Below are 57,671 nucleotides of genomic sequence, written 5' to 3'. Positions count from 1 at the left end.
AGCAAGCCGGGCGTGCGGGACGCCGCCAGTCGGAGTCGCTGATCGTCATGATCGCAAGCTCCAACCCGATCGACCAGTACATGATCCAGCATTCCGATTACTTTCTGGAGAAAAATCCGGAAACCGCGCGCATCCATCCCGATAACCTGATCATTCTCGTCGACCATGTGAAATGTGCCGCCTTTGAGCTCCCGTTCCGGGACGATGACACGTTCGGCGGGGTTGATGTAAACGACGTGCTCGAGTACCTGTCGGAGGAAAACGTCGTGCACCACCGGGGCTCCAAATGGTACTGGATGAGCGATGCGTTTCCGGCGCACGGCATCAGCCTGCGCTCGGCCTCGCAGGAAAACGTCGTCATCATCGACCAGACGGTGCCGTCCGCGTCCAAGGTGATCGGACAGATGGACCGCTTCAGCGCCATGACTCTGCTGCATGACGAAGCCATTTACATTCACCAGGGCGTGCAGTACCAGGTCATTTATCTGGACTGGGACGAAAAAAAAGCGTATGTGGAGGAGGTGCGGGTCGACTACTACACCGATGCCAACATGGCCGTCGAGCTGAAGGTGCTCGAAGAGGATAAAACGTCCGACTATCCGTCGTACCACGCCGGCTTTGGGGATGTGATGGTACACGCCAAGGTGACCATCTTTAAAAAAATCAAGCTGACGACATTTGAAAACATCGGCTCCGGAACCGTGCACCTGCCGGAGGAGGAGCTGCATACAAATGCCTGCTGGCTCCATTTTCCCGAAGATACCGTCCAGGAGTTTGGGCGCGACACGCTGGAGCAGGCGATGATGGGACTTGCGAATGTGCTCCGGCACACGGCGCCCGTCCGGGTCATGTGCGACCCGTCCGACATTCACGTGGTACCGCAGATGAAGGCGACCCATTCGGAGCAGCCGACTATCTTTTTATACGACCGCTATCCCGGGGGCGTCGGGCTGTCTTCCACCATTTTCACCGACCTGCCCGACGTGCTGGGCGACTGCGCCTCGTTGATTGAGGCCTGTCCGTGCCAGGACGGCTGCCCGTCCTGCATCGGGTCGGATATTATGCTGAGCGGAAACACGAAAGCGACCGTGCTCGCATTCATTCACCGGCTTCAGGCCGAACAGGAGGTGAGTACCGACCGTGAGCATGAAAAATAAACTTAAACGAATGAAAACGCATCTGCAGGAGGAAGCCCCTTCTGCGCCCGCTCCTACCGAAGAAAAAAAGGGGGAGGAGGGAGGGATTTTTCACCTCGATGAATGGGAAGCATTTGGCGCGGTGCCGAAGCATTATGACGGGGAAACGATTTTAAAACGAACCGTAACGTATCCGCTTGACTATATCCACGGCAGCGCCTCGTTTGGCGAGCTGTTTACCGTGTTTGACCGCTGGAAGGAGGAGCCCGCGTTTCATCCGCTGCACCCGGAGAACCGGCGGCCGGAGGACCTGCTGTTTTTTGATACCGAGACGACCGGGCTGAAAGGGGGGACCGGCACCACCATCTTCCTGCTTGGCGGCGCCCGGGTGTACGCGGACCGGGTCGAGGTGTCGCAGTACTTTCTCCCCGGGCCGGAGCACGAGGTGGCGCTGTATCATTATTTTCTAACCGAGTGCTATTCGGCGGAAAACCTGGTCACCTACAACGGCAAATCGTTTGACTGGCCGCAGGTGCAGACCCGTCATACCCTCGTGCGCAACCAGGTGCCGAAGCTTCCGGCCTTCGGCCACTTTGATCTTCTGCATGCGAGCCGGCGCCTGTTTGCCGAACGCCTGGAATCGTGCCGGCTGAGCGTGGTGGAGCGGGATATTCTCGGATTTGTCCGCCACGACGACACCCCGGGCTACCTCGCGCCGATGCTGTACTTTGACTACGTGAACGAAGGGCTTCCCGAGTTTGTGACCGGGATTATGGAGCATAACGAGCAGGATATTTTGTCACTGATCACGCTTTACATTGATATTTCCAAACGAATTCTCGCTGACGGTACAAGTGAAAAACAATCGCTTGCCGTCGCCAAGTGGTTTGATCAGCAGAAGGAGTGGACGAAAAGCGCCCAGCACTACACCGCAATGGTCGAAAGCGGGGACGAGAACGGCGAAACGATGCACCGCTACGGCGTCAATTTAAAGAAACAGCAGCGGCAGGCCGAAGCCATTCCCTGGTTTGAAAAGGTCTGGGAGCGCAACGAGGATTCGCGGTATACGCTTGAGGCTGGCGTGGAGCTTGCCAAATGGGAAGAGCACCAGGCGAAAAACCCCGAACGGGCGCTGTTGTACGCCGCAGGGGTCCAGAGCAAGGCCGAACGGGCAGGGATCACGCTTCCGGCCGGGCAGCAGGCGGACCTGCACAAACGGCTTGAGCGGCTGATGAACAAACGGGGGCGGACGTCTTGAGGCGGCTCGCAGCGACCGGGTACAAGCCGGCAGAGCTCGGCATCTTCAAAGACGACGCCCCAGAGATTGCCTACATCCGAAAAACGCTCGAAAAGCGGCTGCGGGCGCTGATTGAAGAGGGAAGCGAATGGCTGATTATTTCCGGGCAGCCCGGCGTGGAATGGTGGGCGGCTGAAGCATGGAACAGCTTACGGGAGGAGTATGACCATATTCAGCTCGCCGTGCTTGAGCCGTTTCTTGAACAGGACTCCATCTGGCCGGAGCACGTCCGCACCGCTTACGCGGAGCTGAAGCAGAGCGCAGACTACGTGGACGCGATTTCCAAGCGCCCGTACGTCAATCCGTCGCAGCTGAAGGCCAAAAACGACTTTATTATTTCCCATACGGACGCTCTTCTGATTTTGTATGACGAGGAACAGGAGGGCGTGCCCAGGTATATGCTTGCCTCCGCCGAACGACGGCAGGAGAGCGATCATTATCCGGTCTATACCATCGTGCCGGAGGACCTTGAGGAAACCGTGCGCGAGGAAGCGGAACGGGAGTGGGACGGGTAGTCCCGGGAAGGAAATTGACTTTTTTTATGTATTCTGAAAGAATATAAACAGATAAATACGCGGTTATCCGCCCGGCAGGTGCCGGCGGCCGCGAATGTATCATACAAATAAAGCAGAGGTGGTCCTTGCTGATGGAACAGACACAGTTATCTGCCAAAGACATTTTAGACAAAGATTTTAAAAACAGTGTCAAAGGCTACAACAAAGACGAAGTCGACCAATTTTTGGACATTATTATTCAGGATTATGAACGGTTCGAACAGAAAGTGCGCGAGCTCGAAGACCAGCTGAACCGCTCGCCGGAGCAGCGGACCGCCGCATCGCCGGAAGGGGATTCCCGCTACCAGCGCACCGTGACGTCGTCGACCTCCACCCGGTCCGAAAGCGGCGCCGGCAGTACGGACACCGCTTCGAACACCACCGCAGCCGAACCGGCCGCCGGGACAACCAATTACGATATTTTAAAACGGCTCTCGAACCTCGAAAAAGAAGTATTCGGCAAGAAACTATACGATTAAAGGCGGGGACGCGGGCATATGCGGACGATTCATATTGACGGAGCGAGCGCCGGACAGCCCGGGCCTTCCGGTATCGGCATATTTGTGAAGCACGATGACGGCAGCGTGGAGGAATTTTCCCGCCCGCTCGGCTGCCTGACCAACAACGAAGCGGAATTTGAAGCGTGTGTGCAGGCGTATGAGCTCTGCCGCGAGCGCGGCTGGCATTCGGCCTCGATCCGGACCGATTCGCAGCTTGTGAATGCGTCGGTGGAAAAGCGGTTTGTGAAACGAAAGCTTTATCAGCCGTATTTATCCAAAATTCTGCGCGCCGAAGAGGAGCTGCCCCTTTGTTTTCTCAAATGGGTGCCCTCCCGGGACAACCGCGCGGCTGACCGGCTGGCCAGACAGGCCGTGCTCGCTTCGGGCAAGACCGATCGCTGCTGATGCCCAGTTTCTTTGCTTGCTTCTTCTGCCCGGAACCGATATAATTGCACCTGGCCATAAAGAGCCGGGATTCGTTCAGGTAATCGCTGTATGTACCCATACAGAGGAAAGTCCATGCTCGCACAGCCTGAGATGGCTGTAGTGTTCGTGTCTGACGAAACCATAAGTCAGAGCAGCTTCGTTTCGGAGCTGACGGCGGGGAAACAGCCTGTGTCCGTCCGGATATGGCTGGAGTCCCCTGAACAGTGCCACAGTGACGTAGTCCGGCTGGAAACGGCCGGAGTGGAACGCGGTAAACCCCTCGAGCGAGAAACCCAAAATTAGGTAGGGGCGCCTTTCGGAAGAAATTCAACGGAACGAAAGGGCAGAACTTTTTCTGCAGATAGATGATTACCACCCGAGTGCAAGGTGAACAGCCGCTGGCAGCACAAGGGAACAGAACATGGCTTACACGAACGGTCCCGGCTTCTTGAAGCAAAACCCCTGGAGTATAATTCAGGGGTTTTTTTAGTAGATATGAACGGACCTTTACGTCCAAGGAGGAACCTATGACCCAACCAACATACACATTAATCGCTACGGCGACGATGGGCCTTGAAGCCCTGGTCGCCAAAGAAATCAAAGCGCTCGGCTACCGGCACCTGCGCACCGAAAACGGCCGGGTGGAATTTGAAGCCCCCGCTGAAGGCATTGCCCGGGCCAACCTGTGGCTCAGGACCGCCGGCCGGGTGAAAATCAAGATTGGAGCTTTTACCGCCGAAACGTTTGATGAGCTGTTCGAACAGACGAAGGCCCTTCCGTGGGAGCAGTTCCTGCCCGAAAATGCCGAGTTCCCCGTCAGCGGCCGATCGGTCAAATCCACGCTGTTCAGCGTGTCGGACTGCCAGGCGATCGTCAAAAAAGCCGTGGTGGAACGGCTCAAGCAGTCCTACGAGAGCGAATGGTTTCCGGAAAACGGATCGCTTTTTAAGCTCGAGGTGGCGCTGCATAAGGACGAAGCCGTGCTGTCACTCGATACGTCCGGGGCCGGGCTGAACCAGCGCGGCTACCGGGAAACGCATGCCCAGGCGCCGCTCAAGGAAACGTTGGCAGCAGCCATGATTATGCTTGCCAACTGGCATCCGGACCGCCCGCTCGTCGATTTATTCTGCGGCTCGGGCACGATCCCCATTGAAGCTGCCATGATCGGCCAGAACATGGCCCCCGGCGTGAACCGCTCGTTTGCGAGCGAAACGTGGCCATGGGCCGAAGCCATGCAGTGGGAGGCGGCGCGCCAGGAAGCCGAGGACCTCATCCGCGACGAACAGCCGCTTATGATTACCGGCACCGATCTGAATCCGAAGGCCATCGAAGTTGCGGAGGAAAACGCCAAAGAAGCCGGCATGTACGGCCTGATCACGTTCAAGCAGATGGCGGCGCGGGACTTTAAGCCAAAGAGCGAGTACGGCGCCGTTATCAGTAATCCGCCGTACGGGGAAAGAATCGGGGAAATGGAAGAGGTGGAGGAAATGTACCGGGCGCTCGGCCGCATCGCCCGGGATACACCGACCTGGTCCTACTACGTGCTCACGTCCCATGAACGGTTTGAATCCCTGTTCGGCCGGCAGGCGACCAAACGGCGCAAGCTCTACAACGGCAACATCAAAACGGATTATTACCAGTACTGGGGGCCACGGCCGCCCCGCCCGTCCTAATTGTTCGGGTGATCAGTATCCCCGAGCCGGGGGTTGTCAAAATGGAGGTAGTCGATGGCCGGATGATAGCTGATGGTCATGCCGTCGAGGTACCACTGGTCCTGCGGTTCCACAAAAAAACGCAGACCGCCCGCTTCCGTCCAGTAACTGGCGGCGGACGGGTCCCCGGGCTCCACCCCGATGGAAAACCCGCCGGAACCCACACCGCCGATGCGGACAAACAGGCGTACAGCCGCCCCGTCGGCCAGGTCCATTTCCTGCTTGTAGTGGCGGCCTGCTTCTTCCGTAATTGTCATTTGCATACGTATCTTTCGCTCCCTTCCACTCTTTGTTATATCATGAAGGAGAGAGTCACAACAAACAGAGTTCATAACAAGGAGGAATCACGATGCCGGATTATGTACAGATCGAAAGGGATTTTTTGACCGAACAGCGCAGCCTGGACGCTTACAATCAGGCGCTCAGCCTGCTCGGATGGGACGCACGGACCGGAGCGCCCAAAAAAGGGGTGGAGGAACGCTCCGAAGTAGTAGGGGCCCTTGCCACCGAGCTGTTTGCCCGGAAAACCTCCGGACGCCTGAAGGAAATGAGCCAGTATCTGCTTGAGCCGGAGGCAGCCTCGCAGGTGTCTGCGGTCACCCGGAGAGCCGCGGAGGAAACGCTCACGGAAGTGGAACGGATGGAGCGTCTGCCCCGCGACGAGTATCAGGCGTTTACGACACTTACATCCAAAACGGAATCGTACTGGGAAGAGGCGAAAGCGTCCGGGGACTTCGAAGGGTTCCGACCGTACCTCGAAGAAATCGTAGCCTACCAGCGCCGGTTCGCGGATTATCTCGGCTACGACGGACACCCGTACAACGCGCTTTTGCATGACTTTGAGCCCGGCATGACGGTCTCTACCCTGGATACGACCTTTTCCAGGCTCCGCGACGGCCTGATGCCGCTTGTGGAACAAGTAAAAGCAGCATCGGTGCGGCCGGACACATCGTTTCTGCATGCCCATTTTCCGAAGGACCGGCAGCGGGCCTTCAGTGAGCATGTGCTCCGGCAGATGACGTACGATTTTGATGCCGGCCGGCTTGATGAAACCGTGCACCCGTTTGCCGTCGGCCTGAACCAAAACGACGTGCGGGTCACCACCAAATACGACGAATCCGACTTCCGCACCGCCGTCTTCGGCACGATCCACGAGGGCGGCCATGCACTGTATGAGCAAAACCTCGGTGCAGATCTGGCCGGAACGATTCTGGCGGACGGCGCGTCGATGGGCATCCATGAATCGCAGTCGCTGTTCTGGGAAAATTTCGTGGCGCGGACCCGCTCGTTCTGGGAAAACAATTACGGCAGGCTCCAGGAGCTCAGCGGCGGCCAGTTTCAGCACGTGGCCCTCGACGATTTCTACTTTGCCGTCAACAGCGTCGAACCGTCCCTGATCCGGATTGAAGCCGATGAAATGACCTATTCCCTGCATATCATTCTCCGCTACGAGCTGGAAAAAGCTCTGATCGAAGGCAGCCTGCAGGTGAAGGACCTGCCGGAGGCTTGGAACGAAAAAATGAAGCAGTACCTCGGCGTCGTGCCGGCGAACCACTCAGAGGGGGTACTGCAGGACGTGCACTGGGCGGGCGGCGCCTTCGGCTACTTCCCGTCCTATGCGCTCGGCTATATCTATGCGGCCCAGCTCCAGCAGGCCATGGTGCGTGACCTGCCGGCGTTCGATGATCTGATCACAAGCGGTGACCTCGCACCAATCCGGCACTGGCTGACCGAGCACGTGCACCAGCACGGCCGGATGAAACGGCCGGCCGACATCATTGCAGCCGCTACCGGGGAAGGGACCAACCCGGAGCCGCTGCTTGCCCACCTGTCTCATAAATACCAGAGCCTGTACCGCTGGTCCTAATCCCGCTGCCCTATGCAGCGGGGGTTCCGCCCCGGGACGTTTGAAGGATGCACTTTTGTGAAATAAAGTAGAGACTCTAATAATTTAGATGTCCCTTGCAACAGAACCATAATAGGGGGATTGGCATGATTACATTCACTGACATTGCAAAGACGTTTCCCGGTGCCGACGACCCGGCCGTTCAAAACTTTAACGCCACGGTCGAGCAGGGGGAATTTTTCGTCTTGATCGGCCCGAGCGGGTGCGGCAAGACGACCACGCTGAAAATGATCAACCGGCTGATCGAACCAAGCACCGGTACGATCCGGATTCAGGACAAGGACATCCGGGACTGGGACCGCCATGAACTGAGGTGGAACGTCGGCTACGTGCTGCAGCAGATTGCTCTGTTTCCGACGATGACCATTGCCGAAAACATTGCGGTCGTTCCGGAAATGCGGCGCTGGAAGAAAAACGAGATCAAAGAACGCGTCGATGAACTGCTGCAGATGGTCGGCCTCGACCCGGATACATACCGCAACCGGAAGCCGTCGGAGCTCTCCGGCGGCCAGCAGCAGCGAATCGGGGTGATACGGGCCCTCGCCGCGGATCCGGATATTATCCTGATGGATGAGCCGTTCAGTGCCCTCGACCCGCTGAGCCGGGAACAGCTGCAGGAGGACATCCGCGCCCTGCAGCAGAACATTCAAAAAACGATTGTTTTCGTCACCCACGACATGGACGAGGCGCTTGCCCTCGGCGACCGGATCTGCCTCATGAAAGACGGTGACATCGTCCAGATTGGCACGCCGCGTGAGCTGAAAAATGAGCCGGCCAATGATTTTGTGCGAGACTTTATCGGAGACCGCCGGGACGAATGGGACACCCCGGTCCGTTCGGTCATGAGCGGCCGCGACAGCCAGTACATTGCAAGTGTCCATGACATGCCCGAAATGCCGCTGTATCCGGCTCCACTGTATATTTTCGATCAGAACGATACGTTTCTCGGCCGCCGGGACGGCGACTCCATTGCGTCCCAGAAAACCGTGATTTCCCCGGATCATGTACTGTATGACGCCCTCAGGACCTTTAATGACACTGATGCCGAAGCGCTGCCGGTACTCGAAGAAGGACGGCTCGTCGGAGCGCTCAGCTATAAGGACGTGATGCAGTTTCTGCAAAAAGCGAAACTCGCATCTGCAGGAGGTGACACAGAGGCATGAACTTACTCGAAAATACGTATCAGCTGTTCACCGACGAGCAGGGACAGTTCTGGACCCTCGTCTGGGAGCACGTCAACATGAGCCTGATTTCGCTTCTGTGCGCCTCCTTTATTGCGGTTCCGGTCGGGGTGCTCCTGACCCGTCGGCGGTCGATTGCCGAACCGATCATCGGGATCGCCGCGGTGCTGCAGACGATTCCGAGTCTCGCCCTGCTCGGGTTCATGATTCTCATTCTGAACCAGATCGGCACCGTGCCGGCTGTGGTCGCTTTGACCGCCTACGCGCTGCTTCCGATTCTGCGCAACACCTACACCGGCATCGCCGGCGTGGACCCGGCCCTCGTGGAAGCGGCCACCGGCATGGGGATGAATTCCTTCCGGCGCCTGCGTAAAATTGAGCTGCCGATGGCCATGCCGGTGATCATGGCCGGCATCCGGACCTCGATGGTGCTGATCGTCGGGACCGCCACTCTGGCAGCTCTGATCAGCGCAGGGGGCCTCGGCGATTTCATCATGACGGGCATCGACCGCGCGGACAACGCCTACATCCTGCTCGGCGCCATTCCAGCAGCCCTTCTGGCTCTGTTTTTTGACCTGGTGCTGCGGATCACGGAACGCACGTCCCAGGGCAAAGCGCTCGCTCCGGTTGCTGTCGTTCTCGGCGTAGCTCTGTTAGTGGTGATCACGCCGGCGCTTGCCTCCACCCAGCAGGAAGAGCTCGTCATCGGCGGGAAGGAAGGAGCCGAACCTGAAATTCTCGCCAACATGTATTCGCTGTTAATTGAGGAAAACACCGACCTCGATACGAGCATTGAGGCCGGTCTGGGCAGTACAAGCATTGCGTTTAACGCCCTGGAGTCCGATGACATTGATATTTATCCGGAGTTCACCGGTACCGTTACCGCCAACCTGTATGACCAGGGCGTGCCGGCCGGAAGCACCCGGGAAGAAGTATACGAGGAAGCGCGCACTCTGCTTGCCGATGACGACCTCGCCTATCTCGAGCCGATGGAGTACAACAATACGTATGCTCTGGCGCTCCGCGAAGAGGAAGCTGAAGACCTGGGCATTGAGACCATCTCTGATCTCGAGCCGCACACCGATGAGCTTGTGCCCGGGTTTACCTTTGAGTTCGCCGACCGTCAGACCGATGGCTATCCCGCTATTGTAGACGCATACGGGTTTGAGTTTGACGAAGTGGAAACCCTCGACGCCGGCCTTCGTTCCAATGCTCTGCAGGAAGGCCAGATCGATTTGATTGACGCCTACTCCACCGATGCGTATATCATAGAGTACGGGCTTACCGTACTTGAAGACGATGAAAATGTATTTCCGCCGTACCAGGGGGCTCCGCTGTTAAAGCAGGAAACCCTGGATGACAACCCTGGTCTCGAAGAAGCATTAAACCGCCTCGGCGGCCAGATTACCAATGAAGAAATGCAGGAAATGAACTACGAGGTGGACTATGAAGGCGCCGACCACCGGGAAGTAGCCCGGGACTACCTCGAAGAAAACAACCTGCTTGGCAGCAACTAACAGGCAGTAGATTCGTATCTCAAGGAGGCAGAACCAATGAAAAACCCTGAACGACAAGAAATACGGGCCATTCTCGACCGAAGCAAACGCATCGCGGTCGTCGGCCTGTCGGATAACCCGTACCGGACGTCCTACCAGATCAGCAAAGTCATGCTTGAAGCGGGCTATGAGATCATTCCAGTCAATCCGACGGTGGAAAAAGTCTTTGACATTCCGGCCGTCGACTCGCTGAAGGACATTGAGGGCCACATTGATATCGTCAATGTGTTCCGCCGCAGCGAGTTCCTCAAAGGCGTGGCCGAGGAAGCAGCCCAGGTGGACGCAGACGTGTTCTGGGCCCAGCTCGGCCTGGTGAGCGAGGAAGCGTACGATATTGCGGCCAATGCAGGCATGACGGTGATCATGGACCGCTGCATTAAAGTGGAGCATGCCATCGCGTAAGCACCGATTATACCGAACAGCATCCAACCTTGGCGGGACTTTCCTGCCAAGGTTTTCCTGTCTGCAGAAGGGATGGCCCCGAAATTGAAACATATGTTCCCGTTCATTGACAAACTGTGTTAGTATGAAATATAACTAGAACGGAGAACGAAGAAGGGAGAGACAGGAGTGGCAGCAGATAAATCCTATCAATATAACGATGAATCCATTCAAGTACTGGAGGGGCTCGAAGCGGTCCGGAAACGTCCGGGCATGTACATCGGCAGCACGGACAGCCGCGGGCTTCACCATCTTGTTTTTGAAATTCTTGATAATTCGGTCGATGAAGCGATCGCCGGCTATGGCAGCGTGATCGAAGTGACACTGCACAAGGACGGAAGCGTCTCTGTATCCGACCACGGCCGGGGCATGCCGACCGGCACCCACAGCTCCGGCAAGCCGACTCCGGAAGTGATTTTGACCGTGCTTCACGCCGGCGGGAAATTCGGCCAGGGCGGCTACGCTACAAGCGGAGGGCTGCACGGCGTCGGGGCCTCGGTGGTCAACGCCCTGTCGGAATGGCTTGAAGTCACTATTTACCGGGACAACCAGATTTTCGAGCAGCGCTTTGAAAACGGCGGCCGTCCGGTGACGACCCTTGAACAGAAGGGGAATACCAAAAAAACCGGGACGACGATCCGGTTCAAGCCGGACGCTTCCATGTTCAACGCGGTGCACTACCAGTTTGATGTGTTGGCAGAACGTCTGCGCGAAGCTGCGTTTCTGTTGAAGGGCACAAGCATCCGTCTGCATGATAAGCGTGACAAAGAACCGGTGACCGAAGAGTTTCAGTTTGACACCGGCATTCAGGCGTTTGTGGAGTATTTAAACGAAGACAAGGAAACCCTGCATCCGGTCGTGTCCTTTGAAGGAAAGGCCCAGGATATCGAGGTGGACTTTGCGTTTCAGTTCACCGACGGCTATACGGAGAACATGCTGTCGTTTGTGAACAATGTCCGTACCCGCGACGGCGGTACGCATGAGTCCGGCGCCCGTTCGGCGTTTACCCGGGTGCTCAACGAACACGCCCGCAAGCTGCAGCTGTTAAAGGAGAAAGATAAAAACCTCGACGGCAGTGACATCCGTGAAGGGCTGACCGCCGTGGTCTCCATCCGGATTCCGGAGCATCTGCTGCAGTTTGAAGGGCAGACGAAAAGCAAGCTTGGTACGCCGGAGGCCCGCTCCGCGGTGGATCAGTACATTACGGACCGCCTGACGTATTTTCTGGAGGAAAACTCGACGGTCAGCACAATGCTGATCAAAAAAGCCATCAAAGCCGCCCAGGTGCGGGAAGCCGCGCGCAAAGCCCGGGAGGAAGCCCGGAATGGTAAAAAGAACCGGAAAAAAGACGCGCTCTTGAGCGGCAAGCTCACCCCGGCGCAGTCCAAAAACCCGGATCGCAATGAGCTGTATCTCGTCGAAGGGGATTCGGCCGGCGGCTCGGCCAAGCAGGGGCGCGACCGTAAATTTCAGGCTGTGCTCCCGCTGCGCGGCAAGGTCATTAACACGGAAAAAGCGAAGCTCGATGATATTATGAAAAACGAAGAAATCCGGACCATCATCTATGCCCTCGGCGCCGGTGTCGGCACGGACTTCACCCTCGAAGACCGGAACTACGACAAGGTTGTGATTATGACAGACGCTGATACCGATGGTGCTCATATTCAGGTGCTTTTGCTGACGTTTTTCTACCGCTACATGCGGGAGCTCGTGGAATCGGGGAAAGTCTATATTGCCCTGCCGCCGCTCTATAAGGTCAGCAAAGGAAGCGGCCCCAAGCAGAAATCCGAATACGCCTGGGAGGAGAATGGCCTCCAGGAAGCTATTCAGCGCATTGGTAAAGGATACGCCATCCAGCGCTACAAGGGCCTCGGGGAAATGGACGCCTCCCAGCTGTGGGAGACGACCATGAATCCGGACAGCCGGACCCTCATCCGGGTAACCGTGGAGGACGGCGCCCGCGCGGACCGTCGCGTATCCACGCTGATGGGCAATAAAGTGGAGCCCCGGCGCAAGTGGATTGAATCCAACGTGGCGTTCGGTATGGAAGAAGACTTGAATATTTTGGATAACACTGATTTGCAGATTATTAAGGAGGAACCGTAAGTGGCTGATGCAGAACAATACTTGGATCTTCGTCTCGAAGACGTTCTCGGCGAACGCTTCGGGCGCTACAGCAAATACATTATTCAGGAACGTGCCCTCCCGGACGCACGCGACGGGTTAAAGCCCGTGCAGCGCCGGATTCTGTTTGCAATGCTTCAGGACGGCAACACTGCGGATAAACCATTCCGCAAAGCAGCAAAAACGGTCGGGAACGTCATCGGGAACTATCATCCGCACGGGGATTCCTCCGTGTATGAAGCCATGGTTCGGATGAGCCAGGAATGGAAGGTGCGTGCCCCGCTCGTCGAAATGCACGGCAACAACGGCTCCGTCGACGGCGACCCGCCGGCGGCCATGCGTTACACGGAAGCGCGTCTCGCGAGCGTCTCGTCCGAACTGCTGAAAGATATCGAAAAACAGACGGTGGAGCACGTGACCAACTTTGATGACACGCAGGAGGAGCCGACGGTTCTGCCGGCGAAATTTCCGAACCTACTGATCAACGGATCCACCGGCATTTCCTCCGGCTATGCGACCGATATTCCGCCGCATCAGCTGGGGGAAATTATTGATGCCGCGGTCGCGCAGCTCGAAAAGCCGTCGGTATCAACCGACGAACTGATGCAGTACGTGCAGGGACCCGATTTTCCGACCGGCGGTGTCATTCAGGGCAAGGAAGGCATCCGCCAGGCGTATGAGACCGGCCGGGGGAAAGTCGTCGTCCGGGCCAAAACGAGCATCGAGCAGGTGCGGGGCGGCCGGGAACAGATTCTGATTACCGAGCTGCCGTATGAAGTAAACAAGTCCACGCTCGTAAAGAAGATGGATGAGCTCCGGTTTGACCGTAAAGTCGACGGGGTCGCCGAAGTGCGTGATGACACGGACCGGACCGGCCTCCGGGTCGTCATTGAACTCAAAAAAGATGCCGACGCCCAGAGCGTGCTGAACTTTTATTACAAAATGACGGACCTTCAGGTGTCGTACAATTTCAATATGGTCGCCATTAATGACCGGACTCCGCAGCTGATGAATTTAAAGCAGCTGCTTGATGCCTACATCAGCCACCGGCGGAGTGTCGTCACCAATCGCTCCCAGTTTGACCTCAACAAAGCGGAGCAGCGCCAGCATATCGTAGAAGGCCTGATTAAGGCGATCAGCGTACTAGACCAGGTGATTGATACGATCCGCCAGTCGGAAAACAAGAAAAACGCGAAGGAAAACCTGGTGGAGCAGTTTGCCTTCACCGATGCCCAGGCCGAGGCCATCGTGAACCTGCAGCTGTACCGCTTAACCAATACTGATGTTACCCAGCTCGAAAAAGAAGCCGGAGAGCTCGAAAAGGAAATCAAGCGGCTCCGCGGCATCCTCTCGAGCGAAAAGAAACTGCAGCAGGTCGTGAAAAAGGAGCTGCAGGAAGTCAAAAAGCAGTATGACGACACCCGCCGCACCGTGATTGAAGCGGAAATCGAAGAGCTTAAGATCGACCGCGAAGTGATGATTCCGTCCGAGGATGTTATTGTGACCGCCACAGCAGAGGGCTACATTAAACGAACGAGCCAGCGCTCCTACGCGGCTTCAAACACCGAACCGCCAGGGATGAAAGAGGAAGACGCCCTGTTGTTTTTCCGCGACATGAATACAACAGATATGCTGCTGTTGTTTACGAAAAAAGGACAGTTTATCTACCTGCCGGTACATATGCTTTCCGAAATCCGCTGGAAGGATAATGGCCAGCATATCGGCAACATTTCCCCGCTTGACCCGGGGGATGCGCTGGTGGCCGTCGTGCCGGTCCAGGAGTTTACCGAAGAGGATTATTTTGTGTTTATCACCCGCCAGGGCATGATCAAAAAAACGGCGATGAACGCCTATCAGGCATCGCGCTACGGACGCTCCATGATTGGAGTAAATGTAAAGGACGGGGACGAAGTGCTTTCCGTGTACCAGACAAACGGGGAGCAGGAGCTGTTTCTCACGACTCATCAAAACTACGGTCTCCGCTTCCATGAACAGGAGGTTTCTCCCGTCGGTGTCCGCGCGGCCGGTGTCAAAGCGATTGATTTAAAAGACGGGGATGTGGTCACCGGGGCACATGTAACCTCGGCCTATAAAACCGAGGATGCGGTCATGGTCACCCAGCGCGGCGGCGTTAAACGCATGAGTCTGGATGATATTCCAATAACGAACCGGGCCAAGCGGGGGGTCGTTCTCTGGAAGGAAGTTAAATCCAGGCCGCACCGGATCATCGCGAGCTATATTCTAAATGGCGAGCCATTTGTGCTGCAGGCCCGGACGAAAAATATGACGGTCACGATTGACCCGGCAAAATACCGGCGGGTGGACCGTTACAGCAATGGTTCCTATGTTATTGATACGAAAAAGCACGGAGTGATTGAAGCCGTATGGAAGGATATTCCGTACCAGTAAATCCCACTCCGATCACTTTCAAAAAGGACGCTGAACAATCATGAAAGCAGGAACACATGTGATCGGAGCAGTCACCGGCGGCCTGGCCGTCCAGTGGCTGACGCCGGTGCCTTTTGCCTTTTTTGAATGGGAGACCAGTATTTATGTCGCAAGCCTGGTTTTCGGGGGCCTGGCCCCGGACATTTGCCAGCCAAACTCATGGATGGGGAGGCGGGTGCCGGGCGTTTCCCATCTGATTTCGAAGCTGGTGGGGCACCGCACCTTTACCCACAGCCTTCTGCTCGTGCTGCTTGTCTTCATGGCCCTTGCCCAGTGGCAGGAAGGATGGGGACTCGCACTGCAGTGGGGCATCAGCCTCGGAATTTTAAGCCATATTGTGCTCGACATGATGACCACCAAAGGCGTCCATGTGCTGTTTCCGCTGCACTATGCCTTTCGGTTCCCATTTACGACAAAAACCGGATCCACCTTTGGCGAAGGGCTGATCAACGCCTTGCTCATCGCCGGTTTATTTTACGTGAGCTTTCAGCTGTTTTCGATTGATGTCACGCTGTAAACAAACATGCCAAAAAACCAATGAAGGAAGCATCAGTACAGAATGATACTGGTGCTTTTTATTTGTTTTGTCTCAAAACACGAAGTTATCTTTAGTATTGAAACAACATATCATTAACTTCCGATAATATATATTATGTTAACTAGAAATAAATGAATTACGTCAGGCTGTCATTTTAGCTTTATATCTCCGCCTTCCCTTTCAGGAATCAACTTTCCTATTCAGGCTTTGCCTTGAATCGTCTGTACTGTCACTCCGACAGGTTTGACAAATTCTATGCGGGTCGTTTCAACTGCGATAACTGATACCCTTCATGCTGAGCGTTCCCCGCCGGGCTCATTATTTAACACTGCGTGCATTCCTGGCCGCATCCAAGAGGATTGTTCATTTCAGCTGCCAACAAACTTTTTAATTGTAATGACGGTTTCCGGCAGCTGATGAAAAGAATGATTCTGCTATGATACCAGCCATTTTCAGCGGCTGTTCAGATACTCTTGATGCGTGTCCGTCAGTTTCAGATTCGGTTTCTTTACAAGCATTTTTTAACCCGCTCCTAATAGCCGTTTATATCTTTTGCTATTTAATCAACACAAGCCCGTTTTCCGCTTTTTGTTTGTCTCAAAATCAACTGAGACGATTCTTGCTTTCATTCCCTGGAGCCATTTGAAACTCGAAGTGTTTTCTGTGTCCATGAGCAATAAAAAAGACCCCCGAAGGAGTCTTTTCAGATCATTTCCGGCATATCGCCGGAAAAATGACGTTCCCGCTCTGTAAAACCGCGGGTAGGTGCTGTTTTAATTGCCCTGAGACACCGCTCCCGCTCCGGGCCGTTTCAAAGACACATATATGTCCCTATAGAGGCAGTTAAATTGCTGAGAGCGCGCTGCTTACATTATAAAGAATCGTGCCAGCCGCTAATCCCTACCACGGCTGGTCGGTGATTTCCTGGACCGTGCCAATGTCTTCGCTGCGGTTGACCGTAAAGCTGATCTCGTCGCCTTCCTGCATCAGCACAGCGTCAGCATCACTGGAGGTGTTGTAGACATAAAGGGTTTCATCGCCCTCAAGCTTAAACTGGACAAGATTGGCGTCCTCGGCGCCGGACGTGATGACGACCCGGTCGACCGTTCCTTCCGCTTCTTCCCGGTCGGCTTCGCTCGCTTGCACGCCTTCATCGGTAGAGGCAAGCGCGGAGCGGTAATTTTCCAGCGCTCCCTGCGCGGTGTCGCCAAACGCGTATACGTCGGCATCATTCGCTTTAATGTAGGCGTACTGCCGGAACAAACCTGCCGGATCGAGCGTATTAACCACCCAGGTCGCATTGCCGTTAATGTTGTACATGATCGGCATGCTGCCGGTCCATTCTTTCTCCGGGAACTGACGGTTCACGATGCCGCGCGCTCCCTGGGTGTCCATCGCCCCTGTATATTCCTCGCCGTTGTACAGTCGAAGCTCTCCGGTGCGGGCGTCAATAAAGGATACGCCGAGCGTGGAGTCCGAGTCTTCATTCGGGCTGGTGAAGTCGGTAAAGTAGCTCATATTTCCCTCTGCATCAAAAACCGGGGTGACCTTATTCTCGGTTCCATTTTCATTTGGAATCAGCACATCCTCTTTTCCAAACATGTAATTAAAAAGCCCCTGCCCGTATTTTCCGTACTTGTCGTTCATGTCACTCGCCATCGCCGGGCTGTACACACTTTCCACAAACGACGGAGCGTCATCAGGTTTGTACTTGGACGCGTCCCCTGTTTCAGGATCAACGATCACCACCTGCGCGTTGGTATGATCCGTGTGCCACGTTAAGGTGCGGTTCTGATAGACCGTTTGAACGTACCAGGGTTTCCCTTCCTCATCCACCTCCAGATAGGTGCTCCCGCTCTGGTACCAGGATGGAAAGGCGCTGTAAATCACCCGGTTCAGCTTCTCGTTAAAAAAGCTGCTGTTGGTGTACTGCATGGACGATTCCACAAAGGTCGGATTGTCGTTCGGATCGACCGCAGAAATCTGGAAATATCCCGGCGTTCCATCACCACGGAACCAGCGGAACAGGTTCGTGTAATCCACATTGGCGACATACATCGGCTCCCCGTCAATCACCTGGGCCTGAATGTCTCCAAAGTCATAAAACTGCGCGTTCTCCACTTCCGACATTGCTTTTTGCATTTTATTACGGGCGGATTCAGGCGCCACCTGGACAGGCGTCTCCTCCTCGGAAAACGAAGGGGGATTGTCCGCTACCTGGCTGTTGTTGTCGATCGCTTCGTGCGTCTCCCCGTAGCCAAACAGGCTCCGTACCAGAAGCACAATCAGAAAGAGAAGGATCACCGCACCGCCAAGAGCGGAGATGTTGATGCTTTTATCAGGCACTCCTTCTCCTGAAGTCCTGGCCAGGGCGTAAAAGATGGCGCTGAACACCAGCAGGGCGACGAGGTTGGGCCCAGCCAGTGACAGCATCGTCCAGGCTGGAAGGAAAAAGTAGCTGGCAATCACGGCTAAAACAAATGTCAGCCCAAGCGCAGGCAAAACGGATTTAACCAATAAACGCGGGCGGAGAATAGCAATAACCAGAGCGGCAATAAAAGAAAAAATCATTACAAGTAAAGCAGTCAGTAAAATAGTCAAAAAAACACTCCAAGCGTCATAGAATTAGGTTCGGTTGGCATCTAAGCGGCATGATCCGCCTATTTAGCCAGCGGTCTTAACCGTTTATATGTACGTTCATTGTAAAGCAGCAACGGGCACTTGACTTGTCTTATAGGGGGAATTCCCGCCTTAGTACCTGACAGATTATCGTCTCCTTCCTCATAGGTGATAAAAAATGCTCCCGCTCCACCATAGCATGGGCGTCCATCGTGCCACTCGTATTTTTCAACCGCAGAAGCATCCGATCACTCTCCGGGGATATGATCACTTTTGAGATAAATTACGAAACGCACACCAAACTCCCCTGTAAGCAGCAGAGGTATGTGCCCTTTTCTCCGATGGCTGCTGTCTATGGGATGAGATATTCGTACCCTGCTTAAAATGGAAATAAATAATCTTTCTCCCTGCCGAGCGGCATTCAGGCAAAAAAGAAATGACGAAGATATAGAAGCAAAGCATAAGTTTTATTGTATCAGCCATATCACTGTAAAAAAATGGTTGTCTATGTAAAATAAAAAAGCCCTGACGCCAGGGCTTAAAATTCAACTTGATCCTGATTGGTAACCACAAGCAGCGTTTTGCCTTTTTGCAGTTCTTCTTCGAGGCGCTCGGACTTTTCTGAATCAAAACCGAGCTTCTGCAGCTTAGTTAAAATGGTTTTCGTTTTCCCCCGGAATACGTTTTTCAGGCTTGTGCCGAATCCGACCACCTTCATTCCCACTTTTTTAGCGTCGGTATCTTTTCTCGCCCGGCGGTCGTGATCATTATCGTACGCCAGGATGTACATATCCTCGTCCCGGATCCCGTCATTGCGAAGTTTATCAATCGTTTCACTCAATGTTTCGTCGTTATGAAAAATCTTGAACTTAGGTTCCATTCGCTTCACCTCATTAAATTAGTATAGGTTCACTTAGGCATTGGATGCTTTTTTTAATTTTTTGATTGCTTTTGCCGGTTGTTGCGTCGAGGCTTTCGTGCCTTCAAATTTTTCTTCCTCGTACTCTTCTTCCTGCTCCCAGGCGTCTTCGGTTCCGCTGCTGTCAGAAGCTTCTGTAGCACTTTCCCCGGTTTCAGACGAAGGCTGCCCCCTGCTGTTCTCACGATCAGCAGCGGTCCGCTCAGGGTCATACGCAGGGCCCTGAATTTTTTCGCCGGTATGAATGACGGCTTCACCCACATGGTAGCGCAGAGTGTAAATTTTCTTTTTAATCTTTTTCGGCACCTTGGCCATTGCAAAGGCAGCCGCTGATACTTTGGCGGCCCGCTTGACGGTTTTCACCGTCCCCTTGGCTTTTTTCTCCATGCCCTGCCCGGATTTAATGGCCTGGCTCAGCGGTTCCGGACTCAGCTTCCGGGCTTTTTTTGCGGTCTGGTTGACGTTTTTTTCTGTTTTTTTACCGATATCTTTGCGCAGCAATGGCAGCGCCCCGCCGATTAAACTGCCGGCAGCCATGAACGCGTAGGTAAGGTTGTCATTGCTTTTGGAGCTTTTCTTCTTGCTGCTCACTGTCCCACCACCATTCAAAAGTATGATTGCATGTACCATACCCGTATCTGTTTGTTCTTAAGCCACACTCGTTTCATAAACATACTTTAGGTCCAGAGCCCGCGGGAACATGCTCCCGCTCAAGCTCAAACTAAAGAGGCGCCCGGCGGTTAATGTATTCATCCCATAAAAAAAGCGGCCCTGGGAGGGTCCGCTCTTCTGTCATGATATGCCGCCCGGTTTCGTAAAACCTGAAGCCATTACTCTTTGTGCCCCTCCGAATGCTCGAGGATCAGCGTGTTGTTTTCCTGGCGGATGTGCTTTTCCTTCAACAGCGAACCAACCGCCCGCTTGAACGCTGCCTTGCTGAGACCAAATTCCTTCCGGATGGTTTCCGGACTGCTCCGGTCCCCGAATGGGAGCGTGCCGCCCTCCCGCTGCAGCCGATCCAGAAGCAGCCGGGCGTCTTCGCCGATCGCTATTTCCTTTGGCGGATACATCGAGGCGTTTAGCGACCCGTCCTCCTGGCGGTGGGTAATACGCGCCTTCAGTTCTTCCCCTACGCGCGGCCGGTGGGTCCAGTCCGATTCATGGATGAAGATTTTATAACGGTCTGCGGTTAATAAAAAGGCCCCGAACGGCGGTGAACTGTAAACCGTAGCATCGAGCCACGTATGGTGCAGCTCTGCGGGGGCAGGTGCCATCAGCTGCTGCACATCGTCTTCATTTGCCGGAAAGGCTCTCAGGCCGCTGGCTGTGTACTCCAGGTGCACAAACAGAAACTCTCCCGGAGCGGGCCAGTACGCTTCATCCTGCAGGTAATCATGCCGTTCCACCGGCGCCTTCCACCGTTCGTCGACCGCTACTTCGATGCCATGGCTTGCGTCGCTTGTCACGACTGCCCGCCAGGCAAAGCCTTCCTCTTCTACTTCCGGCAGATGCACATCCAGCCGCTTGTTTCCTTCTTCGTCAAACCAGCTGATCGCCTCCACCTGGTCCCCGGAGGAAAGCTCTTCGTCAGTATCTTCTTTATACAGTCGGGCAATTTGGGCTCCCGAAGCGAGAACATAGTACTCGCCTTTATCATTCAATACGTTCCATCGCTGCATGCGTGAGAATAGTTGTTTCAATGGATTAGTCCTTTCGTTGTTCAAAATGTTTGGATAAAGCGACAATCATGGCGCCCATCCGTTCGTTTTCCGGCACCACGTAGTCTTCAATGCCTCTTTCTTTTAACGCTTCCGCCGTTACTTTCCCGACCGCCGTCGGAACCACCTGGCGGCTGAGCGCTTCCTGCAGCTCTTCGGTGCGTCCTGCCTTTGCGGCATGCTGAAAGAGAGCGTGCACCTGAATGGCGGTTGTAAAGCAGATAGCGTCACTTTCTGCATTCAAAAGGTCTTCGAGGCATGCGGACGCCACAGCTTCTTCCGGAGGCGTATGCTGATACGGCAGAATGTCATACACGTCGGCTCCGTGATCCTCAAGGTACCGGCGGAGCCTCGGGTTTTCAATCCCGTGCAGCTGCACCATCACCTGCTTCTGCCGGAAATCGTGGCCGTCAAGAGCACGGATCATGCCTTCGGTCGTCCCGTCATCATCACGGGCCGAGATAGTGCAGTCCAGGCCTTTTAGGACATTAGCGGTCTTGTATCCCCGGGCCGCTACCTTTGTCTGCTGGATTTTTTGCACAAATGCTTCCCGGAGTCCTTCCTCCTCTGCAATATCAAGCATTGCGTTCAGTCCCATGCCCGTCATGAATATGCTCCAGTCCACCGGCTGCTCCAGATAGGCCCGCATCGGAGCCCGAAGCTGTTCTTCATTTAAAAATGAGGTGCCCTGGAGCGGGTAGTTAAGCGGCTCTCCTCCCTGCCGCCGAATCAACTCTTCCATTTCCTCTGTTTTCCGGGATGCGGCAAGAATCACCTGCCGTCCGCTTAATCCTTTGGCCACCGAAATGCCTCCTTTGGTCTCTAACCGTTTTCTGCATTTACTATATCATGCTTTTTCTGTATCTGACAGCAGTGCCGGTCTTCTTTTCTGCGGAAAACCGTCCCTTCCCCTGTTCATTTTGAACTGCTGCGTGTTAGTATGAAAAAGACTGTTATTTATAAAGGAGATATGAACATGATTGATGTACAAAACGTTGGGCTCCGGTTCGGGGATCAAATTTTATTTGAAGACGTTAATATAAAGTTTACTCCCGGCAACTGCTACGGCTTGATCGGGGCGAACGGGGCCGGCAAATCCACGTTCTTAAAAATTCTTTCCGGGGAAATTGATTCCCAGAGCGGAAATGTAATCATGGATAAAGATTCGCGGCTTGCCGTGCTGAAGCAGGATCACTTCGCGTATGAGGAATACACGGTTATCGATGTAGTCATTATGGGCCACAGCCGCCTGTATGAAGTGATGAACGAAAAAAACGAAATTTATATGAAACCCGACTTTTCCGACGAAGACGGCATGAAAGCTGCAGAGCTTGAGGCGGAATTTGCGGAAATGAACGGGTACGAAGCGGAAACAGAAGCTGCCCAGCTGCTGCAGGGCCTCGGCATTACAGAGAATCTGCATCAGAAGCCGATGTCTTCGTTAAGCGGTTCCCAGAAAGTGAAAGTACTGCTCGCGCAGGCATTGTTCGGCGATCCGGACGTTCTGCTTCTCGACGAGCCGACCAACAACCTGGACGTGCAGGCGGTTCACTGGCTTGAAGAGTTTCTGATCAACTTTGAAAACACGGTCATTGTCGTTTCCCACGACCGTCACTTTCTGAACCAGGTATGCACGCATATTGCGGACCTCGACTTTAACAAAATTGAACTGTACGTCGGCAATTATGACTTCTGGTACGAATCCAGCCAGCTCGCCCAGAAGATGGCCCGCGAGCAGAACAAGAAAAAAGAGGAACAAATTAAGGAACTGAAAGACTTCATTGCCCGTTTCAGCGCGAACGCCTCCAAGTCCAAGCAGGCCACCTCCCGGAAAAAAACGCTGGATAAAATTTCTCTTGATGACATCAAGCCGTCCTCGAGAAAGTATCCATTCGTGCAATTTAAGCCGAACCGGGAGCTTGGCAAGGACCTGCTGACTGTCGAAAATCTGTCGAAAACTATTGATGGTGTCAAAGTGCTTGATAACGTCAATTTCACCCTTAACAGCGGGGACAAAGTAGCGTTTGTAGGCGAAGAGGAAACGAAAAAAACCGTTCTGCTGCAGATTTTAGCCGGCGAAATGGAGCCGGACAGCGGCGACTACAAATGGGGACTGACCACCAGCCGCTCCTACTTCCCAAAAGACAATTCTGCTTACTTTGAAGGCCTGAACATTAATCTGGTGGACTGGCTGCGCCAGTACTCCCCGGACGATCAGAGCGAAACATTTATTCGTGGCTTCCTTGGACGTATGCTCTTTTCCGGCGAAGAAGTATTTAAAAAAGCGGATGTGCTTTCCGGTGGCGAAAAGGTCCGCTGCATGCTTTCCAAAATGATGTTAAGCGGTGCGAACGTTCTTATTATGGATGAGCCGACCAACCACCTCGACCTCGAAGCTATCCAGGCATTGAACAATGGCCTGAAGTCCTTTAACGGTTCGGTCCTCTTCACTTCTCATGACCATGAATTTGTTCAGACGATTGCCAACCGGATTATTGAATTCACTCCGGATGGTATGATCGACAAAGAAATGAGCTACGATGAGTATATTGAAGAGCAGTATGCTCGCGCGTAACGTTTTTATGTAATCTATCAAGCATCAGGGTGTTTGTCCCCTGGTGCTTTTTAATGTTCATTTATAATTTTGTATTTCTTAATTATGAAATTAATTTTTTGATTTAAATATGGTAAATGAAATTTTTATTTATTTAGAATAATTACCACGAACCTGCCCCATCCGCGGTAATATGCTGCTTTTAATTGTCTTCTGTTCGAGCGATTGCCTCGTGCACATGCTCCACAGGTACCGCGAGTCCGTATCGTTCCCCCTGATATTCTCTGCTCGCAAACACGACCCCGGCCACCTCTCCTGCTTCTGTCAGCACCGGGCTGCCGCTGCTTCCGTTGAACACGGGAGCTTCAAGCACCAGCTGATCTTTCTCCCTCTCAATGATCTCTCCCCGGTTGGCGACATCTGAAAAGCCGAGCGGATTCCCGATCACGATAACGTCCGAACCGGCAGGTGCACTCGTGTCCGCAAGTGTAACGCCGCCCCCTTCCCACTGCTCATTCATTGTCACAACGGCAAGGTCAGCCTGCTTATCTACAGCTTCCACTGCTGCTTCTGCAAGGTCGCCCTCCCTGGTTTCGACCGCTACACTGTCCGCTCCTTCGACTACGTGATAATTTGTAATGAAAACGCTGGCGTCTTCAACGAAAAAACCAGTCCCAAAAGACGTTTCCCCGTTTTCTATTGCCTGTATTTTCGTGACTGCCTCCTGCCACTGCTGAACATCCTCCTGCTTGGAAAGCTGATAAGAAGCGGTTAAAAAAGACCACGCATCCAAACGGAAGGTATCAATTAAATAATAGGCGGATTGAAAAACCAGCATCCCTGCCATCAGCAATGCTACTACCCTGAACAAACCACGGCGCTTATTTTTCGGCTTTCGCGCCGGACCCGGCTCAAAGTCTTCCGGATCCGGTTCACCTTCGAGGCGTTCTTCCCCTTCTTCGTCTCTTCTCATACACCTCTCCTTTTCCGCCTCTTCTCATTCTCTACTTCTGTATTATAATGAGAAAAAGGGACTTCCGCAAAAAGGAGGATTATCTTATGCATTTTCTCCAATCTTTCTTTAAAAAAAGCATTGAAGATAAAATCTATGACATCGCGGCTCAGCTGGCTTATTACTTTCTTCTCGCTATGCTCCCTCTGTTAATGCTGATGATCAGTATTATCGGATTTTTTTCCATCAATACAGACGATATCCTTTCGCTTATAAGCACCTATGTTCCGGGGGGCGCCTTTACGATTATTCAAAACAACCTAAATGCCATTTTAAATTCCCAGTCCGTAGGACTGCTGTCACTCAGTACAGCCGCTACACTCTGGCTGAGCCTTATGGGCACACTTGCCATTATCCGTGCAATTAATGCTGCCTACCGGCTAAAGCTTCCTTCCTTTGTATCCATGTTGGGAAAAGGCATCATTATCGTTTTATCTCTGCTGCTCGCTATCATTTTATCCCTCCTGCTTCCTATTTATGGTGAACCGCTCGGTGCTTTTCTTTTTCGCTTTATCGGCCTAGATGATTATTTCCTGCAGCTTTGGAGCTGGATTCGCTGGATCATCAGTTTTTTAGTCATAGGTGCGATTCTTGCCATGATTTACAAAGTAGTACCGAATCGTAAAACCACCTGGAAGGAATCCCTTCCCGGGGCTACTCTTGCCCTGTTCACCTGGCAGGCAGCTTCTTTTGGATTTTCATTTTATGTCAGTATCAGTGATTATTCTATGATATATGGCAATTTAGGCAATCTAATCGTACTCATGCTCTGGTTTTACCTTACAGGGTTTGCAATTCTTCTTGGTGGAGAATGGAATGCCTGTCTTCATGAAAGAGACAAAAAAGCTATTTGAGTATAACTTTTTTCAATCCTGTTTCCCTCCGGTGGACAGCAAATGTTCACGCCAGGATCCTGAAGGAATAAGTGGGTAACGTTCTGCCTGGGAAAGGGTGTACGTGTAAATCCACCCTTCTTTTTCTCCCCCAGCGTCTTTCACCCACACCCTTTCATATTCGTTCGCCTGTCCCGGCTGTTCATACTGCTCGAGCCAATCCAGTACGCTCATAGCCTCATCATCTATTTGTATCCATTCTCCTACAATATTCATTCCGTTTCCATCGACAACAATCGCAGGATACGGGCCTGTATTGTATAAAAACCCCTTCACTATTCCTTGTTTCGTTTCATATACACTGTTTTGAATGTGGTGATAATTGTTTAATTTCCGCAACAGCGTACCATATACAAATACTGTCTGCATTCTGGACCTCCTCAAATTGACAAACTTCATGTCTAAAGCTATAATAATCCTTAGTAAATTAATCAGAATAGTTAACTTTAAAGGAGGAAATGTTCATGCCTCAGGTTCCCCGGGTGCTTCCTGGCGCTGAATCACTTTATTTTCCTGGTGGTGAAACGGCTGTACTGGTCTGTCACGGTTTTTTAGGCACCCCGCAGAGCGTACAGTATGTATGCCGCCAGCTGGCCCAAAACGGCTTTACTGTTTATGCTCCCAGACTACAGGGCCATGGCACCTCCTATCAAGATCTTGGACGCTTTACGCACCAGGATTGGATCAAAGACATTCATACCGCGTACCGGTCGCTTCGCGCTAAACACAGTCGGGTTTTCATTGCAGGGCAGTCCATGGGAGGAACTCTCGCCCTTCACACCGCTGCTTTTTTTCAGGATGCTGCCGGGATTGCTTTAATAAATCCAGCCATAGACGTTCCGGAAATGGAGCGTGCAGTTACGCAGACGTCCTCTGCTTTCATTGAAGAAGAGCGACCTGATATCCGGACTCCTCAGGAAGAAGAAATTACGTATTCGTATGTGCCGACAGCGTCGGTATATTCGCTTCTTAAGTTAACTGCCGCCGTGCGCCCTCAGGTGCCTTCTATTTCATGCCCGGCGTTTGTCGCAGCCTCACGGATTGATCATGTTGTGCCTCCGGCAAATGCAGTCGCTATACATGAAAATCTTTCTTCTTCTTCCAAGTCATTTGAATGGCTTGAGCATTCCTATCACGTAGCGACGCTTGATGCTGACCGGGATTTCCTCTCCGAACGATTATCCTCCTGGGTGTCTTCGGTCGTTGCTGCTGATTCTTCTAATTCTCATAATTACATTATGTAAACCAAAAGGAGCTGCAGCGATTGCAGCTCCTTTTTACGCTTCTTCAAAGTAGTCTTTATAAAACCCGCCGATACGCCCGGTATTATCGATAATGAAAATGAATTCATCCGTTTCGTTTTTCACCGGGTACTGCTTCCCCGGGGTCAGCACGCTGTCGACCTTGTATTTGGCGGCTTCAGCATGCCGGCATGTCACATATTTTAGGGTTTCACTGTTTTTCCACTGCTCATGGATCATGGTAGGCCTCCTAATCATTTGAGTATTTTTTTATTGTAGCATATCACCTGCTGCGACGCCGTAATTGATACAAAAAAGCGCCCCTTCGAAAAGGAGCGCCTGCGATGGTTCTGAATTTACAGTACGAACATGCCGGCAATCGATGCACTCAGGAGCGATACTAAAGCCCCGGCTGCTACTGCTTTCAGTCCCATTTGGGCAATATCGTTGCGGCGCGTCGGCGCCAGCGAAGCGAAGCCGCCTAAAATGATGGCAAGGGATGAAAGGTTCGCAAATCCACAAAGCGCAAAGGTAATGATCGCCTGGGATTTTTCGCTGAAGGAATCAATCTCCGGTGCAAAGTTCGCATAGGCGACAAATTCATTCAGGATCAGCTTCTGGCCGATAAATCCGCCCGCCTGGAGAGCTTCACTCCATGGAACACCAATCATAAAGGCGATTGGGGCGAATACATATCCAAGAAGCAGTTCAATTGTAATACCTTCTGCTCCAAAGAGTCCGAAAAAGCCTCCCAGCAGAAGGTTTGCAAGAGCAATCAAAGCGACAAACGCAATCAGCATCGCCCCGACGTTCAAGGCAAGCTGCAGGCCGGTAGAAGCTCCACGCGCTGCTGCGTCGATCACGTTGTGGGACTCAGTATCCTTTTCCACTTTAATTTCATCCGTGGTGAGGCTGAGATCCGGTTCCGGGAAAATCACCTTTGCGATAATCAGACCGCCCGGCGCAGCCATAAAGCTTGCTGCAAGCAGATAATCCAATGGAATACCCAGTCCTGCATAACCGAACAGTACCGAGCCGGCTACCGACCCGAGCCCCCCGGTCATAACAGCGAACAGCTCGGACTTTGTCATATTCGGCAGAAACGGACGGACAACAAGCGGTGCTTCCGTCTGTCCAACGAATACGTTGGCTGCTGCAGACATGGATTCTGCTTTACTCGTTTTCAGCAGTGCGGAAAGTATACCGCCGATAAATTTAATAATTATCTGCATGACACCGATGTAGTACAAAATGCCGATCAGCGAGGAGAAAAAGATAATAACCGGAAGCACGGTAAACGCAAACGCGCCGGTCTCCGTAATGTCTTCCCCGAACAGGAATATGTACCCTTCCTGGGCAGAGTCGATCACGTTCTGCACGCGGACGACCAGCCACTCAAACGCAGTGCTTCCCCACGTGGATCCCAGCACTAAAAACGCAAATACGAGCTGGAACAAAAGCCCCACGAGTACAGGACGAAAACGGATTGATTTTTTGCGGGAAGATAGTAAAAAAGCTAAAAACAAAACAAAAACAATTCCCATCAATCCCCATAATATGTTCATATACCCACCACCATGTATGTAAGATTGATCTAATCCATAAAGAATAGATCAAAGTTAATGTATCAAAAGGAGGGCATGAAGTAAATAACTATCTCCTTTTATGCTTAAAAATTGTGTAATTTCTCAATTGTCAGTCAGGTTAGTCCGCCCGCAATAAGAAAGCGGTTACGAAATTCGAAAGCACTAAAAGTAGAAAACCCTGGTGCATTCGCCAGGGTTTTCTACATAGCATCAAATTTACTCTACACTTAAGCGGAGATCCGGTAAGTGATTTAAAATAAACTGAGCTTTATTTGTGTCTACCTTCATTTTAAACTGGCGGTAATATTTCAATGCTGTTTCAAAATGTGCAGGCATATGATGATATTCATCCATAACGCGGTCAAATGCGTCATAGGCAAGCATTAATGAACTGACCATCTCTGTAAGCGGTAAAATATATTTATCAGTGCCGTGATGCGGAGATGTGCACAGTGTCATCTGCTCTACCTGATCGTCAAAAAAAGCAGCTGCGTCCTCCACGTACGGACGGTACACGGATTGAACACTTTTTGCTTTTTCTTCAAAATACGAGCGCCATTCGCGGCAGAAGCTGATCATGTATGGAAGATCGTCCCGCGTAATAACGATATCAAAGCCTGCCTGGCGGACACGATCCATACTCATTGGTTCCATCTTCTCCTGGTGTAAAGGCAGATAAAAGAATTTGCGACGATACGCTTTCATGCTGCACCCCGTCTTTCTACTATTTTCGAGCATATTTTAAAATATTATAACATCTTGCTCCAGTGTTTCCTACTGTTTTCCCTTACTTTTTTCAGATTCGCCGTGGCTTATTTACCATTCGAAGGAAAAAGGCATGTCCGTATCCACAGCCCCCCGGATTTTCGTGATCCGCAGCGGCTCTTCGTTCAGCCATCCTGCAAACGGCAGAAGCACCGGATACCGGTTTCCGCCGATTCCAACGTATATCTTTTTTTCCGCGGGAATGTACTGGGCTGTATGAATAGTGCCGGACCAATGCTCGTAGTCATTCGAATAAATGGAGTCGGTATCATGATTAAAGCGGGCGAATGCGCTGTAAGCTGTTTCATGCTCCCAGTCAATGGAGCGGATGCGGGCTTCACGTTCCCGGGAATTGCCCATCAAGTGGCGATTTTCCTCCTGCATGGACGGCACGTTAAAATGATTGGTGCACGCTACTTCCCCTCCAGGACGCACAGCTGTACCCCGGGGAGACGCTTCCACTACTGCGCTCTCTCCGGAGGCATCCATCATGGAGTAGTTGAACGAGTGCCGGTGCGGAAGCTCCTGCAGAAGCCGCACCGCCTCTCCTGTAGTGCGGCACGTTTCAAGTACAATCCTGAGCAGGTTGGAGCAGACAATTCCGGGTTTTGGCTTAATGCGGTGGACGAAATGATACCCGATAGAAAGGCCGTATTCATTCATTGCATCCGATCGGCCGATAATCCGCTGGGCAAACCCCGCTGTAGCTGGTCCATTGACTGGCTTTGTGAACAAAAACCGCCCTTCATACGTACTCGGCAGGTAGTCATAATTTCGAATGTACATGCCGTTTGCCATTAGTCCGCTGCAGCCGGAGCGCACCTTCGATGCCTGATAACCGCTGAACTCATGGAGCACATCATGAAACGACCATTCAAGCCCTTCGGCCAGCCCCTTTAATTCTTCCCACAAACCGGGTACATACAGCTGATAAAGTTTTTTTACGTCTTCCACCGGCACCTCAAATTTTGCGAGTGAACGCTTCAAACGTTCATTATAATGGTAGCGAACAAGCGGTGTATGTTTTAAGTAGCGGCCCTGCTGATAACCGATGTCTGCGTAGGTTCCTTTGTACGCTTTTACGTCAACATGAATATTTTTCATCGATCTTGTGGACTCCTTTGTCCTGCTTTTCTGTACGCTTTTAAGTATAGAAAAAACAGACCCAATTATCGAATCATATGCACATCAGCATAAAAAAACGCCCAAAATACGGGCGTTTAAAAGAAATTTTTAAATTTTACAGGCAGGACCAGCGTCGTACGTCACTGATAAGTTCAAGGGTTTCGCTGTCGCGGAAGGAAGTCTGCTCTAGCGTTTCTTTAAACAGATAGATGACAATTGTATGGCGGTCCCGGTTGTCAATCATTTCTACGCCGGTTTTCCCTTCGTTACCGTGCACAATATCGAGATCCAGGCGTTTACTTACATCTTCAATGGAAGTTCTTCCTTTAGGAATATCAAGTACCACTTTCAGGAAGTTTTCCCTATCATCATTAATCATGCCCCAGCGTTTTCCGAACCAGGCCCGGCAGCCGGTCATACTTACTAACGTATATCCATACGGAGGAGTTGGGACGAGTTTTGTACTGGCCCATCCTCTTAATTCCATCGCATTTGACAATTCTTTCGCCTTTTCCTGAACGAATGTCATTTGATTTTCCTGTACTTCCATTTTATAGCCTCCTTAGAATCTCGTTTCACCGTTTGGTTCGCCTACCACTCCCCACGATATACATTCGTCCATGTGTGTAAATAAATATATCATAATCGAAAGCGGTTGTCGATAAAATGAAAGAAAATTCAAACAATGTTCTTTAATGCATTCAATGAGAATGCTTTTATTTATACCTTATTTTCATACTTTTAAAACATCTCGTAAAAATCGTACTTTTACTGTTAGAATACGATAGAGAGTGTTAATATAAGGAGATGAGTTTTTGAGCTGTTCAAAGGTGAAAGTTCGAGGCGTTTCTTTAGATGAAGAAACAAGATGCGCCCATTATCATACATCTGTCGATATTGTTGCCATGAAGTTTTACTGCTGCGGCCGCTGGTACAGCTGCCACGCCTGCCATGAAGAAAGTGAGAGCCACCCCATTAAACCATGGCCCTCTTCATTGTTTGCCGAAGAGGCAGTTTTGTGCGGAAGGTGCCGGCACACTATGAGCGTGTCTGCTTATCTTCATGCTGATCATCGATGCCCGAATTGTCAGGCGGCATTCAACCCAGGATGCCAGCGCCATGCTTCCATCTATTTTTCGCTGTCATAGGGCTGAGAAATTTTTGAAAACCATTAGGTCTTCCTAACCTTTCTTTTCAGTATAAATGCCTTTATTATAGATTAGTCGTCAATAGATGAGACGCTGGCGGAGTCAAATGACGTTCAAAAACTACTTAGATCATCCAGAAAGGAGTTTGACCCGACCCGTGAATGCACAAAAAATAACGTACATACTTGCTGCGGTAGTCGTTGCAGGACTACTCATTTACGTAGGAGTAACAAATTTTGGAGGAAGCGACCAAAGCGGCTCCGGTTCAGAAGAAGAAAGCGCTCAAAACGATTCCAACTCCAGCTCAGGCGCTTCGAGTGACATAGCCTCCGGATCCGACTATGAAGGATACGGAGTCAGTACGGATAACGAACTCGCCACAGATGCCGGCATGGAAATCCTTGAACAGGGAGGAAACGCAGCGGATGCTGCAGTTGCCACCTCCTTCGCCCTAACGGTAACTGAACCATACGGTTCCGGCATTGGTGGCGGCGGTTCAGCTCTTGTGATGAATGGACCGAACGCCGACCCTTCAGTATATGATTACCGTGAGGAAGCTTCCACCACTAACCGGGCTTTGAACGCAGCAGTACCTGGCTTTGTCAAAGGCATGGCTGCTCTGCACGAAGACCAGGGAAGCGGTCAATTTACGCTCGCTGAATTGATGGAACCGGCTATTGATTATGCTGAGAATGGCTATGAGATTAATAGCTATCTTGCCAGCCGCATGTATTATGCTCAACCGAGGTTAAATCAACAAAACTCTCCTGACTTCTTCGATGAGAATGGAAATATTCTTACTGAAGGTGATACACTCGTCCAGGAAGAATACGCCCAGACGCTCCGTACGCTTCAGGAGCAGGGACCGGAGAGCTTTTACAGTGCAGATGGAGCTATTTCTCAGCAGCTGACCACGGATTATTCACACATAACCCCGGAGAGCCTCGAGCAGTATGACGTACAGACGCCGGATGTGGCTCAGGGAACATTTGAAGGGCAAAACGTTTACAGCGCTCCTTCCCCTCTGTCCGGTGTGACTTTAATCCAAATGCTTGGCATGGGCGAACGCCTGAATATCGGCGAAGCGCTGCAGGGAAATGAAGCGGATTATATTCACACGATGAGCGCCATTACCCGGGAAGCTTATTATCAGCGCCTTGAAAACTTAGGGGATCCGGCGTTTAACGAAATCTCCACTGAGGAATACGTGAGTGAGGGTACTATCGACGACCTGGCACAAAATGTCCGGGAAGAGCGCCTTGATACCGAAGAACTTGAAACCGAGGTAGGGTACGAGTCTTCCGACGGGCAAAATACGATCACCCACTCCAGTACCACCCACGTGAATGTGATGGATGAAGACGGAAACACAGTAGCTCTTACAAACACGCTTGGTAATTTCTTTGGCAGCGGACAGACGTCCGGCGGTATGTTTTTAAACAACCAGCTGAACAACTATAACGAAACTGAGGCTTCCCCGAACAATATCGAAGTTGGCAAGCGTCCGAGAAGCTTTATTGCTCCGACCATCATTCAGGACCCTGAGGAAGGTACAGTAATGGGTGTTGGGTCCCCGGGCGGATCACGAATCCCAGTAGTTATGGCAGAAGTTATCTTCCGCATGGAATACCTTGACCAGAGCTACGAAGAAGCTTTCGCAGCAAACCGTTCCTTTGTGGACGTTGTGGAAGGTCAGGCAACACTGGCAGTAGAAAATGGCGATCAGGCAGAAAATGCTGAGCTTATTGAAGAAATCAATAACAAATACGGGGACCGCTACTTTATAGCCCCGGACAAAGGCCCTTCCTATTTCGGAAACGTCACGGCACTGATTAAAGATTACGACGATGAAGAGATGCAGGGTATCATTGACCAGCGCCGTGGAGGCTCTGCTCAGACTCAATAAAGGAGAAGTGAATGTGAACATTTTAAAGAAAATCGGCCCTTACCTCTTTTTGTTTGCTTTAGTACTGTTTATGTATTTCTTTAAGGTGGATGCTGAGTTGTCTACGACCGAAGAACTTGAAATCAACAATGCATTGAATACCCCACCAGAAGAAGAATTACAGGAAAGTTCAGATACACAGTAACTATTTTCTTAAATTAGCGTCTTAGTAAAGGCATTGTTTGCAGGAGTGTCTCTTGAACGCGAGAGACACTCTACGCTTGCAATGAGACGATTACTCTGGACAGAAGCGGGTATGGAATACTGTTGGTGTTATTTGACATTCAAAGGGAGACAATATTAGAGAGTACCAAGGAGGTAAAGCGTCGGATGTTATTATTATACGGTTCATGTATAGCGATCGCGGCAGTAGGCATTTTTGAACTGCGCCGGCACCAGAAAAGGGTCGAGCAGATTCCGCTCCGCGTTAATGTGAACGGCATTCGCGGCAAATCAACAGTAACCCGCCTGATTACGGGGATGCTGAGCGAGGCTGATTACAAAGTAGTTGGAAAAACGACAGGAACACAGGCACGGACAATTTACTGGGACCGAACGGAAAAGCCCATCGAGCGTTCACTCGAGGGGCCGAATATCCGGGAACAGAAAGAGATTTTGAAGCATGCTTCAAGTCTTGAATCCAATGCATTTGTCAGTGAATGCATGGCGATCAATCCGGATTATCAGCGCGTACTGCAGGAGAAATTTCTCCAGGCGAACGTCAGCGTTATTTTAAACGTATTCGAAGACCATATGGAAACTCTTGGCCCAACGCTGAAATACGTAGCAGAAGCATTCAGCTCCACGATTCCATACAATGGCAAACTTATTTTGTCCAACGGCCCTTACTTCCACTACTTCAGTGAAATAGCCGAAAAAAGAAATACAGAAGTGTATCTTGCCAATCCGGAGGAAATTCCGGACGGCTTTATCGACAAATTCGATTATATGCTTTTCCCCGAAAACATTGCTGCAGCCCTCGCTGTAGCTCGCGCGGTTGATATCGATAAGCGCACGGCTCTTTCCGGTATGCTTAATGCCAATCCGGATCCTGGTGCTCTTCGAATCGTTACTCTTGAAGACGGCAGCCGGGAACGTTCCCACTTCGTGAACGGCTTTGCGGCAAACGATGCCCGCTCCACACTTGAGATCTGGTCACGTGTGCGTTCGTCAAGCTACATGACCGACAACCCAATTATCATTATGAACTGTCGTGAAGACCGGGTAGACCGGACCGAAGAATTCACAAAGTATGTTCTGCCTTATTTACCGGCAGAGAAACTAATTCTTATCGGCGGAAGCGTGCGCCCAATCACCCAGGCTTTTGACCAGGGCGAACTGCCATTTAATTCCGTTATCAATTTGGAAGGCGAAGATGCAGATGCCATTTTAGCCCGGGTAAAACGGGAAGCTTCCCATTCACTTATTTTCGGAATTGGAAACATTCACGGTGCTGCTGAAGAATTTATGGAAAAACTTTATGATTCACCGGAAACACTCATTAGTAAAGTCGGCGAGGAGGCCATGTAACATTGTTTGGTACAGATCTTTATATCGCATTAGTCGTAGGAGTTATTATTAGTTTGATATACGCAGAAAAGACAGGAATTATGCCGGCCGGGCTGATTGCGCCCGGCTATTTGGCAATTGTTTTTGATCAGCCTGTTTTTCTGTTAACGATTTTTCTTATCAGTTTTCTAACGTATTTGATTGTTGCCCACGGATTGTCCCGTATTATGATTCTTTACGGACGCCGGAAATTTGCGGCCATGTTGTCTACAGGGATTGTATTAAAGCTGATCTTTGACTACTTTTACCCTATCCTGCCTTTTGAAATATACGAGTTTCGTGGTCTCGGGGTTATCGTACCGGGATTGATTGCAAACGCGATGCAGCGCCAGGGCGTCGTCCCTACCGTAGCAAGTACACTGGTTCTGACCGCTGCGACATTTGTAATCATCACGCTATACTATTTAATTTAGGGGTTCTTACATATGGCCAAGCGATTATTAAACTTCAAAGAAAAATATTTAGCCTATACCAAACGCCAGCGGCGGAAAGCTGGTAAACATGCTTTACTCGGCATTATCATTTGTTTGGTGGCAATGACCCTGATCCGTGTTGTAGAACCCTCTGCTGCTGAAAGCGAGTATGAGCAGGAGCAGGATACCATCTTTACTTCTGCTATGGTCGGCGACATGATGACCGGCCGCCACGTAGAGGAAGTCGCCGAGCAGGAAGGATACGAGTCACTCTTCCAATATGCAAAACCAACGCTCGAAGCTGCTGATTATACACTTGGTAATTTTGAAAACCCAATTGTAGATAATCCGGATGAAACCGAAGAAGCCGATAAGATTATTAACCTTTCTTCGAAATCAGGAGTAATTGAGGGAATGGAAGATGCCGGCTTTGACGCCGTTAATCTGGCGAACAATCATATGATGGATTACCAGTATGAAGGCTTGAATGAAACCCTGCAGGCATTTGAAAATTCCAGCATCGATATCGTTGGTGCCGGTACCAATGAGGATGAGGCCCACGGCTATACGTTGAGCACGCACAACGGCATGGATGTGGCAACTCTGGGCGTAAACGATATCACGTATGCGAACATGGAACAGGCTGGCCCAAATTCCCCGGGAATTTCCACCAGTCAGGATCCGAGTGCTTATATTGATGCTGTGCAGCAGGCTGATCAAGAGGCGGACCTGGTTATTGTGAACGTCCACTTCGGTCAGGAGTACGACAGTACGCCGACGACGCGTCAGCGTCAAATGACAGAAGCCATCGCTGATGCAGGTGCTGACGTTATTGTAGGAACTCACCCGCACGTGCTTCAGTCTGCGGAAGTATACAACGATACATTCATCATGCACTCCATTGGTAACTTCGTATTTGACCAGGGCTGGACAAGAACGAGAGACAGCGTTATCGCGAACTACTCTCTCGCCTCCGATGGTACAGCTCATCTGGAGATGCAGCCATTCCGGGTATTTGAAGCATCACCTCGTCCGGTTGAAAGCGCGTTCCATCGTGAGCGGATTTTCCGTCAGCTGACGAAGGATACACAAAACAAAGATGCCATTGTGGAAAACGGAGAACACCTCGTGTTTGAAGCTGATCACTCCAATGTAATTGACAGCATGGAGCAAAATGGTAATCAAGATAACAACCAGAACAGTACTCAAAATCAATAAAATGACGTTTTCGCACCTGCCGGTCTATACTGGCAGGTATTTTTTATTGTGAATTTTAAAATCATTAAATTACAGTAAATGAAATTTTTGTTTCTTCTATAAAAAAGCCCCTGATTTCTCAGGGACTACATCGTTTCCATCATGATAGTCGATCCATTACCTCCAGGGCTTGCCGGAGTCACCATCAGCCGTTTTGGCACACGCTGCTGCATGTCCGGCACGTGGCTGATAACCCCAACCGATAAATATTCCCCGTGAAGGTTTTCCAGAGCCTCCATTACCGTATCGAGCAGATCCTGATCAAGCGTGCCAAATCCTTCATCCAAAAAGAAGAACTCCAGCGGATACTGCCCTTTCAGCTGAATGGATGTTGAGAGCGAAAGGGCAAGAGCAAGGGAGGTTAAAAAAGTTTCTCCCCCGGAGAGCGTGGAAACCGGACGGTACACTCCTCCGTTTGCATCATCACGAATAACGAAAGCATTCTGCTCGTTTACTTCAATTGCATAGCGACCTCTCGTTAAGGCATGCAGCCGCTGGGAGGCTTCTCTTGTCACCTGCATCAGCTGTTCTTCAGCCAGAAACTCGACAAATTTTCTTCCCTTCATAATTTGATCGAGATCTGCCAGCCGCTCTTTTTCTGCCTGTCTCTCGATCCGGTTTTGTTCAAGTTCCTGATAACGTTCTACTTTTCGTTCAATATCTTCAAGCTTTTCTTTGATGCCGCCGAGTGTTTCTTTGTAATTATCCCACTTATCCGAAGCTTCGTTGTACTGCTGCTCTATTTTATTAAATGCCTCTTCGTTCACCTGTTCGTTTTGAAGCTTTGCCTGCAGCCGGTTCTGTTCGTACCGCAATTCTTTTTGTTTCGTGTCAAACTCTTCTACCTGACGCTGCAGCTCTCTTTTTTGATCTTCCGATAACGAATAGGCAAGTACCTCTTCTGGAGAAACAGTTGAGCCTTTCTGCTGTTTTTGGCGAAGCCATTCGTCTTCGGCTGCTTTTCGTTTAACTTCAGATTTTTGCAGCGATTCAGCGCTTTCTTTGCTTGAGGCTTTTGTGCGCTCGTATGCTCTTTCAGCTTCTCTCTGCAGCTCCTGCAGCTTTTCTTTTTCTGATTTAAGCGCATCCTCCCGCTTGGCCACCGCGTCTTTCCATTCCTGCTTGGTCCTTCCCCCAAGCTGTTCATTCAGCTTCTGTTCCGCTTCCTGCCTGGCCTCTATAGTCTGCTTCCATTCTGACGAGGCAACGGCCTCCCGGCTTTTAACCTCATAAAATTGGCGTTCCCGGACAGCTCGTTCGTCCCTTTTTTCCTCCAGATATTTCTGGCCGTTATCAATGCGCTCCTGGATACCTTTAATGGTCTCCCTGCGCTCTTTCGCCCGTCTGTATTCCTCATCAAATTGGTCCAGGCGAAGAGGAGTGAATGTCTGTTCCCACTGGTTTTTTTTCTCCTGCCACTGGTTTTGGAGCTGTTCAAGCTTATTTCCCTGTTCTTTAACCTCCGCTTCCTGCTCAGAGACTTTCACAGAAAGACGGTCTTTCCACCGGTTCCACTCTTCCCAGGAACGGTTCACTGCCTGCGTCTGCTCCTTTAGCCGGTCGATCGTCTTCATCTCTGCTTCCCACCGGGCAAACGCGATGCTTTCCTCTGTCTCCTCCGGGTGATCCTCCTCTTTCTGCTCTTCTCTGTACGAAAGCGATGAAGCCACATGCTGGAGGCCAACTTTCGTATGCTCCCAGGTCGTTTTCCACTGACGCAATGCCTCGATTTCTTCTTCTGTATGCTCCTCTGCTTCTTCTTCCGGGCTGGCAGCCGGGGCCGGGTGCTCTACAGCTCCGCATACCGGGCACGCTTCTCCGTCTTTTAGTTCTTCTGCTAACGCATGCAGCTGCCGCTTCTGTTCAGCCTGCTGCTTTTTTTCAAAACGCTTTAACTCCTGCTCAATAAGCCGGATATGCACTGCCGCCCGGCTATACCAGTAGTAGATATTATGCGCCGTCTCCTTCGTGCGTTTTTGAAGCGCCTGTTTTTCTTTTTCTGCCTCATTGGTTTCTTTAAATGTTTCCGCCAATTTTTCCTTAGCCGCAGCTTCCCCGGCACGCTGTTCATTCAGCTGCTGATGAAGGGCATCCAGCCATTGCTTTTCCGACGAAGCCTCCCCCATATCCGGCAGGTGCTCTTCTTTCTGCCGGGCATCGGCATATTCCTGCTTGAGCTTTTCGAGCAGCTCACGCGCTTCCTTCTCTTTATTTCGCAGGTCGGTCACCTGAGCGGAAGCTTCCTCGTATAATCTGCGCTGTGTTTCGACCTCCTGAAGCTTTTGTTTCTCCAGCTCATTGTGCCGTTGATATTCAGCTTCAAGCGTTTCGATCTGCTCGAACCGGCGATGCCAATGCTGAAGCAGACCCTCTTCCTCTTCCCATCGTTTTTCGTTCTGCTCTGCTTTTTTTCCGGCTTGCTGTTTTTTGCGTTTTGCCTCTTCGTACGCCTTTTGTTTTTCTTCTAAGTCGCGTTCCTGCTCCCCGTGCTCCTGCCTTGATTTTTGAAAGCTGTCCGCGTAAGGATACAGCGCTTCATACATTTCGTTTTCTTTTAATGTATGCCGTTTTTGTTCAATTGTATGTCTCGTTTCTTCCCATTCCCGCATGGTAGCTTCCAAAAGCTTAAGCTCTTCGGTCCAGTGAAACTTCTGCCTCGCTTCTTCGTACTGTTTCCTTCGCTCCTCCACATGCTTCTGCTGCTTTTGAACAAGCTGAATCCAACGGGCATGCTCTTCCCGGGCTTTTTTTAGATCCTCCTTGGAAGCCGGGCCGAGTCCCTGCTGTTCTGCTTCGATGTTATGTACGTCCTGCTCGGCAGATGCTTTCCGGGATTTTACGGAGGCGATCAGCTGATTGCCGTACCGCTCGAGATGAAAAAGCCGCTCGAGCATTTTGCTTCGGTCGCTGCCTCCGAGATGGAGAAATTCGGCAAATTTCCCCTGAGGAAGTACGACCGCACGGGTAAAATCATCGAGGGTGAGGCCAAGAAGTTCTTCGATTTTCTGATTGACTGCTTTTGTTTTTTCTGCAAGCACTACCGGCTCCCCGGTCTGATCGGTCAATCGGCACAGCTTTCCTGCCATGGTCGCTTCCCCGGTGCGTTTATAGTGCCGCTCGATATGATACACCGACGGGCCGAGCGAAAACGTAAAGGAGACGCGAAGCTCGTTTTCTGACTGATTCATGATTCCTTCGGTTTTGGAAGCCCGCTCTACATTTCCGTATAAGGCTAAAGTCATGGCATCGAGCAGCGATGATTTTCCGCTGCCGGTCGGACCGAAAATACCGAATACCCCGTTTTCACAAAGCGTTTTAAAATCTACCGTCTGTCTTTGGCGGAAGCTGTGCAGTCCTTGTATCTGCAGTTGTAATGGCTTCATTTTATCCGTCCTCTTGCTGAATAAGTTCTAAAAAGAGATTGGTCACCGACGGGTCAGGCACTGCTCCGCCGGACTGCTTTTCATAAAAGCGTTCAAACAGCTGATCGATGGGGATATGTTTTTTACTTTCCACAGGTTCAAGCTCCTGCCGCGAATACACCGGACGAATCGTCAGAAGGCCCGTATGCTTTGTCCGCAGGGCATGAATATCTTCAATGGACAGCTGGTTTTCCACGTACACGTCCACCTCTACCCATGCATTCCAGTCCCGCTTTTCCTCCACCCACTGCTGAAGCTCTGCGAGTCCGTTTCTTGCTTTCCATATGCTGAGCGGCTTACCCGCCGTTAAAGGAATAGTAGAAATACGGGCTTCCTTCTCGTGGTCGTTTGTGTCAATAATCGTCACCGACTTCTGCTGTCCTGCTTCAGAAAAGCTGTAGGCAAGCGGGGAACCGGAGTACCTCGCCGGCCCGCCTGCTCCGCGTACATCCTGGGGCCGGTGCATATGGCCGAGAGCCGTATAAACTGCGTGCTCGGGGAGGCTGTCGGCAGTCACAGTATACGCCCCGCCAACTTCAATCGGTCGTTCAGAATCACTGGCATCGCTTCCGGCGATAAACAGGTGACTCATCCCCACAAGCGTATCCCCCGCCTGCCGGGAAGATGCAAGCCGCTGAAAAATCTCCTGCACTTTTTGATTGTAGGCCTCGCGGAGATCTACTTCTGTTGCCTCCTGCATAAATGCCTGCTTCAGCCGCGATTCCGAAGGATATGGAAGCGTCTGCACATACAGCCGCTCCTCTGAAAACGGGACAATCACCGGGTCGATGCCCGGATATCCGCGTAAATGAATGCCATGCTTTTGCAGAAGCGTCCGCGAGGCCGCCAGCCGTTCCGGATGATCATGATTACCGGCAATAACAATGACCGGAACCCGTCCATTACCACTCATCCTGGCCATTGCCTCGTAAAACATTTCCTCTGCAGCCGCAGGCGGATTGACGGAGTCAAACACATCCCCTGCCATCAGGACCGCATCAATATTTTCTTCTTCGATAATCTGAATGATTTCATCAAGTACTGCCTGCTGTTCTTCGAGCCGCGAACGCCCTTCAAGCGTCCGTCCTAAATGCCAGTCGGCGGTGTGCAGTAAGCGCATAAACTACTGCCTCCTTTTCGTTCTCTTATCGGCCGTTCATTGAAATGGTCTGCATACCGTCGAAGGCAAAAATGTATACTTCGGGTATGGCCGCTCCCCATATGCTTTCAAGGGATGAGCGGTATAAGTCCAGCTGGGTCTGGTAGCGTTCCCGCAAAAATTCCTGCTGCTGCTTGGGATTTCCCGGGAACCGGGACTGCACCCGGTCCGTTTTATAATCAATCAGCACCCAGCGGCCGTCTGTTTCCTTTATTACGAGATCTGCAATTCCCTGAAGCAGCTGCCGGTTCTCAAGGCCGCTCCCGGTTACTCCAGCTGTAATAGGAACTTCCTTCTGAACTGCTTCGGCAGCCAGGACGCGCCGGCCCAATTCAGTTTCGAAAAAAGCAGTGACTGCAGTGGTGTCAACGCTTTCCGCCTGGGCGGCAGTAATGTATTCCTCGTCCGTCAGCCTGCGAAGCAGCCGCTGCACCCGTTCTTCGTCCGGGACGCCTGTAAAGGAAAGCTGCTCCATGACGATATGAAGAACGGTTCCTTTTTCTGCCGGACTTACGGCTTCTTCCATCATAAATGACGGCCTTCTTGCATAGGAGGAGGTAAAGGTAACGGCATGCCGCTGCTCCGCCTGGGGGTCTTCCGAGCGCCGTTTCCATTCGCTCACCGAAATTTTGGCCGCATGCCGGGTATCTTCCTCATAAGGGTATCGAAAGTACATGCGGCGCCTGACTTCTTCGTCCCATTCCTCTCCCGCCGGCACCTCTTCTTTATTTTTTACCGCCTGCATCCAGTCCTCCGCTGACGTCTCCTCCTGCACTGACCCGATCTGCAGGTTTGAGGCCGGTATAATATGAACCTTCCAGGAGGAATGATCGGACAGGTTCTTTGAGGTCTGCTGCTCTAACGGGTCGACTTGCGCGTGCTGCAACAAAACAGGCATCAGCCAGTCAAATGCGTGCTGTGCTTCCAGGCGGTCATGCAGTTCAAGAGTGTTTCCGGCCTGGGCACTTTTCTGCTCCCATTCTTCAAATTTCTTTTCTACCCTCTGCATCGAGCTTACGAGAATCAGCTGTTCCTCTGCCCTTGTAAACGCGACGTACAGCACACGCAGTTCTTCAGCAAGGCTTTCCGTTTTCATGCGGTGTTTTATCGCCGCATGCGGCAGTGTCGGCCAGCTGACACGCTGCTTTGGATCGACATATTTCATGCCGATGCCAAGCTCTTTGTGAAACAGAAGAGGCTGCCGCTGATCCTGTACATTAAAGCCCTTCTGCAGTCCGGCAGCATAAACAATCGGAAATTCCAGTCCCTTGCTTTTATGAATGCTCATAAACCGCACAACATCTTCCTGCTCCCCAAGCGCCCGCGCAGTGCCCAAATCCTCCTTTCGGTTTTTCATGCCTTCAATAAAACGAAGGAAGCGGAATACGCCGCGAAACGACGTCGATTCATACACACGGGCACGGTCATACAGCGCAAGCAGGTTCGCCCGCCGCTGTTTACCTCCGTGCAGGCCGGAACAGAAGTCCAGGTAGCCGGTTTCTTCGAGCAGTGCCCATATAAACTCTGACAGCGGCTCATATTTGGACCGGCTGCGCCAGCCCTCCAACTGTTCCAGAAACGCCTGGGCCTGGGGCTGCATACTGGAGGTGCCGCCAGCGGCCAGTTCCACGCACTGATAAAAGGAGGCATTTTTGTCCTCCAGCCGCACTTCTGCGAGCATCTCTTCATCCCAGCCGACAATCGGCGAGCGGAGCACAGAGGCGAGCGGAATATCCTGCAGCGGATTATCAATGATCTGCAGCAGGGAAATCATAATCTGAATTTCAACTGCCTGAAAATACCCGCCGGACACTTCTGCGTATACCGGTATGCCGTACGCCTGCATTTCTTCCATCATTTCATTCACCCATGGCATCGAGCGCATTAAAATCACGTGATCCCGGTACGCCGGCCGGCGCTTTTCACCCGTCTTTTGATCGGTCACCCAGCCGTTCTGCATCGAATGGCTGACTGCCTGCGCGATCCACCGGGCCTCCGCCCGGGCGTTGGTCAGCTCCGCTGCCTGAGGATCATTCTCGACGACATCCTCCTGATCAATTACGGCCACCTCGGTCACTATGTCCCCGAGGTCCGGGTATTGATCGTTGCCCCACTTCAGCTCTGCCTCGCTGTCATAGGCAATGCCGCCAAGGTCATTATCCATCAGCTGGCGGAATAAGTAGTTAACGGCATCAAGCACCTGCCTGCGGCTGCGGAAATTTTTATCGAGCATAATTCGTTCCCCGTCATCGCTTTCCCCGTACCGCTTGAATTTTTCCAGAAACAGATCCGGCTCTGCCAGACGAAAACGGTAAATGCTCTGTTTGACGTCTCCGACCATGAACAGGTTATCACCGGAGGAAAGCTGGGTGACGATTTTTTCCTGCACAAAGTTGGTATCCTGATACTCGTCCACGAGCACTTCCTGGAAAAATTCGCGGTAATGTTCCGACGCTTCTTCAAAAGCCAGAATCTGCAGGCAAGTGTGCTCCAAGTCGGAAAAGTCCATCATGGCGCGCTTTTGCTTCACCTGGTAGTACCGCTCGCTGAACGTCTGCACGAGCTGACAGAGCTCCCGGACTGATGGGTAAAGATCCACAATATCGCTTAACGCATCCTCCGGGTTTTCCGCCACCATGTCCTCCTGAAGCTTCTGAATAACCTTTTTGGCTCCGTCCCGGTTGTTTCTTATCTGTTCCCGCCGCTCCGGCGTCGCGTCTTCCTCCTTTTTGCTGGCCAGTTTTTTAAAGGTGAACCCGGCAAGCGTCTGCTGCATGTCTTTCCACGTAGCGGCTTCGAGAGCCCTCCGGCACGTATCAAGCTCCTCCTGAAGAAGCCCAAGGTTTACTTTTGGGCCGTCCGGCTGTCCGGCAGCTGCAATCGCATTTTCGTATTTGAGCACAGCACCGGCAAGAGCAGTCTCTGCCTGCTGCATCATTTCACGTCCCCACGGGAGCTCTTCGATCGACCTGCTTCCATCCGTACGGTACTGTTCAGCCACCTCCTGCAGCCATGACGCCGGATCCGCGTGTGCCCGGGAATACTGAAACAGACGCAGCACTGCTTCACGAAGCGAATCATCGCTCCGGTCTTTATTCAGCCGATCGGCAAGCAGAACAAAATCGTCATTATTTTCGGCCGCATAGTTTTCCTCGAGCAGCTCCTCAAGCAGCTCCTCCTGAATCATGGCCCCCTCATTCTGGTCCATGATACGAAACTGCGGATCCACATCCACAAGGTAATAATACGTTCGGATGACGTTCATACAGAACGAGTGAAGCGTGGAGATGGACGCCCGGTTTAACAATGCCAGCTGTCTGCGGATATGCAGATTGGCAGGGTCTGCTTTTAACTTTTCCTCGAGCGCCTTGCCTACCCTTGTTTTCATTTCAGCAGCGGCTGCGTTTGTAAACGTTACGATTAAAAGCCGGTCTACGTCCACCGGGGCTTCTGCCTGGGTGATTTTCCGGATAACCCGCTCTACAAGCACAGCGGTTTTCCCGCTCCCTGCGGCGGCAGAAACTAAAATATTAGATCCTTCCGCGTGTATTGCCTCCCACTGGCTCTCCGTCCAGCGGGCGTCTGTTGGTTTTTCAGGAATGGTCCTCAGACTCATCGTTTTCCTCCTTCTCCTGGAACAGCGTTTCCCATTTCATGCCGCCGCTCCGAAAGCTCCGGAATTCGTTGCCCGGAAATCCGCGGTCAAATTGGCATACAGAATGAAATTCACAGTAGTCACATGCTTTCTTTTGTTTCATCTGAAAAGGCTGGATACTCGTATCGCCTGCTCTCAGCTGTTCGCCGATATGGCGGATTTTGTCACGAATATGGCCGCGAAGACGCTCAAACTGTTCTTTTGAAACGACCGGTGATTGTTTATTAAACCCTCCGCCTTTATTCAGGCGCGCAGGGACGATAAACGAATCGGCGCCCGCCTCAAGCCGTTCATCCATCATTTTGGCGATGCCGGGGTCATCCGGCAGAATGCCTTTCATGCGGAACTGCTTCATCATCTCCTGTTCAATGTCCTCGGGAGACCATGATCTTCCCGCCTGAATAATAGGATTGTGTACGTTGAAATACAGTACGCCGGCCGGATCTGCTTTCGTTCCGAGCCATTCTTCGGAGAAGGAGAGCACTACATCCAAATAGACGAGCATCTGCAGCGCCAGTCCGAAAAACACCTCTTCCGGACGCAGGTCCTTGGCACTGGACTTGTAATCAATCACCCGCAGCAGCACCCCGCTGTCTGACACCGCCTGGTCGACGCGGTCAATTCTTCCCGCTACTTCCATCTGGGTTCCGTCAGCCAACTCAAATAGGAGCGGCGGAATTTCTTCGCTTGGCCCAAAGCCTACTTCAAGTCCGATAGGCGAAAACCGGCTGGATTTCGCCTGCTGGCTCAGAATCATTGAGGCCCGCTGCACGGTTTCTTCGAGCTTTTTCAGTAAATACTGGTGTCTGGAATTGCTTAAAAGAATCTGGCGCTGAATAGCCGGAGCCAGTTCATGCACCGCTTCTTCAGCATAATCACGGGCGTTCTGCTCGGAAAGCTCCTCCCACGTCCGCCCGTCCCGGTAGACGGCTTTTGTTACGTCCTTTAAAGCTGCGTGAAACAGCTGGCCAATATCCGGTGCTTCGAGCTTGTACAGCTGCCTCTCCTTCAGCTTTAGCCCGTACGAAGCAAACTGCCGGAAAGCACAGGCTTCATACTGCTCCATCCGCGATACGCTCGTTTTCATTTTCCGGCCGTAGAGTTCCCGGGTCGTTTCCCTGGAAAGCGCTACTGCCTCATTACGGTAAAACAGGCTTTTCGTCAGTTTTTCCAAACGGTTGTTTTTGACAAAAACATTGTACACACTCCACCAAAGATCAGCCACATCTTCTCCCTGTTTACAGCGTTCGAGTTCCCCAATCAAAAAGCTCATCGTTTTCATGGAGGCATTCACAAAATGCAGCTGTCCCTCTTTACTGTAACCCCCTGGTTCGTTTTGAATCAGCACCGGCGCCTGATCCGGAAACATGTCGAGCAGCTGCTGGATGACGATTGAAGGCTGGAGCCGCTTTCCTTCCTCATCAGCCATCGGATAGCTGACAATCAGTCTGTCGGAGGGCAGACTCATCGTGCGGTAAATGAGAAAGTTTTCATTCAGGAGCTTTGCCTCCCCGCTTTCTTCAAGTTCAACGCCTTGCTGCTCCAGCCAGGCCCTGTCGGACTCCTGCAGCATGCTGCTTTCTTCAAGGGCAGCCGGAAGTATGCCTTCGTTTACGCCGAGCAGGTAGACCACTTTAATACCGAGCAGCCGCGAACGTTCCATATCAGCCGCGGTTACCTGGTCCAGAGAAGGAGGTACAATCGAAAAAGTAGCTTTCGTAAAGCCTGCTTCCATCATCTGCTGAAAGGTCTGCATACCTGCTTTATCATCGCCGGCCACCTCTACCATCTGTTCAAGCAGGTCTACGGTCATGTCCCAGATCTGCTCATGCTCTCTTGCCATTTCCAGGCGGTTATGCCTGAGACAGTCATCGCGCATCATTTCGAGCTTTTCCGGTATCCGGAGCTCCTCTAAAAATGTAAACAAGGCCCCCGCTTTTTCCCGCACAGTACGGGCTTTTTTTAGTCGTGCCTGCAGGGAGAACAACGGGGCGCTTAACCGCATTCTTGTTTGATGAATATCTCTTTCGATCTCGTGGTTATCTTTATGCTCCCAGTCGTCCTCTACATTTGTGGCATGATACCGGTAGACCCACTGTTCTTCGCTTTTCCAGTCTTTTTCTCTGACGTTTCGCGCGAGTACATAATTTTCCAGGAAATCCACCTGTTTTCTCGCTTCTGGCCAGGACTCATGCACATCAAACAGCATATCTGTTTTGAACGTCCGGAACACCGACTCGTATCTCCACCGTTCTGCAATGGTCTCAAGCGCCGAGCGGATAAATTCCACTACCGGGTGATTCAGCACCGGACGCGTTTCATCCACAAACACCGGGACCCGGTAATCCTGAAATACGGTCTCAATTATATGATTATAGTCCCCCGGATTTCTGGCTACGACGGCAATGTCTTCATACCTGTAATCATGATCCCGTACAAGCGCTGCAATATCCCGCGCGCATTCCTCGACTTCGGTCCGGCGGTTGACCGCATTTTTAACCGTAATAGCATCTCCGCCCGAACTAGTTTTATAGGAACGGTTTTCCATGAACCTCTCTAAATGCTGAAGTGCTTCGTGTTTATTTGTCGTGCCGCCATTAAACCAGTACGGCCTATTCACCGATACAGCATGGTCTTCTGCCAGCGCGCTCAGCTGGTAATATGTTTTTGCTGTCTGTCTGAACATATCCGGAGCCGGATGTGCGTCTTCCTTGTTCGTCAAATCATCGAGCGTCAATGCGATCCGCACATCCTGCGAGTACTGAAGCAGCTGCTCAACTACCGACAGCTCCTGCGGGGTGAAGCGGTGGAAGCCGTCAATATAAATGACTGCTTCTGCAATGTAAGCAGAGGAATTCACTTTTTCAGTCAGCCAGAACAGCTGCTCCTCGCTTCCAATGTAGCGGTCCCCGATGACCTTATCCATCTCTTCCCAAATCAGCAGAAGATCCTGAAGCTTCGCTGTCAGAATACGATCAGCCCCGGTTGCCCCGCTTTTTTCCAGCCCCTCCACCATATCGTGCATAGCTGCTTTGGACACATTGTGGGTTTTCCATTCTGTAATTACTTCATCCACCTGGTCAATGAAGCCGTCCGTATAGCTCGACGTTTCATACAGCCGAAAATGCTTGCGCTGTTCACTGATCACTTTACGAATCAGCATCTGTTTGCCTGTTTTCTGAAGCGCGGTTTTGGCCGCTCCACCTGTTTCCTGAAAAACCTTCCACGCAAGTCGCGGAAAGCTGTAGACCTGGGCTCTTGTCATCCCTTTTTCCGACAGGCGGACAAGCTGCTGTTCTACCTGAAAAGTCATTTGGTCAGGGGTAATAACAATTACTGGCGGTCCATTGGGATCACGGGTAATCATTTCATTAATTTCTCGATGCATGGCGGTGGACTTACCCGTCCCGGAACGCCCAAGATAAAATTGTAGGCTCATGAACATTCTCCTCTGCCGGATTAAAAACCGGATCATATGTTTGGTTTTATTATATCAGATTTTTATTTTTTTGTTTAATACAGTATGTGAAATTAATTAATTTTGATAAGAAAAACGCCCTGCTGCCAGGACGTTCTTCAACTTATTAGGAAACAGCATCTGCTGTTTTTTGTGGTTTGCTGAATCGTTTCACTCCCGCGCAGTTGAGATGTTCGAACGGACCAAATCCATGGAGGAATAGGCGCAATTCTTTTTTCAGCTGCAGGCGTTCATGGACGTACACAGAGATGTCTTCAAACTGGTAACGCGTATACATGGCAGTTTCAGCAGGTGTGCCTACCTGTACTACTGTATCGACTGGGCCTTTGTCTTTTTTCTGATTCCAAAAATAAAATGGGTCCAGCGTAACTACGCCTCCATCTCTTCTAATACGCGCAGCTGTTTTTCGGTCCATTTTAATATTGCTCATACTATCCCTCCTTGGTATATCGTGTTCTCTCAACGATCACATATGTGATTATATCAATAGATAGAAACGGAACGCAAGCGTTAAACGAAGAAAAAATCATTTATTTTCATTTCATCTCTATTTTTACGATAAAATGGCTGAAAATCAGAGATTATCGCGAAATATCAAAAAATGTGTGTTTTCTTATCGTCGGGCTGGCACTGCCAGAAATCATCCCTTCTGCGTTTCTGCAAAGAAAAAAGCCCGCCGGAAAGCGGGCTTTGATCATATTGTATTATCCTTCGAGCAGAAGGTTTTCTGGATCCTCAAGCAGCTGCTTCAGCGTTACAAGGAAACTTACTGCTTCTTTTCCGTCCACGATGCGGTGATCGTAGGAAAGAGCCGTATACATCATCGGCCGGTTCTCCATCGTATCCTGGTCAATGGCCACCGGACGCCACTGGATCGTGTGCATTCCAAGTATACCTACCTGCGGAGCGTTCAGAATCGGTGTCGACAGCAGCGAACCGAAAACGCCGCCGTTTGTGATTGTAAAGGTACCACCCTGAAGATCTTTCAAGGTTAATTTATTATCGCGGGCCTTTAATGAAAGGTCCATAATTTCCTGTTCGATTTCAGCAAACGTTTTTCGATCAGCGTCCCGGACTACCGGTACGACGAGGCCATCGTCAGTGGAAACAGCCATGCCGATATCGTAGAACTGCTTTTTGATCACTTCTGTAGCCTGAATTTCTGCATTCAGCAGCGGGTATTTTTTCAGTGCTGCAATAACACCCTTCGTAAAGAAGGACATAAATCCGAGGCGCACGTCGTGCTGCTCCTGGAACGTATCCTTCCGGCGTTTTCTCAGGTCCATGATTGCTGACATGTCCACTTCGTTAAACGTCGTCAGCATCGCTGTTTCCTGCTGGACTTCCTTCAGCCGGCTCGCGATCGTCTGACGGCGGCGGGACATTTTAACCCGTTCCACCGGCTTGCCTTCGAATTCATCCTTCTCGCTTTTGGCAGCAGGCTTCTCAGGCTGTTTTTCCTCTTTTTTGCTGCTTCCTTTTACTTCATTATCCACATCTTCTTTGCGGACGCGCCCCTTCGGATCGCTCCCGGACACTTCATTCAGGTCAATGCCCTGCTCGCGAGCGTATTTGCGCACAGAAGGAGACGCAACCGGCCGGTCTGCCGGGGATTCTTCTTTCGATTCTTCTTTCGTGCTTTCTTCCGATTTTTCAGCTGCCGGCTCTTTGGAAGCTTCCTGCTTTTCTTCGCTTTCCTTTTCCGGAGCTGCTTCCTCTGAGCTTTTTTCTTCTGAGCTTCCGCCTCCGGCTTCACCGTTTTCGTCCACTACGGCAATTACCTCGCCGACTTCTACGTTGTCGCCCTCTTCTTTTAACAGTTCCTGGAGGACACCAGTTTTCTCCGATGGGATTTCCACATTCACTTTATCGGTTTCAAGTTCAGCGATGTTTTCTCCCTGTTCGACTTTGTCCCCTGGTTTTTTTAACCATTCTGCGATTGTTCCCTCTGTAACGGATTCGCCTAGTTCTGGTACTTTGATCTCTGCCATGACTGCGTCCTCCTTATTCGTTTCCTTTTAGGGCTTCCTGAATGATGCGGTTCTGTTCTTTTTTATGGATTGTAGGGTCGCCTTCCGCCGGACTTGACCTTCTGCGGCGCCCGATATAATCCACCGATGCTCCTTTTGGTGCCAGATTGTGCAGGAGCGGGTACATGTAATACCATGCGCCCATGTTTTTCGGCTCCTCCTGAACCCATTGGATCGATTTTACGTTTGGATACGCTTCTAAGATGTCACGGATTTCTTCTTCCGGAAACGGATAGAGCTCTTCAATCCGGACGATATGGATATCGCTCGGCACTTCACCGTCGGCCAGTGCTTCATGCAGGTCGATGGTCATTTTTCCAGTACCTACGAGCAGACGTTTTACTTTCTTTTTGTCTTTGCCCGTCAGCGGGTCTTCCACTACGGATTGGAAAGCACCTTCCCCGAAAGCCTCCGGCTCGCTAGCGACGGTCTGATTACGCAGCAGACTTTTTGGTGTCATGAGCACAAGCGGACGCATTTCGTCTTTTCCGAGAAATTCCGCCTGCCGCCGGAGCAGGTGGAAGTATTGCGCTGAACTCGAGAGGTAAGCGACATTCCAGTTATTTTCTGCTGAGAGCGTCAGAAAACGTTCGAGTCTTGCACTTGAGTGTTCCGGCCCCTGTCCTTCGTAGCCGTGCGGGAGCAGAAAGACCATACCGGACTTTTGTCCCCACTTAGCGCGGCCCGCAGAAACAAACTGGTCAAATATTACCTGTGCAGCGTTACCGAAATCACCAAACTGGGCTTCCCAGAGTGTCAATGTTTCCGGTGCCTGCACATTATATCCGTATTCAAAGCCGACGATACCGTTTTCTGAAAGCGGACTGTTGTAAAGTGCAAAGGCGGCATTTGCTTTCGAGAACGCATGCATTGGGGAATAAATATCTCCGTTTTTATGGTCATGGAGCACCAGATGTCTCTGTGCGAATGTGCCGCGCTGGGAGTCCTGACCGGTTAAACGCACCGGTGTGCCGTCTGCGAGAATTGTTGCAAAGGCTAACGCTTCGGCATGGCCCCAGTCCACTTTGCCGCCTTCTTCCATAGCCGGTCCACGGCGTTCAAGAATTTTTCTTAATTTCGGAAAGACATTGAAGTTTTCGGGCCAGGTAATAAGCTCCTGGTTAATTTCCTTCAGTTCGTTTAAATCATAGCCGGTTTCGACTTTAGGAAGACGTTTTTCCACTTCTTCCGGCACCGGTCCAAGCTCCGTCTCCGCTTCTTTATCCTCTGCTACTTTGTTGTACTGATCCCGCAGATGATTCAGCGTATCCTCTTTCAGCTGATCGGTTTCGGATTTTTTCCAGAATCCGATTTGGTCCAGATGATCCGCGTAATGCTCACGAACAGACGGATGCTCACGAATCAGTCCGTATAAGTATGGCTGGGTTGCTGCCGGCTCATCTGTTTCGTTATGGCCGTAACGGCGGTAGCCGATCAAATCGATCACAAAGTCTTTATTGAATTTATTTCTGTATTCATAAGCCAGCTGCACGGCCGCGAGACAGGCTTCCGGTTCGTCTGCGTTCACGTGAATAACCGGGATTTCGTAGCCTTTGGCCGGGTCACTTGAATAGGTCGTACTTCTTGCATCGTGCGTATCGGTGGTAAAGCCAAGCTGGTTATTGGCAATGACGTGCACGGTACCGCCCGTCTGATACCCTTTCAGCCGGCTCATGTTCAAGGTTTCTGTGACGACTCCTTCGCCTGGAAAAGCCGCATCGCCGTGCACTAAAATAGCCATGGCCTTAGAGCCGTCCTGCTGCGGAAAGCCCGGCTCACTGACGTCATCCTGCGCGGCCCGTGTATAGCCTTCCACGACCGGATTGACGTATTCCAGGTGACTTGGATTGTTGGCAAGGGAAATACGGGATTCAAACGATTCCTGATTAATGTTTTTATCTGCTCCCAGGTGATACTTTACGTCTCCCGTCCAGCCGTAGTTGATCCCAACGGAACCTTCCGAAGGTACGAGATCTTTGTTGGGGGAGTGCTGAAATTCGGAGAAGATCAGGTCATAAGGCTTCCCGATAACTTTGGCCAGAACGCTCAAACGCCCACGGTGGGCCATGCCGATCATAATGTTTCTTGCCCCGTCCTGCATCGCGCTGTGGGTAAGCTCTTCCATAATAGGAGCAAGAATGTCAATTCCTTCTATAGAAAAGCGTTTCTGGCCGACAAACGTTTTCTGCAGAAATTGCTCGAAGGCTTCTACTTCCGTAAGGCTTTTCAGCAAAGCTTTGCGTTTATCATCTGACACAGCGCTGTATATTTCGCCTGACTCCACCTTGCGATTGAGCCAGCGGTGCTCTTCCACATCATGGACGTGGTCGAATTCAAAAGCGATGGTTTTTGTATACATCTGTTTTAAATGCTCGATTGCTTCGAGTCCGTCAGATACTGATTCCGGAGCGTCCGGACATAGAATTTCCTTCGGAATGGTCCGAAGATCTTCTTCACTTAGTCCGTATTCTTCTATGCGAAGAAATGACGTTTCTCCGTTTGGTTCCTGAAGCGGGTTGATGTCTGCAGAAAGATGGCCGTGAATACGGATATTTTCAGCAAGTTTAACTGCATCCGCGATCTTTTCCATATTAAGTCCGGCACCGACTGCCTGGTCTTTTTCATCCACAGCAGGAGCATATCCGGCTGATGCTTCCCCATTTGACGATGGCGGTCCGTACTGGTCAAACCAGCTTTTAATCTCCGGTTCCACAGCGTCAGGATCTTCCTTGTACACGTCGTATTGTTCCCACATATAACCCAGATTGGGACCATAAAATTCCTGCCAGGCTTCTTCAGCCCTGGATTGATGCTTACTCATCGAGTGATACCCCCAGCTTATGTGATCAATAAGTTTTCTAAACTATCATATTAGTCGTTTAATATCTATGAAGGTGAACCATTTGGAATGGAGTTTCCACCATCACTTCCCTTCTTCGACTCAACCAATTCTTCGAGAACATGCCTTTTCATAAATCAGACATATTTTAACATGCTTATAGCAGGTACTCAAAACCTTACCCAGCCAAGTATACGAAAAATATGTATGCTCCTCGCTGCAGGAGGCCGAAAATCCGATTGATTTTCACTTTCCGGCATCTTTAAAGCGCGATCTCCTATGAAGCGTTCTCACACACCTACATTGTACACTAATTCTTTTCACTTGACAGTCCCTAAACTGAATTATTTGCTTTTCCAGGCAGAACGGCATATTTCTTTTTCTTAAACATTAATCGCTGTGCTATGATTTATACATACATTTTCACTTTCACAGGGGGATTTTCATGAAAACACTTATTTTTGATTTAGACGACACCCTGCTCTGGGATAAAAAAAGCATCACTGAAGCGCTGCGGGCCACGGCCTTTGACGCCGAGATACGCACTGGGGTGCATGCACCGCTGCTCATGGAAACCGTGCAGCAGACTGCACCCGAACTGTATAAGAACCTTTCTGTATATGACTTCACTAAAACGATAGGCATTAACGCATTCGAAGGCCTCTGGGGACACTTTGACGATATTGAGCACCGGCGCTTCCAGGAAATGAGCCGGCTTATTTCCTCCTATCAAAAAGAAACATGGACGCGGGCGCTTGCAGCCCACGGCGTCCACCAGCCGGAAACAGGGGAATGGCTTAAGGACCGCTTTATTATGCACCGACGTCACCTGCCCTATGTATATGCTGATACGTTTGAAGTCCTTCATACCCTAAAGGATGACTATCAGCTGCTGATGCTCACAAACGGCTCCCCCAGTCTTCAGCGGCTGAAGCTGTCCCTGACCCCGGCGCTCGTGCCTTTCTTTGACCATATTATTATCAGCGGCGAATTCGGTGTGGGAAAACCTGATCCTGCCATCTTTACTCATGCGCTGCGCCTCGCAGACGCTTCTCCTGAAGATACACTGATGATCGGGGACAATATGAATACCGATATCGCAGGGGCAAAAAAAGCCGGTATCAGCAGCGCCTGGATCAACCATGACGGGAGCGTCCCGACTCATGAATTCCGGGCAGAACATGAGCTGACGGCTCTCGGGGATCTGCTGCCTCTGCTCCGCTGAGCAAACGCCCGCACCTTCCGGTTCATAAAAACGGACGAAGTTTTTTGACGTAGCGCTTCACACGGAACAGCACCTCCCGCTGCAGCGCGGGCCGGGGAATCTGGGAGGCTACTGCTTTCACGTCAGGGTAGACGCCGTAAGCGTGGTAAGCCACCGGAATAACAGCTTCAAATAAAATATCGCCCTTTTCACGGTGTATTACTTCCGTTCTCACCTCCGCTATATGCGTCCTGAGCTCATCTTCCGGCTCTTTTAAATACACGGATTCAACGTCAAAGATATATTGCGGCATAGTTTGGTCATTGCTCCTTTCCCTTGAGACGGATAAAAATGTGCTTTGCAAATGGCGGTTTTCGTGTTAATTTAGTACAATGTTTGTAGTAATTATACATAAAACTGTATGAATATCGAGGTGAAGAAAATGAGTTCCACTCCATCCACCAGGGCCTCGAGCGCCCTTAAATTTATTATTCCTTCATTGATTGGGATCTTTTTATTTATGGTCCCCATTTCTACTGATGACGGCTTAACCGTTCCGGTGGCTCTTCTTGCCGGATGGCTCGAAGGCTTACTGAGCGGTATACTGCCTGCGATGGGCGTCATTTTTATCGGCATCTCCGTAGTCGGTGCCATTATTGCCCGGTTCCGTCCGTTTTCCTCAGGTATCGCCGTGTCGTTGTTTCATGTAACCAACGGGTGGCTTCTCATCCGCATTTTAGGCTTTATTTTTGCTTTTTTAACCCTTTTTCAAATTGGCCCGGGCTGGCTTATCGGGGACGCTACCGGTGGTCTTCTGCTCTATTCCCTGATTCTTCTCTTAATTACCGTCTTCTTTTTTGCCGGTTATTTTCTCCCGTTTCTGCTTAATTTCGGCCTGCTCGAATTTTTTGGTTCGATCCTGACGATTTTAATGCGCCCGTTATTTACCCTTCCGGGCCGCTCCTCGATTGACGGTCTCGCTTCGTGGTTAGGCGATGGCACCATCGGCGTGCTTTTGACAAGTCAGCAGTATGAAAGCGGCCACTACACGCAGCGCGAGGCTGCTGTTATCAGTACGACGTTCTCGGTAGTCAGTATCACATTCACCATTACAATCCTTGGGGAACTGGATTTGCTTGCCTACACGCTGCCGTATTACCTCACCATCGTTGCAGCCGGCGTGGCCTGCGCACTCATTATGCCCCGGATTCCTCCGTTGTCGCGGAAGAAAAACGAGTATTACAACCAACAGCCTGCAGAGGAAATCGCGAACGGCCATACAGGTAAAAATCCTGTGTCCTCCGGGTGGGAAAAAGCACTCGATAAAGCTTCACGCACTCATTGGTCTTCCGTGCTGATCAGCGGTACAAAAAACGTGCTTGATATGTGGATCAGCGTCATCCCGATTGTCATGGGCCTTGGCACCATCGCAGTTGTTATTGCAGAATTTACGCCGTTGTTCGCCTGGCTCGGTGCTCCGTTCGTGCCGCTCCTGCAGCTGATGCAGGTGCCGGAGGCAGTAGCAGCCAGCGAAACAATGCTCATCGGATTTGCGGATATGTTCCTGCCGGCTATTCTTGGTACGGATATTGAAAGCGAAATGACCCGCTTCATTATCGGGGCCCTGTCGGTCAGTCAGCTCATTTACATGTCCGAAGTTGGTGGTCTGCTGCTCGGGAGCAAGCTTCCGGTACGCTTTATCGACCTTGTACTCATCTTTCTCGAAAGAACCATTATTTCACTTCCAGTTATTGTTTTAATCGCTCATTTTATCTTCTAAAAAACCAGCAGACATATAGAAGAAATCGTAAAAAGCCGGCGGGGGTCCGCCGGCTTTCTTTATGCTTCAGTACGCTGTTTTCCGTACCAGTCATCGAGTACTTTTGCATCGAGTATTTTACTTTCAATAAACTCCTGCTGCTTCGTTTTGAACTCTTTCTGCCAGTCGATATTCAGTTCCTCTGCGAGCTCTACCGTAGTAAGCAGCTCCTGCCAGGCTACATACCGCTTATACCAGAAAAACTGAGGCTGTTCATTCATATACGGATATAAATCGTCAAAAGCGGTGTGTTTACAGTCGATGGTGCGCTCAAATTGAGTTTTGGCTTCCTGCAATTTACCGGCAAAAAACGTGCTGAGATTCTTTTCGTTTTGACTCATCAGCTCTCCATCCCTTCTGTATATTTACCTACATTCTGCCACAGAAACGCCTAATCGAAAAGAATTATGTTCTCACTGGGTTTTCAAAGCAATAAAAAACGCTGCAGTTCTGCAGCGTTTTGTTCGTCTATTAACCAATCCGGTCAAGCCGGCGCTCCATCCGCTCAAGCTGATGGTCTCCCGCTCTCTTTTTATTGGAGGCTTTAATTACTTTCTTCAGCTTTTTCTTCGTTGTCCCTGCCGGAAGAAGGCCCTCACTGATCAGAAACTTGTAAAAGAAATCGAGTCGCCCGGTTTCCAGCTGATAAGCACGCGGAACCTGCTGCAGGTACGAACTGACCGCATCTGATAAGGAGGCGTTGTGAGCATCCAATTCGCTGTAACGTTCTTTATACATGCGGTAATTGTTTTCACTGAGGCGGTTCATAAGCGTCAGCAGAAAACGTTCCTCATTTCCCTGAAGCTGAAAGCCTTTCTTCTCAATCAAACGAAGAAATACAGCAAGATCCGTGTTGTAAAAGTCGAGCGCAAGCTTCATTTCACTTGTGACAGAGAGTGTCAGCGAATACTTCCCCTGCGCACGGGCAAGAAGCCGGTTGTAAAGCGCCCGGTTCACACGGTCGTTTAAAAGAAATGACGGATGGATCGTATACAAATATTTTTCAATATCTTTATTGAGAAGTTCATCAGTCCAATCATCATTTTCACGTCTCTGCCTCATCTGTACCTGCAGATCCGTATTGTAATCCTGAATCCGTTCTTCTGTTTGCCGGGCAAGCTGATCGCGCTTGTCCATCCATTTTTGCTTCATTGCTTTTAGCATATGAAAGCCTCCCTTCCTTATCCTCTCTCTTATAGGCTGGTTTACCCAACCCTCTCTTTATTTCCTAGAGCAGTGTATCACATCACAACTTAAAATAAAATAGAGCATTTAAAAGTTTTTCGTATGAATTTAAACCTTTACGCTACTGAGTGCTTTTATTGGACTCACAGAAGGATATATCACATTACAAAGGCATTCACTTCTTTTTTTTGCAGCAAAAAAACCTTTCCAGTCCGGAAAGGTTTCAGACTGTCGACAATGACTCTAATTTTAGAGTTTGTCGGCAGTTTTTTTGTGCTATGATAAAAAGAAATAGCC

General features: G+C 51.0%; 47 protein-coding genes and 1 other RNA gene (1 of these 48 running past the window's edge). 25 read left to right on the top strand and 23 right to left on the bottom strand.

Annotated features, from left to right (window positions below):
- From ACTRXF_RS12900 to ACTRXF_RS12870, 7 genes are all read left to right on the top strand, one after another.
- On the top strand, positions 1 to 1,157 hold the 3' portion of the coding sequence (locus ACTRXF_RS12900) for a DEAD/DEAH box helicase (RefSeq protein WP_474279360.1). The gene continues 1,156 nt to the left of window position 1, outside the view; the window shows 1,157 of its 2,313 coding nt (coding positions 1,157–2,313); its start codon lies beyond the left edge, outside the window; the stop codon is at positions 1,155 to 1,157.
- The gene (locus ACTRXF_RS12895; RefSeq protein ID WP_474279376.1) at positions 1,147 to 2,394 is read left to right on the top strand and encodes a ribonuclease H-like domain-containing protein; all 1,248 of its coding nucleotides are present in this window, start codon (positions 1,147 to 1,149) and stop codon (positions 2,392 to 2,394) included. Before ACTRXF_RS12900 ends, ACTRXF_RS12895 begins: the two co-directional genes overlap by 11 nt.
- The gene (locus tag ACTRXF_RS12890) at positions 2,391 to 2,948 is read left to right on the top strand and encodes an SLOG family protein (protein WP_474263386.1); all 558 of its coding nucleotides are present in this window, start codon (positions 2,391 to 2,393) and stop codon (positions 2,946 to 2,948) included. Before ACTRXF_RS12895 ends, ACTRXF_RS12890 begins: the two co-directional genes overlap by 4 nt.
- 125 nt (positions 2,949 to 3,073) lie before the next feature.
- Positions 3,074 to 3,466, top strand: a complete 393-nt coding sequence (gene gpsB, locus ACTRXF_RS12885; protein ID WP_474263388.1) for a cell division regulator GpsB — start codon at positions 3,074 to 3,076, stop codon at positions 3,464 to 3,466.
- Positions 3,467 to 3,484: 18 nt separating this feature from the next.
- Complete coding sequence (locus ACTRXF_RS12880; RefSeq protein WP_474263390.1) at positions 3,485 to 3,892, top strand: ribonuclease HI family protein; 408 nt, start codon at positions 3,485 to 3,487, stop codon at positions 3,890 to 3,892.
- A gap of 71 nt (positions 3,893 to 3,963) precedes the next feature.
- Positions 3,964 to 4,347: RNase P RNA component class B (gene rnpB, locus ACTRXF_RS12875), an RNA gene on the top strand.
- 93 nt (positions 4,348 to 4,440) lie between these two features.
- Positions 4,441 to 5,586 (top strand): THUMP domain-containing class I SAM-dependent RNA methyltransferase, encoded by a 1,146-nt coding sequence (locus ACTRXF_RS12870; protein ID WP_474279358.1) that lies wholly within the window; start codon positions 4,441 to 4,443, stop codon positions 5,584 to 5,586.
- On the opposite strand, the gene ACTRXF_RS12865 is transcribed toward ACTRXF_RS12870, so the two are convergent.
- Positions 5,583 to 5,888 (bottom strand): HesB/YadR/YfhF family protein, encoded by a 306-nt coding sequence (locus ACTRXF_RS12865; protein ID WP_474279356.1) that lies wholly within the window; start codon positions 5,886 to 5,888, stop codon positions 5,583 to 5,585. The genes ACTRXF_RS12870 and ACTRXF_RS12865 overlap by 4 nt on opposite strands.
- Positions 5,889 to 5,974: 86 nt before the next feature.
- Here ACTRXF_RS12865 and ACTRXF_RS12860 point away from each other — a divergent pair, with 86 nt between their 5' ends.
- The 7 genes from ACTRXF_RS12860 to ACTRXF_RS12830 all read left to right on the top strand — a co-directional run bounded on the left by ACTRXF_RS12860 (position 5,975) and on the right by ACTRXF_RS12830 (position 15,798).
- On the top strand, positions 5,975 to 7,492 hold the full coding sequence (locus ACTRXF_RS12860) for a carboxypeptidase M32 (RefSeq protein WP_474279354.1): 1,518 nt from the start codon (positions 5,975 to 5,977) through the stop codon (positions 7,490 to 7,492).
- A 125-nt stretch (positions 7,493 to 7,617) separates the two neighbouring features.
- The gene (locus tag ACTRXF_RS12855) at positions 7,618 to 8,694 is read left to right on the top strand and encodes an ABC transporter ATP-binding protein (RefSeq protein ID WP_474263398.1); all 1,077 of its coding nucleotides are present in this window, start codon (positions 7,618 to 7,620) and stop codon (positions 8,692 to 8,694) included.
- Positions 8,691 to 10,229, top strand: coding sequence for an ABC transporter permease/substrate-binding protein (locus tag ACTRXF_RS12850; RefSeq protein WP_474279352.1), 1,539 nt, complete (start codon positions 8,691 to 8,693; stop codon positions 10,227 to 10,229). The genes ACTRXF_RS12855 and ACTRXF_RS12850 overlap by 4 nt, the downstream gene beginning before the upstream one ends.
- Positions 10,230 to 10,265: 36 nt before the next feature.
- The gene (locus ACTRXF_RS12845; RefSeq protein WP_322525042.1) at positions 10,266 to 10,670 is read left to right on the top strand and encodes a CoA-binding protein; all 405 of its coding nucleotides are present in this window, start codon (positions 10,266 to 10,268) and stop codon (positions 10,668 to 10,670) included.
- Positions 10,671 to 10,838: 168 nt separating this feature from the next.
- The gene (gene parE / locus ACTRXF_RS12840; RefSeq protein ID WP_474263402.1) at positions 10,839 to 12,815 is read left to right on the top strand and encodes a DNA topoisomerase IV subunit B; all 1,977 of its coding nucleotides are present in this window, start codon (positions 10,839 to 10,841) and stop codon (positions 12,813 to 12,815) included.
- Complete coding sequence (gene parC / locus ACTRXF_RS12835) at positions 12,816 to 15,242, top strand: DNA topoisomerase IV subunit A (protein ID WP_474279350.1); 2,427 nt, start codon at positions 12,816 to 12,818, stop codon at positions 15,240 to 15,242. It begins immediately after the preceding gene.
- A 40-nt stretch (positions 15,243 to 15,282) separates the two neighbouring features.
- Complete coding sequence (locus tag ACTRXF_RS12830) at positions 15,283 to 15,798, top strand: metal-dependent hydrolase (protein WP_474263406.1); 516 nt, start codon at positions 15,283 to 15,285, stop codon at positions 15,796 to 15,798.
- A 921-nt stretch (positions 15,799 to 16,719) separates the two neighbouring features.
- On the opposite strand, the gene ACTRXF_RS12825 is transcribed toward ACTRXF_RS12830, so the two are convergent.
- The 5 genes from ACTRXF_RS12825 to ACTRXF_RS12805 all read right to left on the bottom strand — a co-directional run bounded on the left by ACTRXF_RS12825 (position 16,720) and on the right by ACTRXF_RS12805 (position 21,877).
- On the bottom strand, positions 16,720 to 18,420 hold the full coding sequence (locus tag ACTRXF_RS12825; protein ID WP_474279348.1) for a DNA-binding protein: 1,701 nt from the start codon (positions 18,418 to 18,420) through the stop codon (positions 16,720 to 16,722).
- Positions 18,421 to 18,976: 556 nt separating this feature from the next.
- Positions 18,977 to 19,318 carry a YflT domain-containing protein gene (locus ACTRXF_RS12820; protein WP_022792168.1) on the bottom strand — a complete coding sequence of 114 codons (342 nt, stop codon included), beginning with the start codon at positions 19,316 to 19,318 and terminating at the stop codon, positions 18,977 to 18,979.
- A 33-nt stretch (positions 19,319 to 19,351) separates the two neighbouring features.
- A complete protein-coding gene (locus tag ACTRXF_RS12815; protein ID WP_474279346.1) occupies positions 19,352 to 19,948 on the bottom strand; it encodes a hypothetical protein in 597 nt (198 codons plus the stop codon).
- A 239-nt stretch (positions 19,949 to 20,187) separates the two neighbouring features.
- Entirely contained in the window at positions 20,188 to 21,057 is an 870-nt protein-coding gene (locus ACTRXF_RS12810; protein ID WP_474279344.1) for a S1 RNA-binding domain-containing protein, read from the bottom strand.
- Positions 21,058 to 21,061: 4 nt separating this feature from the next.
- Entirely contained in the window at positions 21,062 to 21,877 is an 816-nt protein-coding gene (locus ACTRXF_RS12805) for a uroporphyrinogen-III synthase (RefSeq protein ID WP_474279342.1), read from the bottom strand.
- Between the two features lie 174 nt (positions 21,878 to 22,051).
- Between ACTRXF_RS12805 and ACTRXF_RS12800 the strand changes: the two genes are divergently transcribed.
- Positions 22,052 to 23,650, top strand: coding sequence for an ABC-F family ATP-binding cassette domain-containing protein (locus tag ACTRXF_RS12800; RefSeq protein WP_474263419.1), 1,599 nt, complete (start codon positions 22,052 to 22,054; stop codon positions 23,648 to 23,650).
- A gap of 181 nt (positions 23,651 to 23,831) precedes the next feature.
- Here ACTRXF_RS12800 and ACTRXF_RS12795 read toward each other — a convergent pair whose 3' ends face one another.
- Positions 23,832 to 24,602: a S1 family peptidase gene (locus ACTRXF_RS12795; RefSeq protein WP_474263421.1), complete on the bottom strand. Its 771-nt coding sequence runs from the start codon at positions 24,600 to 24,602 to the stop codon at positions 23,832 to 23,834.
- Positions 24,603 to 24,688: 86 nt separating this feature from the next.
- On the opposite strand from ACTRXF_RS12795, the gene ACTRXF_RS12790 reads away from it, so the two are divergent.
- The gene (locus ACTRXF_RS12790) at positions 24,689 to 25,495 is read left to right on the top strand and encodes a YihY/virulence factor BrkB family protein (RefSeq protein WP_474263423.1); all 807 of its coding nucleotides are present in this window, start codon (positions 24,689 to 24,691) and stop codon (positions 25,493 to 25,495) included.
- A gap of 12 nt (positions 25,496 to 25,507) precedes the next feature.
- On the opposite strand, the gene ACTRXF_RS12785 is transcribed toward ACTRXF_RS12790, so the two are convergent.
- Positions 25,508 to 25,903, bottom strand: a complete 396-nt coding sequence (locus ACTRXF_RS12785) for a gamma-glutamylcyclotransferase family protein (protein WP_474279340.1) — start codon at positions 25,901 to 25,903, stop codon at positions 25,508 to 25,510.
- Between the two features lie 95 nt (positions 25,904 to 25,998).
- Between ACTRXF_RS12785 and ACTRXF_RS12780 the strand changes: the two genes are divergently transcribed.
- Entirely contained in the window at positions 25,999 to 26,778 is a 780-nt protein-coding gene (locus ACTRXF_RS12780; RefSeq protein ID WP_474263427.1) for an alpha/beta hydrolase, read from the top strand.
- 33 nt (positions 26,779 to 26,811) lie between these two features.
- Here ACTRXF_RS12780 and ACTRXF_RS12775 read toward each other — a convergent pair whose 3' ends face one another.
- From ACTRXF_RS12775 to ACTRXF_RS12755, 5 genes are all read right to left on the bottom strand, one after another.
- On the bottom strand, positions 26,812 to 27,015 hold the full coding sequence (locus ACTRXF_RS12775; RefSeq protein WP_322525057.1) for a DUF6501 family protein: 204 nt from the start codon (positions 27,013 to 27,015) through the stop codon (positions 26,812 to 26,814).
- A gap of 116 nt (positions 27,016 to 27,131) precedes the next feature.
- Positions 27,132 to 28,340, bottom strand: coding sequence for a NupC/NupG family nucleoside CNT transporter (locus tag ACTRXF_RS12770; RefSeq protein WP_474263429.1), 1,209 nt, complete (start codon positions 28,338 to 28,340; stop codon positions 27,132 to 27,134).
- Between the two features lie 237 nt (positions 28,341 to 28,577).
- Positions 28,578 to 29,006 (bottom strand): hypothetical protein, encoded by a 429-nt coding sequence (locus tag ACTRXF_RS12765; protein WP_091610979.1) that lies wholly within the window; start codon positions 29,004 to 29,006, stop codon positions 28,578 to 28,580.
- 171 nt (positions 29,007 to 29,177) lie between these two features.
- Positions 29,178 to 30,230 (bottom strand): C45 family autoproteolytic acyltransferase/hydolase, encoded by a 1,053-nt coding sequence (locus ACTRXF_RS12760; protein WP_474263431.1) that lies wholly within the window; start codon positions 30,228 to 30,230, stop codon positions 29,178 to 29,180.
- 136 nt (positions 30,231 to 30,366) lie between these two features.
- Positions 30,367 to 30,801, bottom strand: a complete 435-nt coding sequence (locus ACTRXF_RS12755) for a hypothetical protein (RefSeq protein WP_474263433.1) — start codon at positions 30,799 to 30,801, stop codon at positions 30,367 to 30,369.
- 280 nt (positions 30,802 to 31,081) lie between these two features.
- On the opposite strand from ACTRXF_RS12755, the gene ACTRXF_RS12750 reads away from it, so the two are divergent.
- The 6 genes from ACTRXF_RS12750 (at position 31,082) to ACTRXF_RS12725 (ending at position 36,544) form a co-directional block, all read left to right on the top strand.
- Positions 31,082 to 31,399, top strand: coding sequence for a CHY zinc finger protein (locus ACTRXF_RS12750; protein WP_474263435.1), 318 nt, complete (start codon positions 31,082 to 31,084; stop codon positions 31,397 to 31,399).
- Between the two features lie 157 nt (positions 31,400 to 31,556).
- Complete coding sequence (locus ACTRXF_RS12745) at positions 31,557 to 33,305, top strand: gamma-glutamyltransferase (protein ID WP_474263437.1); 1,749 nt, start codon at positions 31,557 to 31,559, stop codon at positions 33,303 to 33,305.
- 13 nt (positions 33,306 to 33,318) lie between these two features.
- Positions 33,319 to 33,489 carry a hypothetical protein gene (locus ACTRXF_RS12740; protein ID WP_474263439.1) on the top strand — a complete coding sequence of 57 codons (171 nt, stop codon included), beginning with the start codon at positions 33,319 to 33,321 and terminating at the stop codon, positions 33,487 to 33,489.
- A 185-nt stretch (positions 33,490 to 33,674) separates the two neighbouring features.
- Positions 33,675 to 34,874: a poly-gamma-glutamate synthase PgsB gene (gene pgsB / locus ACTRXF_RS12735; RefSeq protein WP_474263441.1), complete on the top strand. Its 1,200-nt coding sequence runs from the start codon at positions 33,675 to 33,677 to the stop codon at positions 34,872 to 34,874.
- Positions 34,875 to 34,876: 2 nt separating this feature from the next.
- Positions 34,877 to 35,326, top strand: coding sequence for a poly-gamma-glutamate biosynthesis protein PgsC (gene pgsC / locus ACTRXF_RS12730; RefSeq protein WP_022792185.1), 450 nt, complete (start codon positions 34,877 to 34,879; stop codon positions 35,324 to 35,326).
- Positions 35,327 to 35,338: 12 nt separating this feature from the next.
- Positions 35,339 to 36,544 carry a CapA family protein gene (locus ACTRXF_RS12725; RefSeq protein WP_474263443.1) on the top strand — a complete coding sequence of 402 codons (1,206 nt, stop codon included), beginning with the start codon at positions 35,339 to 35,341 and terminating at the stop codon, positions 36,542 to 36,544.
- A gap of 125 nt (positions 36,545 to 36,669) precedes the next feature.
- Here ACTRXF_RS12725 and ACTRXF_RS12720 read toward each other — a convergent pair whose 3' ends face one another.
- From ACTRXF_RS12720 to ACTRXF_RS12690, 7 genes are all read right to left on the bottom strand, one after another.
- A complete protein-coding gene (locus tag ACTRXF_RS12720) occupies positions 36,670 to 39,966 on the bottom strand; it encodes an AAA family ATPase (RefSeq protein WP_474263445.1) in 3,297 nt (1,098 codons plus the stop codon).
- Between the two features lies 1 nt (position 39,967).
- Complete coding sequence (locus ACTRXF_RS12715; protein ID WP_474263447.1) at positions 39,968 to 41,125, bottom strand: metallophosphoesterase family protein; 1,158 nt, start codon at positions 41,123 to 41,125, stop codon at positions 39,968 to 39,970.
- Between the two features lie 25 nt (positions 41,126 to 41,150).
- On the bottom strand, positions 41,151 to 44,780 hold the full coding sequence (addA, locus tag ACTRXF_RS12710) for a helicase-exonuclease AddAB subunit AddA (RefSeq protein ID WP_474279338.1): 3,630 nt from the start codon (positions 44,778 to 44,780) through the stop codon (positions 41,151 to 41,153).
- Positions 44,758 to 48,258 (bottom strand): helicase-exonuclease AddAB subunit AddB, encoded by a 3,501-nt coding sequence (gene addB / locus ACTRXF_RS12705; protein WP_474263451.1) that lies wholly within the window; start codon positions 48,256 to 48,258, stop codon positions 44,758 to 44,760. The genes addA and addB overlap by 23 nt, the downstream gene beginning before the upstream one ends.
- A gap of 145 nt (positions 48,259 to 48,403) precedes the next feature.
- Positions 48,404 to 48,727: a hypothetical protein gene (locus ACTRXF_RS12700; protein WP_322525069.1), complete on the bottom strand. Its 324-nt coding sequence runs from the start codon at positions 48,725 to 48,727 to the stop codon at positions 48,404 to 48,406.
- A gap of 274 nt (positions 48,728 to 49,001) precedes the next feature.
- The gene (gene odhB / locus ACTRXF_RS12695) at positions 49,002 to 50,288 is read right to left on the bottom strand and encodes a 2-oxoglutarate dehydrogenase complex dihydrolipoyllysine-residue succinyltransferase (RefSeq protein WP_474263453.1); all 1,287 of its coding nucleotides are present in this window, start codon (positions 50,286 to 50,288) and stop codon (positions 49,002 to 49,004) included.
- 13 nt (positions 50,289 to 50,301) lie between these two features.
- Positions 50,302 to 53,148 carry a 2-oxoglutarate dehydrogenase E1 component gene (locus ACTRXF_RS12690; RefSeq protein WP_474263455.1) on the bottom strand — a complete coding sequence of 949 codons (2,847 nt, stop codon included), beginning with the start codon at positions 53,146 to 53,148 and terminating at the stop codon, positions 50,302 to 50,304.
- 463 nt (positions 53,149 to 53,611) lie between these two features.
- Here ACTRXF_RS12690 and ACTRXF_RS12685 point away from each other — a divergent pair, with 463 nt between their 5' ends.
- Positions 53,612 to 54,391, top strand: a complete 780-nt coding sequence (locus ACTRXF_RS12685) for an HAD family hydrolase (protein ID WP_474263457.1) — start codon at positions 53,612 to 53,614, stop codon at positions 54,389 to 54,391.
- Positions 54,392 to 54,413: 22 nt separating this feature from the next.
- On the opposite strand, the gene ACTRXF_RS12680 is transcribed toward ACTRXF_RS12685, so the two are convergent.
- The gene (locus tag ACTRXF_RS12680; protein WP_474263459.1) at positions 54,414 to 54,683 is read right to left on the bottom strand and encodes a hypothetical protein; all 270 of its coding nucleotides are present in this window, start codon (positions 54,681 to 54,683) and stop codon (positions 54,414 to 54,416) included.
- A gap of 129 nt (positions 54,684 to 54,812) precedes the next feature.
- Between ACTRXF_RS12680 and ACTRXF_RS12675 the strand changes: the two genes are divergently transcribed.
- Positions 54,813 to 56,150, top strand: coding sequence for a YjiH family protein (locus tag ACTRXF_RS12675; protein ID WP_474263461.1), 1,338 nt, complete (start codon positions 54,813 to 54,815; stop codon positions 56,148 to 56,150).
- Between the two features lie 59 nt (positions 56,151 to 56,209).
- Here ACTRXF_RS12675 and ACTRXF_RS12670 read toward each other — a convergent pair whose 3' ends face one another.
- Entirely contained in the window at positions 56,210 to 56,530 is a 321-nt protein-coding gene (locus tag ACTRXF_RS12670; protein WP_474263463.1) for a hypothetical protein, read from the bottom strand.
- Positions 56,531 to 56,660: 130 nt separating this feature from the next.
- Positions 56,661 to 57,353 (bottom strand): hypothetical protein, encoded by a 693-nt coding sequence (locus ACTRXF_RS12665; protein ID WP_474263465.1) that lies wholly within the window; start codon positions 57,351 to 57,353, stop codon positions 56,661 to 56,663.
- Positions 57,354 to 57,671 lie beyond the last annotated feature (318 nt).

The sequence above is a fragment of the Marinococcus sp. LNHM3E3-2.2 genome (assembly GCF_056034385.1).
Note: the sequence above shows the minus strand (reverse complement) of the source record. Positions and strands in the feature narration are given on the sequence as shown.

Bases quoted from the DNA above. Each gene is read 5' to 3' on its own strand.
- ACTRXF_RS12895 (WP_474279376.1), top strand. From the start codon at position 1,147: ATGAAAAATAAACTTAAACGAATGAAAACGCATCTGCAGGAGGAAGCC.
- ACTRXF_RS12880 (WP_474263390.1), top strand. From the start codon at position 3,485: ATGCGGACGATTCATATTGACGGAGCGAGCGCCGGACAGCCCGGGCCT.
- ACTRXF_RS12870 (WP_474279358.1), top strand. From the start codon at position 4,441: ATGACCCAACCAACATACACATTAATCGCTACGGCGACGATGGGCCTT.
- ACTRXF_RS12865 (WP_474279356.1), bottom strand. From the start codon at position 5,888: ATGCAAATGACAATTACGGAAGAAGCAGGCCGCCACTACAAGCAGGAA.
- ACTRXF_RS12860 (WP_474279354.1), top strand. From the start codon at position 5,975: ATGCCGGATTATGTACAGATCGAAAGGGATTTTTTGACCGAACAGCGC.
- ACTRXF_RS12855 (WP_474263398.1), top strand. From the start codon at position 7,618: ATGATTACATTCACTGACATTGCAAAGACGTTTCCCGGTGCCGACGAC.
- ACTRXF_RS12850 (WP_474279352.1), top strand. From the start codon at position 8,691: ATGAACTTACTCGAAAATACGTATCAGCTGTTCACCGACGAGCAGGGA.
- ACTRXF_RS12845 (WP_322525042.1), top strand. From the start codon at position 10,266: ATGAAAAACCCTGAACGACAAGAAATACGGGCCATTCTCGACCGAAGC.
- ACTRXF_RS12830 (WP_474263406.1), top strand. From the start codon at position 15,283: ATGAAAGCAGGAACACATGTGATCGGAGCAGTCACCGGCGGCCTGGCC.
- ACTRXF_RS12820 (WP_022792168.1), bottom strand. From the start codon at position 19,318: ATGGAACCTAAGTTCAAGATTTTTCATAACGACGAAACATTGAGTGAA.
- ACTRXF_RS12800 (WP_474263419.1), top strand. From the start codon at position 22,052: ATGATTGATGTACAAAACGTTGGGCTCCGGTTCGGGGATCAAATTTTA.
- ACTRXF_RS12795 (WP_474263421.1), bottom strand. From the start codon at position 24,602: ATGAGAAGAGACGAAGAAGGGGAAGAACGCCTCGAAGGTGAACCGGAT.
- ACTRXF_RS12790 (WP_474263423.1), top strand. From the start codon at position 24,689: ATGCATTTTCTCCAATCTTTCTTTAAAAAAAGCATTGAAGATAAAATC.
- ACTRXF_RS12785 (WP_474279340.1), bottom strand. From the start codon at position 25,903: ATGCAGACAGTATTTGTATATGGTACGCTGTTGCGGAAATTAAACAAT.
- ACTRXF_RS12780 (WP_474263427.1), top strand. From the start codon at position 25,999: ATGCCTCAGGTTCCCCGGGTGCTTCCTGGCGCTGAATCACTTTATTTT.
- ACTRXF_RS12775 (WP_322525057.1), bottom strand. From the start codon at position 27,015: ATGATCCATGAGCAGTGGAAAAACAGTGAAACCCTAAAATATGTGACA.
- ACTRXF_RS12770 (WP_474263429.1), bottom strand. From the start codon at position 28,340: ATGAACATATTATGGGGATTGATGGGAATTGTTTTTGTTTTGTTTTTA.
- ACTRXF_RS12765 (WP_091610979.1), bottom strand. From the start codon at position 29,006: ATGAGTATGGATCGTGTCCGCCAGGCAGGCTTTGATATCGTTATTACG.
- ACTRXF_RS12760 (WP_474263431.1), bottom strand. From the start codon at position 30,230: ATGAAAAATATTCATGTTGACGTAAAAGCGTACAAAGGAACCTACGCA.
- ACTRXF_RS12755 (WP_474263433.1), bottom strand. From the start codon at position 30,801: ATGGAAGTACAGGAAAATCAAATGACATTCGTTCAGGAAAAGGCGAAA.
- pgsB (WP_474263441.1), top strand. From the start codon at position 33,675: ATGTTATTATTATACGGTTCATGTATAGCGATCGCGGCAGTAGGCATT.
- ACTRXF_RS12725 (WP_474263443.1), top strand. From the start codon at position 35,339: ATGGCCAAGCGATTATTAAACTTCAAAGAAAAATATTTAGCCTATACC.
- ACTRXF_RS12720 (WP_474263445.1), bottom strand. From the start codon at position 39,966: ATGAAGCCATTACAACTGCAGATACAAGGACTGCACAGCTTCCGCCAA.
- ACTRXF_RS12715 (WP_474263447.1), bottom strand. From the start codon at position 41,125: ATGCGCTTACTGCACACCGCCGACTGGCATTTAGGACGGACGCTTGAA.
- addA (WP_474279338.1), bottom strand. From the start codon at position 44,780: ATGAGTCTGAGGACCATTCCTGAAAAACCAACAGACGCCCGCTGGACG.
- addB (WP_474263451.1), bottom strand. From the start codon at position 48,258: ATGAGCCTACAATTTTATCTTGGGCGTTCCGGGACGGGTAAGTCCACC.
- ACTRXF_RS12700 (WP_322525069.1), bottom strand. From the start codon at position 48,727: ATGAGCAATATTAAAATGGACCGAAAAACAGCTGCGCGTATTAGAAGA.
- odhB (WP_474263453.1), bottom strand. From the start codon at position 50,288: ATGGCAGAGATCAAAGTACCAGAACTAGGCGAATCCGTTACAGAGGGA.
- ACTRXF_RS12690 (WP_474263455.1), bottom strand. From the start codon at position 53,148: ATGAGTAAGCATCAATCCAGGGCTGAAGAAGCCTGGCAGGAATTTTAT.
- ACTRXF_RS12685 (WP_474263457.1), top strand. From the start codon at position 53,612: ATGAAAACACTTATTTTTGATTTAGACGACACCCTGCTCTGGGATAAA.
- ACTRXF_RS12680 (WP_474263459.1), bottom strand. From the start codon at position 54,683: ATGCCGCAATATATCTTTGACGTTGAATCCGTGTATTTAAAAGAGCCG.
- ACTRXF_RS12675 (WP_474263461.1), top strand. From the start codon at position 54,813: ATGAGTTCCACTCCATCCACCAGGGCCTCGAGCGCCCTTAAATTTATT.
- ACTRXF_RS12670 (WP_474263463.1), bottom strand. From the start codon at position 56,530: ATGAGTCAAAACGAAAAGAATCTCAGCACGTTTTTTGCCGGTAAATTG.
- ACTRXF_RS12665 (WP_474263465.1), bottom strand. From the start codon at position 57,353: ATGCTAAAAGCAATGAAGCAAAAATGGATGGACAAGCGCGATCAGCTT.